This window comes from Streptomyces huiliensis, assembly GCF_020037025.1.
Classification (GTDB): domain Bacteria; phylum Actinomycetota; class Actinomycetes; order Streptomycetales; family Streptomycetaceae; genus Streptomyces; species Streptomyces huiliensis.
Window position 1 is genome coordinate 1 of sequence record NZ_JAIQLH010000063.1, and the last position, 57,671, is coordinate 57,671.

Genomic DNA, 57,671 nt, shown 5'->3' on the forward strand with positions numbered 1-57,671 from the left:
CTCGGCTGCGCCGAGGCGGGCCTCGCGGACGCCAGCGTGCGGCTGGCCGGCTGCTGCACCCCGGTGCCCCCGGACGAGGTCACCGGCTTCGCCGTGCGCGGCGGCGCCGTGACCGTGCACCGTGCCCAGTGCCCGGCGGTGGCGCGGATGACCGGGGCCGGCCGGCGGCGGATCGCCGTGCGCTGGCGGCGGCCGGACGGTACCGGGCCCGGGGACTTCCGCGTCACCCTGCGCGCCGAGTCGTTCAGCCGCCCGCACCTGCTCGCCGACCTCACCGAGGTCATCGCGGCGGAGGGCGTCGCCGTCATCTCGGCCGCCGTCGAACCACCGCACGAGCAGCGCGTCCGCCACACCTACACCCTCCATCTGCCCGACGCCGCCCACCTGCCCGAGCTGATGCGCGCCATGCGCCGGGTCCCCGGCGTGTACGACGTGGGGCGCGCGGGCTGGCCGGTCGCCACGCCGTTGTGACGCCCTTTGCGCCCCTGCCGCGGCCCCCGTTGTGACCGCAGGTGCCACCGCGCTCCCGGAGGCGTACGCGCCCCCGGCGCACCGCCCGTACGAGTGGGACCGCGCGCGCCGCGCCCCGGAGACGACGGCGCGCTGATAGCGGTGGACGCATGCCGCACTCTCCCCAGGCCCGCCTCCCGCACCACCGCCCCCCTCACCACCGCCGCCGGCTCCGCCGCACCGCCCTCGCCGCCGCCGTGCCGCTGCTGCTCCTGACCGCCGCCGCGCCGCCGCCCGCCCCGCTGGGCATCGGCGACCGGCTCTTCCCCCACCTCGGCAATCCGGGCTACCACGTCACCGACTACGCCCTCGCCTTCGACTACCGGGGGAACGACAAGCCGCTGGACGCCGTGACCACGATCGAGGCCCGGTCCACCGAACGCCTGACGCGGTTCAACCTCGACTTCGCCCGCGGCACCGTGCGGTCGATCGAGGTGAACGGGGCGCACGCCGAGTTCACCCCCGTCGAGGAGGACCTCGTCGTCACCCCGGCCCGCCCGGTGCCCCGCCACACCCCTTTCACGGTCACCGTCCACCACACCAGCGACCCCCGGGGCGGCAGGGAGGGCGGCTGGGTTACCACCAAGGACGGCCTGGTCATGGCCAACCAGGCGGACGCCGCGCATCGCGTCTTCCCCGGCAGCGACCACCCCTCCGAGAAGGCGGACTTCCGCTTCCGGATCCGCGCCCCCAAGGAGCTCACCGTCGTCGCCAACGGGGTCGCCACCGGGCGCACCACCCAGGGCGCCACCACCACCTGGACCTACCGCACCCGCCACCCCATGGCCACCGAGCTCGTCCAGGTCGCCATCGGCCGCTCCGCCGTCCTGGAGGCCACCGGCCCGCACGGCCTGCCGCTGCGCAGCGTGGTGCCGGCCGGCGCGCGGGACGGGCTGGCGCCCTGGGTGGCGAAGACCCCGGAGCAGCTGACCTGGCTGGAACGGCGGCTCGGCCGGTACCCCTTCGAGAACTACGGCGTGCTCATGGCCGAGGCGACGACCGGCTTCGAGCTGGAGACCCAGACCCTCTCCCTCTTCGAGCGCGACCTGTTCACCAAGCGGACCGTGCCGTCCTGGTACCTGGAGTCGGTCATGGTCCACGAGCTGGCGCACCAGTGGTTCGGCGACAGCGTCACCCCGCGCACCTGGGGCGACCTCTGGCTCAACGAGGCCCACGCGACCTGGTACGAGGCCGAGTACGCCGAGCACAAGGGCGGCCGCAAGCTCGCCGACCGGATGCGCCGGGCGTACGAGTACTCGGACCTCATGCGCGCCGACGGAGGCGCGCCCGCCGCCCTGAAGCAGCCCGCCCCCGGCAGGAAGGTCGCCATCTTCCGGCCGGTCGTCTACGACGGCGGCGCCGTGGTGCTCTACGCCCTCCGGCAGAAGATCGGCGCCCGCGCCTTCGAGGAGCTGGAGCGCGCCTGGGTCGACCGGTACGCGGACGGGACGGTGTCCACCGCCGACTTCGTCGCCCTCGCCTCGAAGGCCGCCCACCGGGACCTGTCCGGCTTCCTGCTCCCCTGGCTCTACGACACCACCACCCCGCCCATGCCCGGCCACCCGGACTGGAAGGCCACCCGGAAACCGGCGTGACGGCCCCGACGCGGCGTGGGACCATCTTCGGGTCGGCGGGCGCCGGCCCCGGGAATCCCCGGAGGCGGTCCGGCGTTGTCGACATGTGGGTCCCCGCCCGGGGACGCCACCGTGCGCCAGCACGACCCGACGAAGCAAAGGATCACATGACCTCCACTTCTTCCCTTCCCCAGGACCGGCAGAGCCTCCCGGAGAGCCTTCGGGCCGACGCCCTGATGGAAGAGGACGTCGCCTGGAGCCACGAGATCGACGGGGAGCGGGACGGGGACCAGTACGACCGCTCCGAGCGCGCGGCCCTGCGCCGCGTCGCGGGCCTGTCCACCGAGCTGGAGGACGTCACCGAGGTCGAGTACCGGCAGCTGCGCCTGGAGCGCGTGGTGCTGGTCGGCGTCTGGACGTCCGGCACGGTGCGGGACGCCGAGAACTCCCTGGCGGAGCTCGCCGCGCTCGCGGAGACCGCGGGCGCCCTGGTGCTCGACGGCGTGGTCCAGCGCCGCGACAAGCCGGACCCGGCCACGTACATCGGCTCCGGCAAGGCCCAGGAGCTGCGGGACATCGTCCTGGAGTCCGGAGCCGACACCGTCGTCTGCGACGGTGAGCTCAGCCCCGGCCAGCTCATCCATCTGGAAGACGTCGTCAAGGTGAAGGTGGTCGACCGTACCGCCCTGATCCTGGACATCTTCGCCCAGCACGCCAAGTCCCGTGAGGGCAAGGCGCAGGTCGCCCTCGCGCAGATGCAGTACATGCTGCCCCGGCTGCGCGGCTGGGGCCAGTCGCTGTCCCGGCAGATGGGTGGCGGTGGCTCCGGTTCCTCGGGCGGCGGCATGGCCACCCGCGGTCCCGGTGAGACCAAGATCGAGACAGACCGGCGGCGGATCCGCGAGAAGATGGCGAAGATGCGCCGGGAGATCGCGGAGATGAAGACCGGGCGCGACATCAAGCGCCAGGAGCGCCGCCGCAACAAGGTGCCCTCGGTCGCCATCGCCGGCTACACCAACGCCGGCAAGTCCTCGCTGCTCAACCGCCTCACCGGCGCCGGTGTCCTGGTGGAGAACGCCCTGTTCGCCACCCTGGACCCGACCGTCCGGCGGGCCGAGACGCCCGGCGGACGGCTCTACACCCTCGCCGACACCGTCGGCTTCGTCCGCCACCTGCCGCACCACCTCGTCGAGGCGTTCCGCTCCACCATGGAGGAGGTCGGCGACTCCGACCTCATCCTGCACGTGGTGGACGGCTCGCACCCGGCGCCGGAGGAGCAGCTGGCGGCGGTCCGCGAGGTGATCCGCGACGTGGGCGCGCTCGACGTGCCCGAGATCGTCGTGATCAACAAGGCCGACGCGGCCGACCCGCTCACCCTGCAGCGCCTGCTGCGCGTCGAGCGAAACGCGATCGCGGTCTCCGCGCGCACCGGCGAGGGCATCGACGAGCTGCTCGCCCTCATCGACGAGCGGCTGCCCCGCCCGGCGGTCGAGGTCGAGGCGCTGGTGCCGTACACGCAGGGGTCGCTGACCGCGCGGATCCACTCCGAGGGCGAGATCATCTCCGAGGAGCACACCGCGGAGGGCACCCTCGTCCGGGCCCGGGTGCACGAGGAACTGGCCGCGGACCTGCGGCCGTTCGTCCCGGCCGCCTGAGTCGCACGAGTCGCACGAGTGAAGGGCCCGCCCCCTTTCGGGAGCGGGCCCTTCGCCGTACGCGGACCGTCAGCGCGTCGCCGCGAACTTCTTGCTGACGGCCTGGTAGATGCCCTTGGCCTCCGGGCCCAGGTGCGGCCCGGCGAGCCAGCGGCTGTCGGACGGGCCGACGGAGGTGTTGGACACCAGCACCGCCTTGCCGCCCGGGCCGACGCGGAACCAGCCGCCGCCCGAGGAGCCGCCGGTCATCGTGCAGCCGATGCGGTACATCGTCGGCTGCGCGCTGTCCAGGGTGAGCCGCCCCGGCCGGTCGATGCAGTCGTACATCCGCTGGCCGTCGAACGGCGGCGCGGCCGGGTAGCCCCAGGCGCCCATCGACGGGATGGACTTCACCTGCGGCGCGTCGAAGTCCACGGCCAGCGCGCGGCCGACGGTCTCCTCCAGCGACTTGCCCGAGCCCTGCTCCGGCTTCACGTGCAGCACGGCGAAGTCGTACGGGGCGCCCGCGCCGCCGCTGGACGCGCCCTGGGCGATCCACTGGCTCGACGTCTGCGCCCAGTCCGCCCACCACACGCCGTACGGCGCGACCTGCCGCACCGGCGCGGAGTTCACCCGCGAGCCGGGCAGGCCCTGGTTGTTGTACGACGGCACGAAGGCGATGTTGCGGTACCAGCCGCCCTTCTGGCCCGCGTGCACGCAGTGGCCCGCCGTCCACACCATGTTGGACTTGCCCGGGTGTGCCGGGTCCTTGACGACCGTCGCCGAGCAGACCATGTGGCCCTGCGGGCTGTCGAAGAAGACCTTGCCGACCGGGGCGGCGTTGTCGCTGTACGGCCGCTTCACCTCACGGGCCTTCACCGGCCGCGGCTCCGGATCGGTGACGCCCTGGTCGCCCTGGGACGAGCCGCCCGGGGGAGTGCCCGGAGCGTCCTTGACGGTCTTGTCACTGGAACGGGCGTCCTTCATCGAGTCCGGCTTCCAGTGGCCCTCGATGATCGGGTTCATGAAGTCCCGGGCCTCGCGCAGCCACCGGTCCTTGTCCCACTTCTTCCAGGCGCCGCCCTTCCACTTCTCCAGGTCCTGGAGGGTGAGCCCCTTGGGCAGCTTGAACCCGTCCAGGCCCTGGGCGCTCGCCGACGCGGTGGGCTTGTCGCCGCCGTCGGCCTTGGCGTCGTCGTCGGACGGGCCGCAGGCGGCGGTCAGCGCCAGCACGGACGCGACGGCGACCGCAGCCAGGGTGCGCGGCCCCCGCCGGAGTCCCCGCCTGCGGACGACGGGCGGGCGTTGGGATGACATGGAGTGTTTCTCCCCCGTTCGGTGACACATGTGCGGGTGCGTGTCGGCGTCCGCGGACCTGTCCGGGCGGACTTGTCATGCACCGCCCCGGTGGCGGGGCAGGGACACCCTAGCCCGACGCCGCGGGGGACGGGCCGGGGCGGCACGCCGGTGCCGATGTGGCACGCGCCGCACCTTCTCCGCCGCTTCTCTGTCGGCACCCGTGATCCGGACGGCCCGGCGTCGTTGGTACGTACGGGGGACGTCCGGCGTTCAACAGGAGGAGGACACAGGTCGTGGCCTTGACCCAGCCACCGGCGGCGCTCTCGGCGGTGTTCTCCGCGGGACGGGGCGGACCGCGCCGGGAGTCCGCGGCCCGCGCGTACGCCTGCCCGCTGCCCGTCGTCCCGGCGCGCACCCGAGGCCTGACGGTCGAGGCGGCCGACGGCCGCCGCTACCTCGACTGCTTCCCCGGCGGCGGCGCGCTCGTCCTCGGCCACCACCACCCGGTGGTGCGCGAGGCCGTCCGCTCCGCGCTCGCCCGCGGGGTCCCGCCGGCCGAGGTGTTCGCCGACGAGCTGCGGGCCGTCCTGCCCGGACGGCTGGCGGACCGCGCCCGCCTCCGCTTCTGCGCACCCACCCGGGAGGCGGCGCTCGCGGTGGCGCGGGCGCTGGCGGGCGGCGCCGGGGCGCTCGTCGAGACCGTCGGTGCCTCCGGTGAGGGGGACGCCGACGGGTCCCGGGGCGGTGACCTCGCCGCTGTCCGTACGGCCGCGGGGGCTTTCGGCGGCGCGGGCGGCGACGGCTTCTCCAGGGCGCGCGACCTCGCCGCCGCCCGGACGCTCACCGGCCGCTCGGGGGCCGGACCCGACGGGGACGGGGGAGGCGAGGCCCCGGCCGGCGGCGGGGCGACCGCCCGGGCGCTCCTCGGGCCTCCCGGGGCCGGATCCGGTGAGGAAGGAGCGGGGGACCGCCCGACTCGCGACGCCGAGGCGGCCTGGACGCTCGTCGGGGCACAGCCCGGCGGGGGCGGGAGAGACGGCGCGCCGCTTCGTGACCCTGCCACCGCCCGCGCCGAGGGCCTGGCCGGAACCGTCCCCGGCGCCCGCGACCGTACCCTCCTCATCGCCGACGAGACGTGCACCGGCCTCGGCCGCACGGGCGTCTTCTGGGGCGTGGAGCACACGGGCCGCGTCCCCGACGTGATGGTCCTGGCGGGCGCGATCGGCGGCGGACTGCCGCTCGCCCTCCTCGTCCACGACGTGCCCGCCGCCCACCAGGAGCGGGACGCGCACGGCAACCGGCTCGCCATGGCGGCCGGCGCGGCCACGCTGCGGTACGTCCGGGAGAACGGCCTGGTCCCACGGGCCGCGGCTCTGGGAGCGCGGATGCTCTCGCGGCTCCGCCGGGCCGTCGCCGACCGCGACGCGGTCGACGCCGTGCACGGCCGCGGTCTGCTGCTGGACGTCACCTGCGCCGACGCCGCCACGGCCGAGGCGGTCCGCCGGGCCTGCCTCCGCCGCGGCCTCCTCGTCGGAACGGACGGCACCGACCCCCGCCTGCTGCGCCTCCTGCCACCCCTCACCCTCACCGACGACCAGGCGGAGGCCGTACTCGACCGCTTCACCGACGCGGTCGGCGCTGTGTGCGGGGGCCCTCGGGCGGGCGGACCGGTGGAGGCCGGCGGGCCGGCCCCGGCCCGACCCGGCGGACGCGCACGGCCCCGCGCGTCGGGGGCGGGAGGTCTGGTGGCGGTCGGGGACGGGGAACGCGCGGTGCCGGAGCAGGCGCCCGCGTCCGGGGCGGGCTCCGTCGCGGGAGACGGCTCGCCGGTGTCCGGAGGGGGCGCCGAGGGGACGGAGGGGCACAGCCCTTCCGCTGCCACCCGGACGCCCCCCGCGCCGCTGCCGGGTGAGGTACCGCCGCCGGAGGCCCGGGCGGCCCACTGGACACGGCCCGGGCCGCGCGCCTTGCCGGAGGACACCACGTCCGTCGGCACCGCCTCCCCGGCCGCCGTGCTCCCCGAGGCGCCCCCGCCCGGGGCCGCGACCCCGGCCGCCGGGCCCCGCGTGTTCCGTCAGGGCATGGCGTCCGTGGACATCGAGTCCGTCGGCACCGCCTCCCCGGCCGCCGTGCTCCCCGAGGCGCCCCCGCCCGGGGCCGCGACCCCGGCCGCCGGGCCCCGCGTGTTCCGTCAGGGCATGGCGTCCGTGGACATCGAGTCCGTCGGCACCGCCTCCCCGGCCGCCGTGCTCCCCGAGGCGCCCCCGCCCGGGGCCGCGACCCCGGCCGCCGGGCCCCGCGTGTTCCGTCAGGGCATGGCGTCCGTGGACATCGAGTCCGTCGGCACCGCCTCCCCGGCCGCCGTGCTCCCCGAGGCGCCCCCGCCCGGGGCCGCGACCCCGGCCGCCGGGCCCCGCGTGTTCCGTCAGGGCATGGCGTCCGTGGACATCGAGTCCGTCGGCACCGCCTCCCCGGCCGCCGTGCTCCCCGAGGCGCCCCCGCCCGGGGCCGCGACCCCGGCCGCCGGGCCCCGCGTGTTCCGTCAGGGCATGGCGTCCGTGGACATCGAGTCCGTCGGCACCGCCTCCCCGGCCGCCGTGCTCCCCGAGGCGCCCCCGCCCGGGGCCGCGACCCCGGCCGCCGGGCCCCGCGTGTTCCGTCAGGGCATGGCGTCCGTGGACATCGAGTCCGTCGGCACCGCCTCCCCGGCCGCCGTGCTCCCCGAGGCGCCCCCGCCCGGGGCCGCGACCCCGGCCGCCGGGCCCCGCGTGTTCCGTCAGGACATCGTGTCCGTGGACATCGAGTCCGTCGGCACCGCCTCCCCGGGTGCCGTGCTCCCCGAGGCGCCCCCGCCCAGGGCTGCCGGCCCGGCCGCCGGGCCCCGCGCGCTCCGGCAGGACCTCGCGTCCGGCACGGCCGTCGCCCCGCGGCCGCCCGTCGCCCCACGGCAGTCCGTCAGCCCGCGGAAGGAGGCAGGCGAGGCCCCGGCCTGACGGCCCGGCCCGCCGCACCGTATGAACGCACGCCCCGCCACGTCGGTGATCCCGGCCCCGGCACGCCCGAGCACACCCCGTCCCGTACCGCGGAACGGCGGGCAGCCCTGGTCGGCGCCCGGCGCGCCCGCCGACCCCCTTGACCATCCCGATCCCGCGACCGCCGCGGACAGCGCCGCCGTCGACGGTCTCCTGCGCTGCTGGGTGCGCGAGCACGACGTCGACCGGCCGCCCGGCGGCTGTCTGCAGCTGCCACTCGCCGCCGGCGGGATCGTCCTGCACGTCCCCGTGCGCTACTGGTCGCCCACCGGGCGGCACCGCTTCGGCGCTCCGACGCTGCTGAACGCCCCGGACGGCGCACCGGCGCTCGACGCCGTCACCCTGGCCGCGCTCCTCGGCCGCGAGGCCGCGTACGCCAGGGGCCGGGGGTACGTCGCCGGGCTGGTCGGACGGGTCGCCGACTCGGTGCGCCGGACGGCGGTGTTCGTAGAGGAGCGCCGGGCCCGCCCGGCCGATCCCGCCACCGACGCCCTGTTCCTGCACGGCGAGCAGGCGTCGTTCCTGGGGCATCCCTGGCACCCCGCGCCCCAGAGCCGCGAAGGATTCACCGCCGCCGAGTCCCCGCGCTACGCGCCCGAGTGCCGGGGCGGTTTCCCGCTGCACTGGCTGGCCGTCCACCGGTCCGTCCTGGCCGCCGACTCGGCCTGGACGGAACGCGGCCGGCCCGTCGAGGCGGCGACGCTCGCGGCCCGCCTCCTGCCCCAGGACCCCGGGCCGCACCTCCCGCCGGACACCGTGCCGCTGCCGCTCCACCCCTGGCAGGCCCGCGACGTCCGCTGCCGCCCCGCCGTGGCCGAGCTCCTCGACGCCGGACTCGTCCACGATCTCGGGCCGCACGGCGCGCCCTGGTACCCGACCTCGTCCGTCCGCACCGTGCACCGGCCGGACGCCCCGGTGATGCTCAAGCTCGCGCTGGGCGTGCGCCTCGCCGGCCGCACCCGCGAGCCGAGCCGGGCGGAGCTGCGCCGCGGCGTCGCCCTGCACCGGCTGCTGCGCGGCGGCCTCGCCGAGCGCTGGCGCGCGGCCTGCCCGGGCGGCCTGGGCTTTGACGTGGTCCGCGACCCCGCCTGGCTCGCCGTCGACACCCCCGGCGGCGGCCCCGCGCCCGGCCTCGCCGCCGTCCTCCGGCACAACCCCTTCGGCCCCGGTGACGACGCCGTCTGCCTCGCCGGGCTGACCTCGCTCCGCCCCTGGCCGGGCCGCACGGCACCGGCCGGGCACCCGGCCGTCTCCTCCCGGCTCGCCGAGACCGTCCACCGGCTCGCCCTGCGCACCGGCCGCCCGGTCGCGGTGATCGCCGTCGAATGGTTCCTGCGCTACCTCGGGGCGGTCGTCCGCCCGCTCCTCTGGCTCGACGGCGAGGCGGGCGTCGTGCTGGCCGCGCACCAGCAGAACACCCTCGTCCTGCTGGACCGGGACGGCTGGCCGGTCGGCGGCCGGTACCGCGGCGGGCAGCTCGCCGCGTTCCGCGAGTCCGTCCGGGACGCGCTCGCCGCCCGGCTCCCGGCCCCCGCCGCGGACGAAGCGGAGGCGTTCCTGCCGGACGGCGCGGCCGACGAGCGGTTCGCCCACGACCTGGGCTGCGACAACGTCCTCGGTCTCGTCGGCGCGTTCGGCTCCCAGCGGCTCGCCGACGAGCGGATCCTGCTGGCGGCCCTCCGCCGGTTCCTGGCCCGCGCCGCCACCGGGCCGGACGCCACCCGCTCGTCCCTGCCGCGCCGCCTGCTGGACGCGCCCACCCTGCGCTGCCCGGCCCACCTGCTGGGCGAGCTGGCCGGGGACGCTGCCGGGCCGCCGTACGTCACGATCGCCAACCCCCTTGCCGCGCCCGGGCGATGAGCGCGGCGGAGGAGACGCCGGCGGGCGGCGGCGTGGGGCGGTTGTCGCGGACGGGGCCCGCGATGTCGGTGCCGCCCCGTAGGCTGGAGAGGCTATGACTGCCACCCCCACGCCCTCCGCGTCCCCCGCCCCGTCCGGGTCCCGGCCCGACCTCACCGCCCTGCTGCACGCGGCCGTCGCCGCGGTCGGCGGCACCGAGCGCCCCGGCCAGGTTGCCATGGCCGAGGCGGTCGCCGAGGCCGTCGACGGCACCTCGCACCTGCTCGTCCAGGCGGGGACGGGCACCGGCAAGTCCCTCGGCTACCTCGTGCCCGCCCTGGCGCACGGGGAGCGGGTGGTGGTCGCCACCGCGACGCTCGCGCTCCAGCGCCAGCTCGTCGAGCGCGACCTGCCGCGGACCGTCGAGGCCCTGCACCCGCTGCTGCGCAGGCGCCCCGAGTTCGCCATGCTCAAGGGCCGCTCCAACTACCTCTGCCTGCACCGGCTGCACGAGGGCGTGCCGCAGGAGGAGGAAGACGGCCTCTTCGACCCCTTCGAGTCGGCCGCCCCCACCAGCAAGCTCGGCAAGGACCTGCTCCGGCTGCGCGACTGGTCCGACGAGACGGAGACCGGCGACCGGGACGACCTCACGCCGGGCGTCTCCGACCGCGCCTGGTCCCAGGTCTCGGTCACCTCGCGGGAGTGCCTGTCCGCCTCGAAGTGCGCCTACGGCGCGGAGTGCTTCGCGGAGGCGGCCCGGGAGCGGGCCAAGCTCGCCGACGTCGTCGTCACCAACCACGCCCTGCTGGCCATCGACGCCATCGAGGGCGCGCCGGTGCTGCCCCAGCACGAGGTGCTGATCGTCGACGAGGCGCACGAGCTGGTCTCCCGCGTCACCGGCGTCGCCACCGGCGAGCTCACGCCGGGCCGCGTCAACCAGGCCGTCCGGCGCGCGGCCAAGCTGGTCGACGAGAAGGTGGCCGACGCCCTCCAGACGGCCGCCGAGAGCTTCGAGCGGCTGATGGAGCTGGCCCTGCCCGGGCGTCTTGAGGAGATTCCCGAGGACCTCGGCTACGCCCTGGTGTCGCTGCGGGACGCGGCGCGGACGGTCGTCTCGGCGCTCGGCACGACGCGCGACAAGTCCGTCCAGGATGAGGACGCCGTCCGCAAGCAGGCGCTCGCCGCGGTGGAGAACGTGCACGCGGTCGCGGAGCGCATCGTGGCCGGCTCCGAGTACGACGTGGTCTGGTACGAGCGGCACGACCGTTACGGCGCGTCCCTTCGGGTGGCCCCGCTCTCGGTCTCCGGGCTGCTGCGGGAGAAGCTCTTCAGCGAGCGGTCCGTGGTCCTCACCTCGGCCACGCTCAAGCTCGGCGGCGACTTCAACGGCGTCGGCGCCTCGCTCGGTCTCGCCCCCGAGGGCGTCACCGGCGAGGACCTGCCCGAGTGGAAGGGCGTGGACGTCGGCTCGCCGTTCGACTACCCCAAGCAGGGCATCCTCTACGTCGCCCGGCACCTGTCCCAGCCCGGCCGGGAGGGCGGCCGGGCCGACATGCTCGACGAGCTGACCGAGCTCATCCAGGCGGCGGGCGGACGGACGCTCGGCCTCTTCTCGTCGATGCGCGCCGCCCAGGCCGCGGCCGAGGCGCTGCGCGGGCGGCTCGACACGCCGATCCTGCTCCAGGGCGAGGACACCCTCGGCGAGCTGATCAAGAACTTCGCCGCCGACCCGGAGACGTGTCTTTTCGGCACCCTCTCGCTCTGGCAGGGCGTCGACGTGCCGGGGCCCAGCTGCCAGCTGGTCGTGATGGACCGGGTGCCCTTCCCGCGCCCCGACGACCCGCTGATGAGCGCCCGGCAGCGGGCGGTGGAGCAGGCGGGCGGCAACGGCTTCATGTCCGTCGCCGCGACGCACGCGGCCCTGCTGATGGCCCAGGGCGCGGGGCGACTGGTCCGGGCCACGGGCGACCGGGGCGTGGTGGCGGTGCTCGACCCGCGGCTGGCGACGGCGCGGTACGGGTCGTTCCTGCGCTCTTCGCTGCCGGATTTCTGGTACACGACCGACCGCAATCAGGTCCGCCGCTCGCTGGCGGCCATCGACGCGGCGGCCAAGGCGGAGAATCGCTGAGCCCGTCGCGTCGATCGTCACCTCGCCCGGCCGGTGGGCCGGGTGTGTGGGATGCGTCGGACGGGAGCCCCGCCGAACCGCGCGAGTCGGTGCGGAGTACCGGACGGTGAACCGCCGTTGCGGTATTTCCGTTCGCAATGCGGGGGCCGGAATTCAGGACGCGATCCGTTCCCCGCTTCCCACACGGAGTTCCCCGCTTCCCGTGCGGAAAGGGCGCGGGGAACTCCGGGCCGGCTCTGTGGACGGATCCGCTCCGCGGACAGGGGAGAGCCCCGGAACCGGCGCAGTGATTCCGGGGCCCGGTCTCGGTCCGCTCAGACCCGCCGCAGTACGGCCACGACCTTGCCCAGGATCGTCGCCTCGTCGCCGGGGATGGGCTGGTACGCGGCGTTGTGCGGCAGCAGCCACACGTGGCCGTCCTCGCGCCGGAAGCGCTTGACCGTCGCTTCCCCGTCGAGCATCGCGGCCACGATGTCACCGTTCTCCGCGACCGGCTGGCGGCGGACCGTCACCCAGTCCCCGTCGCAGATGGCGGCCTCGATCATGGAGTCGCCGACCACCTTGAGGACGAACAGCTCGCCGTCGCCCACCAGCTGCCGGGGGAGGGGGAACACGTCCTCGACCGACTCCTCCGCGAGGATCGGGCCGCCGGCGGCGATCCGGCCGACGAGCGGGACGTAGGACGCGGCGGGTTTGCCGGTGGTGTCCGTCGGCTGGGAGCTGGGCTGGTCGGAGCCGCGCACCTCGTAGGCGCGGGGGCGGTGCGGATCCCTGCGCAGGAAGCCCTTGCGCTCCAGCGCCATCAGCTGGTGCGCGACCGAGGAGGTGCTGGAGAGCCCCACCGCCTGGCCGATCTCGCGCATGGACGGTGGGTAGCCGCGCCGCTGCACCGAGTCCCGGATGACCTCGATGACGCGCCGCTGCCGGTCGGTGAGACCGGAGCTGTCCGCGCGGATTCCGGGTGGCCGCCCGGGAAGCGAACGGGCCGGCTTCTGGCCCTCGCTGTTCATACTGGTGTCGTTCATCGGGTGTGTCTGGTCGAGTCGGTTCTGGGAGCGGTCCTGGGCGGTGATGGTGGCGCTGTTTGCGGTGGTGGTCACGTCGGCCCCTCTCGAAATGTTCTCCCTAGCTGGACAACGGTAGTTGCTTTCGAAAGGTTGCGCCAAACACACGTTCGAGTGAAATATCGCTGATTCGCTGACTTGATCAGGCGTGAGGGTGTACGAGCGAAGATCAATTCAGCTCGCGACTGGCCTTCCGCCGCCTTCGGGCCGCCTTGTCCGCGCGCGATTCCGGGAATTCGGGGGATCGCCCCTTCCCGGGCTCCGCCCGCTCTGCCGTTCCCGGTGGTCGGTAATTCCCGCAATTCACGGTCCGGCCGCACCAGTGTGGCATCCGCCCGGACGCCCCCCGCCCCCGAGGGGTCCCGCCGGCCCCGCTCGCGTACCCTCGACGTCGGCCCTGCGGTCCGCTCCGAGGTCGGCCCTGTGGTCCGCTCCGAGACCGGTCCGAGGTTGTCCGGCTCGTCGCGCACCCCAGCCTGTCGCGGCCGTCCCGCACCCGAGTCCGCCGGCCCCGCGGACGGCCGTCCACCGGCCTCTCGGCGGGCCGTGCACCCACCCCGGCGCCCGCCCCGTCCCGCGGCCTCCTGGCGGCCGTCCGACGCCGCTCCGGGGCCGCATTTCGGGCCCTCCGTGCGGGCCGTCCCCCGCCGCGGCCCCGCGACACGCGCTGGGCCCGCTTGGCGACCGGACACCAGATCTAGTGGTTTGATTGCGGCAGCCGCCCACAAGTTGTGGTCGGTGGCCGATCCCGGTCATCCCCACCCATGGCCATCGCCTATGCTTGGGGCTGCTTCACGGGGCCCTGTCGCCAGGGCCGGCCGGAGCCGTGGATCGTGCACGTCCCCCGGGTCTCCCGGGGATCTCGTCGAGGGTGAAGGAAGGTGGAGAGCCATGCACTGCCCCTTCTGCAGGCACCCCGACAGCAGAGTCGTCGACAGCCGGACCACGGACGACGGCTGCTCGATTCGCAGGCGCCGCCAGTGCCCCGACTGCTCCCGCAGGTTCACGACGGTCGAGACCGCGTCCCTGATGGTGATCAAGCGGAGCGGGGTGACCGAGCCGTTCAGCCGCACCAAGGTGATCTCCGGCGTGCGGAAGGCGTGCCAGGGCCGCCCCGTCACCGAGGACGCCCTGGCCAAGCTCGGCCAGCGGGTCGAGGAGGCCGTGCGCGCCACCGGCAGCGCCGAGCTCACCACGCACGACGTCGGACTCGCCATACTCGGCCCGCTCAAGGACCTCGACCTCGTGGCCTATCTGCGGTTCGCGTCCGTGTACCAGGCGTTCGACTCGCTCGAGGACTTCGAGGCGGCCGTCGCCGAACTGCGTGACAGCATTCCCGGCGCCCCCGACGGCGCCGGCCAGGAGGGCCGGGACGGCCCCGTGAAGGACGCCGGCGGTCGCGGCGGGGACCTGGACGTCCCCGCGCCCGCCACGGCCGCCGACTGAGCGGCTCCATACGAGACCTGCCCGGTGCGCCCCCGCGCACCCGGGCGAACGACACACATCGCGCCATGGAAGAAATGTGCGCACAAGGGCGTTTTCGCCCGGTAGAGGGAGGCGTGGCATGACAGAGACGACGAGCGGCCCGGCACGAGGTTCCCGCTCCAAGGGGAACAAGGGCGGCAAGGGTCTGCGCATCGAACGCATCCACACCACCCCCGGCGTGCACCCCTACGACGAGGTGGTCTGGGAGCGTCGTGACGTCGTCATGACCAACTGGCGCGACGGCTCCATCAACTTCGAGCAGCGCGGCGTCGAGTTCCCCGACTTCTGGTCGGTGAACGCGGTCAACATCGTCACGAGCAAGTACTTCCGGGGCGCGGTCGGCTCCCCCGAGCGCGAGGCCAGCCTCCGCCAGCTGATCGACCGCGTGGTGCTCACCTACCGCAAGGCCGGTGAGGAGCACGGGTACTTCGCCTCCCCGGCGGACGCCGAGATCTTCGAGCACGAGCTGACCTACGCCCTGCTCCACCAGGTGTTCAGCTTCAACTCGCCGGTCTGGTTCAACGTCGGCACCGCCCAGCCGCAGCAGGTCTCCGCCTGCTTCATCCTCTCCGTCGACGACTCCATGGAGTCGATCCTCGACTGGTACAAGGAAGAGGGGATGATCTTCAAGGGCGGCTCCGGCGCCGGCCTGAACCTCTCCCGCATCCGCTCCTCCAAGGAGCTCCTCTCCTCCGGCGGCAACGCCTCGGGACCGGTGTCGTTCATGCGCGGCGCCGACGCCTCCGCCGGCACCATCAAGTCCGGTGGCGCCACCCGCCGCGCGGCCAAGATGGTCGTCCTCGACGTCGACCACCCGGACGTCGAGGCCTTCATCGACACCAAGGTGAAGGAGGAGGAGAAGGTCCGCGCCCTGCGCGACGCCGGGTTCGACATGGACCTGGGCGGCGACGACATCACCTCCGTCCAGTACCAGAACGCCAACAACTCCGTCCGCGTCAACGACGAGTTCATGAAGGCCGTCGAGACCGCGTCGAAGTTCGGCCTGCGCTCCCGCATGACCGGCGAGGTCATCGAGGAGGTCGACGCCAAGGCGCTCTTCCGCAAGATGGCCGAGGCCGCCTGGGCCTGCGCCGACCCGGGCATCCAGTACGACGACACCATCAACCACTGGCACACCTCGCCGGAGTCGGGCCGCATCACCGCGTCCAATCCGTGCAGCGAGTACATGCACCTGGACAACTCCTCGTGTAACCTCGCCTCCCTCAACCTGATGAAGTTCCTCCGCGACGACGACCAGGGCAACCAGTCGTTCGACGCCGAGCGCTTCGCCAAGGTCGTCGAGCTGGTCATCACGGCGATGGACATCTCCATCTGCTTCGCCGACTTCCCGACCGAGAAGATCGGCGAGACCACCCGCGCCTTCCGCCAGCTGGGCATCGGCTACGCCAACCTCGGCGCCCTGCTGATGGCCACCGGCCACGCCTACGACAGCGACGGCGGCCGCGCCCTGGCCGGCGCCATCACCTCGCTGATGACCGGCACCTCCTACCGCCGCTCCGCCGAGCTGGCCGCGATCGTCGGCCCGTACGACGGTTACGCCCGCAACGCCGACGCCCACCAGCGCGTCATGAAGCAGCACGCGGACGCCAACACCGTCGCCACCCGCATGGACGACCTGGACACCCCGGTCTGGGCCGCGGCGACCGAGGCCTGGCAGGACGTGATCCGCCTCGGCGAGAAGAACGGCTTCCGCAACGCCCAGGCGTCCGTGCTGGCCCCCACCGGCACCATCGGCCTGATGATGGACTGCGACACCACGGGCGTCGAGCCGGACCTGGCCCTGGTCAAGTTCAAGAAGCTCGTCGGCGGCGGCTCGATGCAGATCGTGAACAACACGGTCCCCAAGGCCCTCAAGCGCCTGGGCTACCTGCCCGAGCAGGTCGAGGCGATCGTCGCCCACATCGCCGAGCACGGCAACGTGATCGACGCCCCGGGCCTGAAGGCCGAGCACTACGAGGTCTTCGACTGCGCCATGGGCGAGCGCGCGATCTCCGCCATGGGCCACGTGCGCATGATGGCCGCCGCGCAGCCGTTCCTCTCCGGCGCGATCTCCAAGACCGTCAACCTGCCCGAGTCGGCCACCGTCGAGGAGGTCGAGGAGGTCTACTTCGAGGGCTGGAAGATGGGCCTGAAGGCCCTCGCGATCTACCGCGACAACTGCAAGGTCGGCCAGCCGCTCTCCGCCAAGAAGAAGGAGGAGAAGAAGGCCGAGGTCGTTCCCGCGGTGGCCGAGAAGGTCGTCGAGTACCGCCCGGTCCGCAAGCGCCTCCCGAAGGGCCGCCCGGGGATCACCACCTCCTTCACGGTCGGCGGCGCCGAGGGCTACATGACGGCCAACTCCTACCCGGACGACGGCCTGGGCGAGGTCTTCCTGAAGATGTCCAAGCAGGGCTCGACCCTCGCGGGCATGATGGACGCCTTCTCCATCGCCGTCTCGGTGGGCCTCCAGTACGGCGTGCCGCTGGAGACCTACGTCTCGAAGTTCACCAACATGCGCTTCGAGCCGGCCGGCATGACGGACGACCCGGACGTGCGGATGGCGCAGTCGATCGTCGACTACATCTTCCGCCGCCTCGCGCTGGACTTCCTGCCGTTCGAGACCCGCTCGGCGCTCGGCATCCACTCGGCCGAGGAGCGCCAGCGCCACCTCGACACCGGCTCCTACGAGCCGTCCGACGAGGACATGGACGTCGAGAGCCTCGCCCAGTCGGCCCCGCGCCAGGTGGAGGTCCCGAAGCCGGAGGCCGCCCCCGCCGCGGCCGCCGTCCCGGCGCCGAAGCAGCCGCACAACTCCACCGAACTGATGGAGATGCAGCTCGGCCTGAACGCGGACGCCCCGCTCTGCTTCTCCTGCGGCACCAAGATGCGCCGCGCGGGCAGCTGCTACCTGTGCGAGGGCTGCGGCTCGACCAGCGGCTGCAGCTGACGCCGGGCGGAGCCGCGTCGGATGCCACGTCCGACGTAGTCCGCGCACGTAGCTGACCAGCAGCTCACGAAGGGGACCGGCCGTCGGCCGGTCCCCTTCGCCGTGTCGCTGACCAGGGCGGCGCGACCGGCGCCCGGGCCCGGAGACCTTGACCGCGCCGGGTCTGTCGCTCGCGGGCGCCGTGCGGTGGATTCCGGGCGGACGGAGAACGCGTTCGCCGACCGGGACGCCGGTTGGTCCGGCACGGGACCGATCGATGCGCGGTCACCGTCGGCCTCGCCCTGCTCGCCGCCGTGGGAACGGCCGACGACATCCCGATGATCCAAACGATCGGGCTGCTCTCCGACCACTTCACGACCGCCCTGCTCGCCCAGCACCTGACCACGGAGTCTCCTGAGGCCGCCGGGTGCACCGCGGAGCGGCAGTGGGTGCTTCGGGCGGCCTACCTCTCGGACCTCGACCGAGAGGCGTGGGTCCAGACCGCACGCGCCGGGCTCGCGGCGGATGACCACCGGATGCGGTGGCTCGCCACCACCGGGCGCCACGGCTGAGGCTGCGTGCGTTCCCCGACCGGGAGCCGGACGCCGAGGAATAGCCGACGTGCCGGCCGTGGCCCGCTCCGGCGCCGCCGTCGCCGAGCTCGCCGCCAGGCCTTACCTGTCCGAGGGGACCGTGCGGAACCACCTGTCAGCGCGTGGGCGCCTTGACGCAGGTGAACTCCCCTCGCGTCTACGGGACGTGATGTAGCGAGCGGATGCGGAGGTGCGAAGAACGGAGGCCGGGCCGGGGGTGCGCTCCGGTGGCGCCGCCGGTGAACGGTGAGCGGGGTGACGGAAGTTGACTCCGGGATCGGAGCCGCGCGGTGGGGCGCGACCGGACGCCGACGCACCGCGCGGGCCGCCCGGCGGCGCTCGTTCGCGGCGTGATGCGGGCCACTTCCGGCGCCGTACGATGACGTGGTGCTGATCAAGTGGATTCGCTGCGTCGTGGTGGACCGCCGGGGCTTCGACCGGGCGCAGCGGAAGTGGGCGGGGCTGCTGGGTGAGCCGGGTTTCCTGAGCCAGGGGGGTGGATGGAGCCGGAGCCGGCCCGACGTGGTGCACCTCTTCGGGTTCTGGGAGAGCAGGGCGTTCTACGACTCCTTCATGGCGCGATCGCACGACCGGCTGGCGGCGGCCCAGGCGGGTACGTACAGGGACCTCCGGGTGCGGCTGTTCGAGCACTGTCTGGACGTGAAGGTGGGATTCCGCCCGGAGTTCACGGACGCGGACGTGGTGCGGATCGCGCACTGCCGGGTCCGGGAGGAGCGGGAGGAGCACTTCCGCGCCATGCAGGAGAAGGTGTGGAACCCGGCGATGGCGGGCTCGCCCGGGATGCTGCGCGGCATGCTCGGCGCCGCGCCGGGCCCGGAGTTCCTGGTCCTCTCGATGTGGAACTCCGAGGCCGAGCACGGGAAATACCGCGCGGAGCGCGTGGAGCGGCTGGCGGCGCGCGCTCAGATGGAGGCGGACGTGGCGGCCGTCGACGGCGACGTCGTCGGGGTGGAACCGGACTGGACCGTGTGACGGGAGCCGCTCGCCCGGGCGTTCACGCCGTGCGCGGATCCGCGTACACGCCCGCCCGGGCGGCGGCGAGGGCCGCCGCCGCGGCCTGGTCCGCGACGGCCGCGTCGACGGGTTCGCGGGTGACGAAGAGGCGGAGGAAGAGGGGGGCGCCGACCGCCCGGGCGAGCGCGCCCGGGTCGGTGCCGGCCGGGACCTCGCCGCGGTCCGCGGCTCGCGCGACGAGCGGGGCGCAGCGCCGGAAGCGCTCGTCGTAGAAGGCGCGGAGGGCCTGTGCGGCGCGGTCCGAGTGGAAGGCCGCGGCGATGAAGGCGGCCGGGGCCGCCGCGGTCGCCGGGTCGGTGAAGGTCTCCAGGATCTCCCGGGCGAGGGCCCGCAGGTCGCCGTCGAGGGAGCCGGTGTCGGGCGGTGTCCAGGCGTCCTCGCCGGCCAGGTCGAGGGCGTCCGCGAGCATGCCCTCCACGCCGCCCCAGCGCCGGTAGAGCGTGGTCTTGTGGACGCCCGAGCGCTCGGCGACGTACTCGACGGTGAGGCCCGGGTAGCCGTGCTCGACCAGGCCACTGAGGACGGCGTCCCGGACGGCGGTACGGGTGCGAGCGGTGCGGCCGCCGGGGCGGACGGTGCCCGGGGTCGGGGGACTGGGGGTGTCCTGATCCGCTGACAAGTGCAACTCCAGTTGTATTAGACGGCGGGCTGTGTCATGCTGTCATCGTAACGCCATCGGAGTTGCGTTTGGCGGCCTCGGTCGCCGAAGGGGGGAATTCGCATGCCTGCTCAGCTGTCCTTGCGTGAGGTGTCCGCGTCCCGGGGCGACCGGCCCCTGCTGGAGCGCGTGTCCATGACCGTGCGGCCGGGCGAACGCGTCGGGCTCGTCGGCGAGAACGGAGCGGGGAAGTCCACGCTCCTCAAGATCCTCGCGGGCGTGGAACCACCCGACGACGGCGCGGTCGTGACCGACGCGGACGGCGGCGTCGGCTACCTCCCGCAGACCCCCGTACTCCCGCCCGGCGGAACGGTGGCGGACGCCGTCGACGAGGCGCTGTCCGAACTCCGCGCGACCGAACGCGCGCTGCGCGAGCTGGAGCCCGTCCTCGGTGCCGGGGACGCCGGGGCGCTGGACGCGTACGGGCGGCTGCTCATCGCCTTCGAGGCCCGCGGCGGCTACGAGGCGGACGCCCGGGTGGACAAGGCCCTGCACGCCCTCGGCCTGGCCGGCGTCGGCCGTGACCGGCCGCTGGACACCCTGTCCGGCGGAGAGCGGGCCCGTCTCGGCCTGGCCTGCCTGCTCGCCGCCGCACCCGAGGTCATGCTCCTCGACGAACCGACCAACCACCTCGACGACGCGGCCCTCGCCTGGCTGGAGGACACCCTCCGGGCGCACCGCGGCACCGTCGTGGTCGTCTCGCACGACCGCGCCTTCCTCGAACGGGTCGTCACCGCCGTCGTGGAGGTCGACGCGGACCGGCGCGCCCTCGTCCGCTACGGCGGCGGGTACGCCGGCTACGTCACCGAACGGCTGGCGGCCCGACACCGCTGGGAGCAGGAGTACGAGCGGTGGTGCGCCGAGACGGAGGCCCTCGCCGAGGCGGCGTCCGGCACCGCCCGGCGCGTCGCTCCCAACCGCGCCATGAAGGACGGCAACAAGATGGCGTACGACCGGGCCGGGGGCCGGGTCCAGGCCTCCGTCGCCGGGCGGGTCCGCAACGCCGAGGAGCGGCTGCGCAGACTCCGGGCCGACCCCGTCCCGCGGCCCCCGGACCCGCTCCGCTTCACCGCCCGGCCGGTACGGGCGGGAGCGGACGGACTCCTGGCGACGCTCGACGGCGTACGGGTCGGCGACCGGCTGCGGGTCGACGCGCTCCGGATCGAGGCCGGCGGCCGGCTGCTGGTGACCGGCGCCAACGGGGCCGGCAAGTCCACGCTGCTGCGGGTGCTCGCCGGCGAGACCGACCCGGACGCCGGGACGGTGACCCGCCGCGGCCGCGTCGCCCACCTTCCGCAGGAGATCCCGGTGCCCCGGCCGGGCGACCGGCTGCTCGCCGCCTACGCGCGCGGCCTGCCCGGGGCCCCCGACGAGCAGCACGAGGCCCTGCTGTCCACCGGCCTCTTCCGGGAACGCGACCTGCACGTGCCGGCGGGCTCCCTGTCGGACGGCCAGCGCCGCAGGCTCGCCCTCGCCCGCCTGCTGGCCCGCCCCGCGGACCTGCTGCTGCTCGACGAGCCCACCAATCACCTGGCCCTCGGCCTGGTCGAGGAACTGGAGCGGGCGCTCGCCGCCTGGACCGGGGCCCTGGTCGTCGTCTCCCACGACCGGACCCTGCGGGACCGCTTCGCCGGGCGGCGGTACGAGATACGGGGCGGCCGGCTCCTGGACGCCGTGGCGGGGTGAGGCGGGCGCCCCGGGCCGCCGCGACGAAATAGGGTGGCGTCATGGCACGGCCCCGGCGCATCGTCCTCCTCCGGCACGGCGAGTCGGAGGGCAACGTCGACGACACCGTCTACGAACGCGAACCCGACCACGCCCTGGCCCTGACGGCCCTCGGCCGCCGGCAGGCCGAGGAGGCCGGGGAGCGGCTCCGGGAGCTCTTCGGGGACGAGCGGGTCTCGGCCTACGTCTCCCCCTACCGCCGGGCCCACCAGACCTTCCGCTCGCTGGGGCTCGACCCCTCCCGGGTCAGGGTCCGGGAGGAGCCCCGGCTGCGCGAGCAGGACTGGGGGAACTGGCAGGACCGGGAGGACGTGCGCCGGCAGAAGGCGTACCGCGACGCGTACGGCCACTTCTTCTACCGCTTCGCCCAGGGGGAGTCCGGAGCCGACGTCTACGATCGGGTGGGGAGCTTCCTGGAGAGTCTCTGGCGCAGTTTCGACGACCCCCGGCACCCGCCCAACGTCCTGCTGGTCACCCACGGGCTGACCATGCGGCTGTTCTGCATGCGATGGCTGCACTGGACCGTCGCGGAGTTCGAGAGCCTGTCGAACCCGGGCAACGGGGAGAGCCGGATGCTCGTGCTGGGGGCGGACGGGCGGTACCACCTGGACCGGCCGTTCGAGCGCTGGTGTACCCCTGAATCGTACGGCTTCACCGATTAGAGTTCGCTGCGATGACCGCTGACCGATTCCACCGGGCCCTCGCCAGCCTCCGCGGGCTGGCCGTGGGCGACGCCCTCGGCTCCCAGTTCTTCGTCCCCGCCAACTACCCCGCCCTCAAGCGCCGCGAACTGCCGCCCGCCCCCTGGCAGTGGACCGACGACACCGAGATGGCCTGCTCGATCGTGGCGGTCCTCGCCGCCCACGGCCGCGTCGACCAGGACGCCCTGGCCCGGTCCTTCGCCGACCACCACGACTTCGACCGGGGCTACGGCCCGGCCGTCGGCCGGATGCTCCGGCTGATCAGGGAGGGCGGCGACTGGCGCGAGCTCGCGGCGGCGCTGTTCAAGGGGCAGGGGTCCTGGGGCAACGGCGCGGCCATGCGCGTCGCCCCGCTCGGCGCCTGGTACGCGGGCGACCCCGAGCAGGCCACGCACCAGGCGGAGATCTCGGCCTACCCGACGCACCAGCACCGCGAGGCGGTGGCGGGAGCCATGGCCGTGGCAGCGGCCGCCGCCGTCGCGGCGGGGGCCGACGGTGCGGCGGTCACCGGCGAGCGGCTGCTCGACGAGGTGATCGCCCTCGTCCCGCGCAGCGCGGTGCAGGCCGGGCTGCGCAGGGCCCGCGACATGCTCGACTACGGCGACGCGACCACCGTCGCGGCCGTGCTCGGCTGCGGCCGCCGGACCAGCGCGCACGACACCGTGCCGTTCGCCCTCTGGTCCGCGGCCCGCCATCTCGGCGACTACGCGGCCGGGTTCTGGACGACGGCGTCGGTCGGCGGAGACGTCGACACCACCTGCGCGATCGTCGGCGGAGTGATCGCGGCGGCCGGCCGCGGCGCACCGCCCGCGGCCTGGCGGGAGGCCACCGAGGCCCTCCCCGGCTGGCTGCCCGCCGCACCGGACTGACCACGGAAGCGAGAACGAGGGAGGACTGAAGGGAGGACCGAAGGGAGGACTGAGGGGGCCGGGGCGGCACGGACCGCCTCCGGGGCGTACCCTTGCTGGCGCCATGCCCTACGAACCGCCTACCCACAGCGTCGAGCGCTCCCTGCGGGCGACGACCGGAGCCAGGATCGTCGCCGGCGTCGACGAGGTCGGCCGGGGCGCCTGGGCCGGCCCGGTCACCATCTGCGCGGCCGTCACCGGTCTGCGCCGCCCGCCGGAGGGGCTCACCGACTCCAAGCTGCTGACCCCCAAGCGCCGCCGGGCGCTCGCCGGACAGCTCGAGTCGTGGGTCACCGCCTACGCCCTCGGCCACGCCTCCCCCGAGGAGATCGACGAACTGGGGATGACGGCGGCGCTCAGGCTGGCGGCCGTACGGGCCCTCGACGGCCTCCCGGTGCGGCCCGACGCCGTCATCCTCGACGGCAAGCACGACTACCTCGGCGAGCCGTGGCGGGTCCGCACGGTCGTCAAGGGAGACCAGTCCTGTGTGGCCGTCGCGGCCGCGTCCGTGATCGCCAAGGTGCGGCGCGACGCGATGATGGCCGAACTGGAAGCGGACCACGCGGAGTTCGGGTTCCCCGACAACGCGGGGTACCCCTCGCCCGTCCACCGGGACGCCCTGGAACGGCTGGGACCCACGCCGCACCACCGGCTGTCCTGGGCCTACCTGGACGCGCTGCCCCGGTGGCAGCATCTGAAGCGACCGCGTCTCGCGGCCGGGGGCCCGGAGGGGCCCGCGGTCCGCGGAGCGGCGGCTCTGGAAGCCGGCGGTCAGCTCGGTTTCGATTTCTGACCGCGGAAGTGCCACCCGCCGATGCGACTCGCACCGGCGTTTGATAGACATCGACCTATGCCTCTCATCCCCGAGGAGCCTCAGATTCACGAGAGTGTCCCGGGTCCCCGCGCTGTTCCGGCCGCCGGCCGCACCGCGTCGACCCCCCGCCCCGTTCCCGGCCCCCGCCCGGCCCCCCGGCCCGGCCCCCGCGCCGCACGCCCGGTGCCCGCACCCCCGGCCCCGCGCACCCCACCCCCGGCGGCACCCGCCGCCCCCCAGGTCCAGCTGATCCCCGCTCCGGCGGAGGGTGCCCTGGACGCCGCCGACGAGGCCGTCGACCTGCTGCTCGACACCGGCCGCGCCCCCGGCGACGTCCTGGTGCTCACCACCGGGGAAGCGCACCCCTGGGCCGCCCACGAGCTGTCCTTCGGCGAGGCTTCCTACTGGGCCCAGCACGACGCCGCGGACGACGTCTTCTACGCGGACGCCGGCGCCGACCGCCTGGCGGGACGCCCCGTCGTGGTCGTCGCCGTCAACGGCGGTTCCGACGCCGCGGTGCAGCGGGCGCTGCCCGCCGCCCTGCGGCGCGCCGGAGCCCTGCTGGTCGTCTGCGGGGACAGCGCCCGCGTCAACTCCCTGCTGTCCACGGCCGTCTGACGCGGTGCCTCCACGAGGCACCGGTCCCGGCCGCACGGGCCCGGTGCCGGGTGACCCGCACGCGTGTCACCCGGCCGCGGCGTGCCGCAGCGCCACCGGGCCCGGCCCGACGGCGTCGGCCGCCCCGGCACGGTGCGCGGCGGGGCGGTGTACGGCGGAGTCATGCGCGGCGGACCGCGGGCTCCGCCCGGTCCTGCCCTCGCCGAGGACCCGCCAGCCGGCGTCCGTCAGCGTGATGTACGCCCCGCAGCGCAGCCCGTGGAGCACACAGGCGTCGCGCAGGGCCCACATCCACGCGCCGTCCTCCTGGGTCCAACGCCCGTCGCCCTCACGGCAGTAGAGCAGCACCGCCGTGCGCACCGGCGAGCGTCTGCGCAGGTCGTGCGGGATCACCCGGCGCAACCTCGCCAGCAGCGCGTTCCGCAGTTCCCAGCCGTCCGGGACCGCCGCCCGGCGGGCGAAGGAGGCGCTGGCCACCAGCCGTTCGTCCGGACCGAGGACGGCGATCACGGCCGTGTACGGCGTCGGCAGGTGCCGGGCGTGCAGCCCGGTGACCACCTCACGAGGGTTGCGCAGCAAGGGAATTCCGGCGGCCGCCCACTCGGCCGGCTCCACCACACGGGCCGGCCGCCCGGAGGCGGGCCGCGACGGGAACGGGACCGAGCCGAGGGCCATGACTCTCCCTTCGCCCAAACACCCGCGGCACCGCGGGCGTCGGCAACGAGGAACGGCAGACGGCAGCCCAGCGGGCCGTGGGGGACGGAAGCGGGGAGCCGCTCCCATTCTCTTGGCCCCGCCCGCCGCACGGCAACGATCAAATGACGCCACGGCTCCGTAGCGGGACATCACCCTGAGTGAACTGGTCGACAGCTCTCCTCATCGGGTTGCATGGGGGTATGGACAACCAGCAGCTCCGCGCCGAAGCCGATGCCATCCTCGCCGAGCTCGTCGGCGCCCCAGCGGGTTCCGCGCGGCTGCGGGAGGACCAGTGGCAGGCCGTGGCGGCCCTGGTCGAGGAGCGCCGGCGGGCCCTGGTGGTGCAGCGCACCGGGTGGGGCAAGTCGGCGGTCTACTTCGTCGCCACCGCGCTGCTCCGCCGCCGCGGCGCCGGCCCTACGGTGATCGTCTCGCCGCTGCTGGCGCTCATGCGCAACCAGGTGGAGGCGGCGGAGCGGGCCGGCATCCGGGCCCGCACCATCAACTCGGCCAACCCCGAGGAGTGGGGCGCGATCCACGAGGAGATCGAACGCGGCGAGACCGACGTCCTCCTCGTCAGCCCGGAGCGCCTCAACTCGGTGGACTTCCGCGAGCAGGCGCTGCCCAAGCTCGCGGCCACGACCGGCCTGCTGGTCGTCGACGAGGCGCACTGCATCTCCGACTGGGGCCACGACTTCCGCCCGGACTACCGCCGGCTGCGTTCCATGCTGGCCGAACTGCCGCCCGGCGTACCGGTCCTGGCCACCACCGCGACCGCCAACGCGCGCGTCACCGCCGACGTGGCCGAGCAGCTGGGCACCGGCGCCGGTGAGGCCCTCGTCCTGCGCGGCCCGCTCGAACGGGAGAGCCTGCGGCTCGGCGTGGTCCGGCTGCCGGACGCCGCCCACCGCCTGGCCTGGCTCGCCGCGCACCTGGACGAGCTGCCCGGCTCCGGGATCGTCTACGCGCTGACGGTGGCCGCGGCCGAGGAGGCCACGGCGTTCCTGCGGCAGCGCGGCTTCCGGGTGGCCTCCTACACCGGCCGCACCGAGAACGCCGACCGGCTGCAGGCCGAGTCGGACCTGCTGGAGAACCGCGTCAAGGCGCTGGTGGCGACCTCGGCGCTCGGGATGGGCTTCGACAAGCCGGACCTCGGCTTCGTGGTGCACCTCGGCTCCCCGTCCTCCCCGATCGCCTACTACCAGCAGGTGGGACGCGCGGGGCGCGGAGTCGAGCACGCCGACGTGCTGCTGCTGCCGGGCCGGGAGGACGAGGCCATCTGGCGCTACTTCGCCGACACGGCGTTCCCGCCCGAGACGCAGGTCCGCCAGACCCTGTCGGCGCTCGCCGACGCGGGACGCCCGCTGTCGGTACCCGCCCTGGAGGCGGCGGTCGACCTCCGGCGCACCCGGCTGGAGACGATGCTGAAGGTCCTCGACGTGGACGGGGCGGTCAAGCGGGTCAAGGGCGGCTGGATCTCCACCGGCGAGCCGTGGGCCTACGACGCCGAGCGGTACGCCTGGGTCGCCCGGCAGCGCGCGGCCGAGCAGCAGGCCATGCGCGACTACGTCAGCACGACCGGATGCCGGATGGAGTTCCTGCGCCGGCAGCTGGACGACGAGGGGGCGGCCCCCTGCGGGCGCTGCGACACCTGCGCGGGTGCCTGGGCCGATCCGTCCGTCCCCGAGGAGGCCCTGGCGGGGGCGGCGAAGGACCTCGACCGCCCGGGAGTCGACGTCGAGCCGCGCCGGATGTGGCCGACGGGCATGGCCGCGCTGGGCATCGACCTCAAGGGGCGCATCGCGGCCGGCGAGCAGTGCTCGCCCGGACGGGCCCTGGGACGGCTGTCGGACATCGGCTGGGGCAACCGGCTGCGCCCGCTGTTGGCCGAGAACGCCCCCGACGCGCCGGTCGGCGACGACGTGCTGCGGGCCGTGGTGACGGTCCTGGCCGACTGGGCGCGCTCGCCGGGCGGCTGGGCGCCGGGCGCCCCGGACGCCGGCGCCCGGCCGGTGGGGGTCGTCGCCGTACCGTCGCTGTCCCGCCCGCGGCTCGTCGGATCCCTCGCGGAGGGCATCGCGGCCGTCGGCCGGCTCCCCTACCTGGGCAGCCTGACGTACACCGGGCCGGACGGCGCGCACACGGCCCGCCGGAGCAACTCCGCGCAGCGCCTCAGGGCGCTGTCCGGCGCTTTCGCGGTCTCCGGCGAGCTGACGGCCGCTTTGAAGGCATCCCCGGGGCCGGTCCTGCTCGTGGACGACTACACCGACTCCGGCTGGACGCTGGCGGTCGCCGCCCGCGTGCTCCGCCAGGCGGGCTGCCGGCAGGTGCTTCCGCTGGTCCTCGCGGTGGCGGGCTGAGTTCTCCGGCGCCGGGCCGAGCCCCGCGCGGAGGCGTCCCCGCCCGCGGTCAGCCGCCGGGAGCCGTCCTCGGCGTCCCCGGCGGCCCGGTCCGGTCCTCGCCGGCCGGCCCGACGATGCGGCGGAGTTCGGCGACGTGCCCGGCGAACGCCCGCCGGCCCTCGGGCGTGAGCGCCACCCAGGTGCGCGGGTACGAGCCGCCGCGCACCTTCGTGACGGTGGCGTACCCCGCCGCCTGGAGCACCTTGACGTGCTTGCTCAGCACCGAGTCGCTCACCTCCAGGGACTCCCGGAGCACGGCGAACTCCATGGCGTCCACGACCGCCAGCATCCCGCAGATCTGCAGGCGGTTGGGCGCGTGGATCACTTCGTCGAAGGCGGGCTCCGTCATCGTCCGGCCCGGATGTCCCGCCGCGCGGCCGCGTCGACCCGGAATCCCGTGAGGACGGTGAGCACTCCGATGACCAGGCCGGCGACGGCGATGGCGTAGTCCACCCCGGCGGCCCACTCGAGGGACATCCCGGTCACCGCGAGGACGGCGAAGGCCAGCGCGTAGACGCCGAAGAGCAGCGTGGCGCCGGGGGTGGCCGTGCAGCGGGCGAGGGACACCCCCGTGGCCTTGCGGGCCGCCAGACTGAGGCCCACGAGCGCCAGGAGGGCCGCGGGGACGACCGTGGACGCCATGCGCAGGCTCATCGACAGGAACAGGAGCGCGAGCAGCGCTCCGAGCCCGACGTGGTACCACCACGGTCCCGCGACGCGGTCCGCGGCCCGGCTCCGGGAGTCGGCCACGACGTCCAGGGCCGCGCGGGCGGAGCGGGGGTCCAGGCTCTCGGGGTTGCGCGAAGTACTTTCCATGACGGAAAGTGCTACAGGACGGCGAGCGGCTTGGCAAGGGGGCCCGGCGAAGGATGACGACTTTCTGACGCGCCCTGGCGCATTCGCCGCGGGCATAGGGATGGCAAACAAAGGTTAAAGCGCCAACGATTGGCAGGAGCGGGATGGCTTGAAAGGTTGCCTCCGCATGTGAGATGATCACTTCGTTGCGGTTACCACAGTTAACGCTCCAGGTGCTGCGGGGGGAACGTGAAGCGCGAGTGTGACGTTGGGGCAGGCGATAGGCTGCCGCCCACTCTGCGGGGAACGCGATTCGGGGGAGTCCGCGCCATTGTCGGGCGCGGAGCGGTGTGACGAATCGTAAGCGGCGTCGTGACGGCGGCCGAAAGGCCGCGCTGCGGCGCTCCTTCGTATTCCCCGGCCCCGAGCTGACGCGCGCGAACCCCGTGCTGCCGGGTGCCGTCCTTCCTTCCCTTTGATGCGGCCCCTTTTTGTTGGCGTCGACGCGGCGGAGAGCCGTTCCTGCCGTGGCCGTATTTCTTTTGTTGTGTGCTGAACAATTGATGCGTGCGTGGTCCGGCGGCCGGAAAGCGTAAGACCGTCTTTCGTCCGGCCGGCCGCGACGTGTGTAAAGCCAATCGACGAGTGGCGCCCGGCCGGCAGCCGGCGCGTTCGCGGTTCTTTTTGTGCACTGGAGGTCCCGTTGACCACCGAGATCCGGCGTGATCACACCCGTGGGTCCCGCTTTCTCGACAAGCCGTGGCTGCCCTGGGGCGGCGCGCCCTCGTCGAGGGACCTCTTCTGCTGGTACGGCCTGTGGTTCGTCTTCGCCTACTCGCTGGCGATGTGGCCGCTCAAGCCCTGGCTCATCGGCACGAACCCGGTGCTGCTGGAAGTGCTCACGGGCAAGCAGAGCGCGATCACCATCGCGGGCGCGTTCGCCCGCGTCGGAGAAGCGCCCCTCGCGCTGGCGGTGGCCGCCGGAATTCTCGGAATGATGAAGTTCGCCTGGCTGTTCTGGCTCGCGGGCCGGCTGTGGGGCGGGAACATCGTGCGGCTCCTCGCCGGTGGTTCGCGCACGGACTCCGCGGAAACCGGGACCCCTTCGCCGGGCGGAATCCGCGGACTGCTGACCCGCGACGCGCCGGCGAGCCGATGGGTCGTCGGCGCCGCGGTCGTCCTCGCCCCGCTCCCGCTGGTCCCGGACGCGCTCGCGTTCGCCTCCGCCGGCTGGCTGGGCCTGAGCCTCCCGGCCTTCCTCCTCCTCGACCTGGCCGGCGCCGCCGCGTGGACCGGGCTGTTCACCGGCCTCGGCTACGCCATCGGGGAACCGGCGGTCGACGTGGCCGAGACCATCTCGGACCACGCCGTCTGGATCTCCCTCCTCGTCGTCGCCGGCGGTCTGCTCCTCCAGCCGGTCCTGCGTCGCCTGCGCACCACCGGGGGCCGGTCGTGACCCTCACCCTCATCGTCAACGACGAGCCGCTGTTCCGGGCCGGCCTGCGCCTGATCATCGAGTCGGCCGGGGACCTCGAAGCCCGGGTGGCGGGCGGTCGCGAGGCCCTCGCCGAAGCGCGGCGATGTCGCCCCGACGTCGTCCTCCTCGACATCCGGGCGGGTGCCACCAACGGGTTCGCCCTGCTCAGGGAGTTGCTGGAGCTGCCAAGCCCGCCGCAGGTGGCCGTGTTGTCGACGCCCGCGGTCGGCGAGTCCGTCGTCACCGCCCTGCGCATGGGAGCGGCGGGCTGCCTGCTCAAGGACACCGGGCCCGAGGAGCTGCTGGCGTCGGTGCGCGCCCTCGCCGTCGGCAACACCGTCCTGTCGACCCTGGCCGCCTCCCTGCTCATGGCGGAGCTGGAGGACGACGTCCAGGACGCCGACGGCGCCTCCGAGGCCCGCCGGCTCACGGCCTCGCTGAGCGCACGGGAGCACGAGGTGCTGGCGATGATGGCCGAGGGGCTGTCCAACGCCGACATCGGGCGGAAGCTGCTGCTCGGCACCGGAACGGTCAAGGACTGCGTCAGCGACATCTTCAACAAGCTCAGGGTCGTCAACCGGGTCCAGGCGGCGGTGATCGCCTACCGGGCGGGTCTCTCCACCGGCACCCGGCAGACGTGCGGCGCCGCCTGACACCGCGCTCCCACCCCCCCCAGCGTCACTCCGCACACCGGCGAGCTCCGGACGGTCGTCCCGTCCGGAGCTCGCCGCGTTTTCCGTACGCGCCCGTCCGGCCGTTCGTCCCCCCAGGACCGGCCGATCGACGTCCATACCCCGCTTTTCTCCAGCCACTTGGCGGTCGGCGCCCGACCTTCGGCAGGTGTTCCGGAACACGGCGATGAACCAGTCTGGTGCCCAGCAAAAGGAACGGGAAACCGGAACGGGGGAAGAAATGACCAGAGCACCCAGGGCCTCGCTCGCGTTCCGGCCGATCGACCTGGACGCATATCCGGACGTGGACGCGCTGCTGGCCCGGCTGGAACTCGGCCCGTTCGTACGCGACTCGGTGTCCGCGCCGGTGGGGCGCAACCACGCCTGGTCCGGCCGTACGGAAAGCGGCCGCGAGGTATTCGTCAAACGCCTCGTGGGATCGGTTCCCGACGTACGGGACCGGATGGACCGCATGCTGACGTTCGAGCGGTTCGCCGGCGGCGTACCCGAACTGACCGCTCACATCCCGGAATTGCTCGGACACGACCGGGCGGCGGGTCTGGTGGCCTTCGCGCACGTGGAGGCGGCGAGCGGGGCCGAGCTGATGGTCGACGAGACCTTCGGTACGGAACTGGCCCACGTCGTGGGGCGGAAGATCGGGGCCCTGCATTCCGCCGCACCCGTCGACGGGATGGATTCCACCCTGCCGGACCTGCCGAAACCCGAACTGCTGCACGCGCTGCCCCTGGGCATGTACAACGAACTGAGCTTCGCCGAACTCGAGGCGTGGCGGCTCATGCAGCGGGACGAGGCGCTGATCAAGGCCGTGGAGAACCTGCGGCACTGGGAATCAGCGGCCCCGCGTACGCCGTCCCACTGCGACTTCCGGGTGGACCAGCTGCTGGTGTGCGACGGCGGGATCCCCGTCATCGCGGACTGGGAGGAATTCCGCCTCGCGGACCCGGCCCGGGACGTGGGCGCCTTCGCGGGGGAATGGCTTTACCGTTCCGTCCTCGACATCGTCACCAACCGGGGGGACGGCGGGGCCGAATTCCCCGACGTCGAGCTGACGCACGCGCAGGTGCTGTCCCGCGGCGCCGAGAAGATCGAGCGCCTGCTGCCCCTCGTCCACGCCTTCTGGCGCGGCTACCGGGCCTGCCGCGAGCCGGATCCTGGCTTCCCCCTCCGGGCCACCGCCTTCGCCGGCTGGCACCTGCTGGACCGGCTCGTCGCCGGCGCGTCACGGGGGCAGCGGCTCACCGGCATCGAGCGGGCGGCCGCGGGAATCGGCCGCGGCGCCCTCATCACTCCCCACAAGTTCGCCGCTCTTCTCGGATTCGAGGAAACGACATGAGCGACCGCCCCGTTTCCCCCGTCCACCCCGTTTCTCCTGATCGTCCGGCTTCCCCCGACCGTCCCGTTTCCCCCGCCCTACTCGAAGCCGCCGCCCGCGTGCACGTGAGCCCGGACCGTTCCCGCGCGACCGTGGGCGAGCAGACCGTCGAGGCGGAGACCCCCAGAGAACTCCGCCGCCTCCTCTCGGACGCGCTCTACCACGAGCTGCACGCCGGGCTGTCGATGGAGGGCAGATCGCTGCCCTTCCGGCTGCGGGACGCCGACTTCGAGGCGGAGCTCGCGGAGGGCGTGCCCCACCGCGAGACGACGCTGCGCGGCCTGGTGCTGGAGGCGGGCGGCGACACCCATGTCGTCGAACTCGGCGGGCTGCGCGTCCGCGTGCTGGCCGAACGCGTCCGCGCCGACGGCACCGTCACCCCCGGCACCGTCGTCGACGTGGTCAACTCGTCCCTCCGCCCCGGCCTTTCGCCCGGTTTCTTCCTGGTCGACGGCACACGCCCGTACCGTTCCCGGGACCTGCTGCGCGTCTACGTCCACATCCGGGACTGGACCGCGGCCCGCGGCGTCTGGCAGACCGCCCTGGAACACCTGGAGGAGCACGGAGCCGCCTACCGGGCGAAGGTGATCTCCAGCAAGCTCCTGTACGCACGGCGGGACGCGCTGGTCGTCTACCTGGACCGGAGCGGCCGGCACCTGGTCGAGGGGCTCGCCGAGGCGGTCGGTGTCCTGCCCGGTATCGGCGCGGACACCTCGGCCTTCACCCGCCGGATCCGGCCCGGTGTGGCCACCGCCTGGGAGCCGCGCGACCCCTCGCCCGGCATGGACAGCCTGAGCTTCGGCCAGCACCGCGCCAGCGTCCTGGCCAGGGCGCTGGTCGAGACGGCCGACGCGCCGGAAGCCTTCCCCCGCGTCCTCCACGACCGGCTGACCGAGGCCAACGTCGACCCCGCAGACCCCTCCCGAAACCTGGACTCACCCGAGTCCTGACCGCCCTTCCGGGCGTGCGGCCCCGGCCCGGGCCGCACGCCCGGAAGGAGAACCACGGAGAGCTGAGGTGTTTCCAGGGGGCGTGCCGCGCCCCCCGGATTCGGCTCAGAGTCCGCCGATTTCTTTGCTTGTTCACGAGAAGGAGCAGTCATGGAGAACAAGACCGCCACCATCACCGACCTGGTCGCCGGCTACAGCGCCTACACCGAGGCCGGCGAGCTGAACGTCAGCGCCGCCGCCGGTGCCCCCGCCACCACCTGGATCTGCGCCTCGGTGGCCGTCTCCCGCACCAGCTCGGTCCGGTGCAGCGCCGCCGTCAGCGCGGCCAGCGGCGCCACCTACGAGTGGACCTGCTGACGAGCCCCACCGGGCTCACCGCACCTTTCCTCATTCACAGTTGAAAAGGATGTGCCTTATGAAGACCACCGCCATCATGGAGCTCGTCGCCGGCTACGAGACGTACGCCGAGTCCGCCGAGCTGGAGCTCGACGCGGCCGTTCCGGCCCCGGCGAGCACCCCCGTCTGCGGTGCCGCGGCCGTCTCCTGGATCGCCAGCCAGTTCGGCGCCAAGACCTACTCGGGCGGCTGCTGATCACCAGCCGCCCCGGGTGACCGGTCACCGGACACCCAGGTCAGAGCCGGTGCGGGCCGCCTACCCGGCGGCCCGCACCGGGTCTTCATACGACACTTCCGACCAACGTGACCAACGCGACCAACGCAGCACATCTCTCTGGGGGCATGGGCATGGACGACCTCGCACGGGTCGAACACCTCACGGATCTGGCCGACCTTCTGCGACCGTCCGCGGTACGCGCGGCGGCGACGCTCGGCGTGGCCGACCACATCGCCGCGGGCACCCACGACACGCCGTCGCTCGCGCGGCTCTGCGGCGCCCGTCCGGACGTCCTCGACGCCCTGCTGCGCTACCTGGTCTCGCTCGGCCTGCTGGACCGCGACGGCGACGGCCGGTACGCGCTGCGCGAAGCCGCCCGCCCGCTCCTCGACGACCACCCCTTCACCCTGCGCGAGGCCCTCCGCCTGGACGGCGTCGCCGGCCGGTCGGACATGGCCCTGGTGGACCTCGTCCACACCGTGCGCACCGGAGAACCCGCCCACGTCGGCCTGTTCGGCCGCGGCTACTGGGACAGCCTCAACGAGGACCCGCGCCACGTCGAGGCCATCGAACGCGCCGCCTCGGGGCAGCTCGCCTTCGACGCGGAGATCATCTTCGACGGCTACGACTGGGCGTCCGTCCGCAGCGTGGCCGACATCGGCGGCAACAGCGGCACCATCCTCACCGGCCTCCTCAACCGCCACCCCCACCTCCACGGCACCCTGGTCGACCTGCGGAGCGTCGCCGGGGTCGCCGCCCGGAACATCGCCGACTCCGGCCTGGCCGACCGCTGCGAGGTAGCGCCGGGCAGCTTCTTCGACCCGCTGCCCGCCGGCCGGGACGTCTACCTCCTCTCCGCGATCCTCGGCGACTGGGACGACGACCAGGCCGTCGCGATCCTGCGCCGCTGCGCCGAGGCGGCCGGGAGCACCGGGAGGATCCTGCTGGCCGACGTCAACCTCGACGTGGTCATGCGGGGCGAGGAAGCCGCCCGTACGGAACTGTGGCTGCGGGCCATGATGCCCACGCCCGTACGGACCGTGGCCGACCTCAAGCGGCTCGGGGACGCCGCGGGGCTGCGCGTGTCGTGGGAGGGGCCCGCCACCCCGGTCCGGTCGCTGATCGAGTTCTCGGCCCGGGAGGCCGCGGCATGAGCACCGAGGCAACGACAGCGGGTCGTAAAGAAACGACGGCCGCGGCAACAGGCCGTACGGACACGACGACCGCGGCAACGGGCCGCAGGGGCACGACGACCGCGGCAACAGACCGTACGGACACGACGTCCGCCGCAACCGACCACCCGGACCCGACGACCGCGAAGACGGACGAGCCCCCACCCAGGCTCCTCATCCTCCGCGAGATCTTCGACGGCAGGCGCCTGAAGCTCACCGGCATCCTCACCCTGGCCCTCCTCTCCACGGCGGCGACCCTCGTCCTGCCCTGGACGGTCGGCAAGCTGCTGCAGGCCATCCAGGACGACAGCGGCCTGGCCAAGTGGACCTGGCTGATGGTCGCCGTCGGCGTCGGCTCCGGCGCGGCCAACGCCCTGGCCACCTACTCGTTGTCCCGGATGGGCCACCAACTGGTCTGCCGGCTGCGGATCCGCAGCATGCGGCACGCCATCGGCCTGAAGCTCCACACCGCCCGCCGGGAGGGCACAGGAAACCTGGCGTCCCGGCTCACCGCGGACGCCTCCGCGATCAAGGGTGTCGTCGACATCGGCCCGACGCAGTTGCCGATGGCCGTGGTCACCCTGCTCGGCACCATGGTGATCATGGGGTGGCTGGACTGGATCCTGCTTCTCATCACCCTCGGGGCGTTCCTCGCCGCGCTGGGTGTCGTCGCCGTGGTGTTCACCGCGCTGCGCCGCAAGTACCTGTCGATCCAGAACGAAGTGGGCGCGCTCACCGAGCACTTCGTCGCCACGATGGAGGCCCTGACCGTCATCAAGGCGCACCGCGCGGAGCGGGCGGTCTCGGGGCGGCTCGGCGCCGCCGCGGAGCGGGTCGCCCGGTACGAGATCGGCGCGTCCGGGCTGGAAGCCCTGCTCGTGCCCGTCATCAACCTGGGCCAGCAGGTCGCCCTGGTGGCCGTCATCCTGGGCGGTGGCGCCCGCATGACCAACGGCGACCTGGACCTCAGCACGTTCGTGTCGTTCCTGCTCTACCTCTTCCAGCTCACCGCCCCGCTGATCATGGCGATTTCGAGCATGAGCACCATCCAGATGGGACTGGCCTCCCGCAAGCGCTTCGACGACCTCTTCGCCCTGCCGTCCGAGTTCCTGCCGTCCGAGTCCCTGCCGTCCGAAAAGCCGTCGTCCGGAACCGCAACGCCCGAAGGCACCGCGAACGCGCCGGCGTCCCGCAAGCCGCTGCCCACCGTCGAGGGCGCCCCCGCCGTCCGCTTCGAGAAGGTGGACTTCGCCTACGGCACGGAACCCGTCCTGCGCGAGGTCGACCTCACCGTCCCCGCCACCGGACTGACCGCCATGGTCGGACTCTCCGGCTCCGGCAAGTCCACCGTCCTCGGCCTGGTCGAACGGTTCATGGACCCGGGGGAGGGCCGGATCGAGGTGTTCGGCCACAGCGTCGACCGGTGGCCGCTGTCCGAACTGCGCGGCCGGCTCGCCTACGTCGACCAGGGCTCCACCCTCCTGCGCGACACCGTCCGCCACAACCTCACCCTCGGCCAGGAGAAGCCGGCGGACGACGCGACCCTGCTGCGCGCCCTGCGGAACGTCGGGCTCGCCGGGGAGATCGACCGGCTGCCGGACGGCCTGGACACCGTGCTGGGCGGCGCCCACGACCTGTCCGGCGGCCAGCGGCAGCGCCTGGCCCTGGCCCGGGCGAGCCTGTCCGACGCCCCCCTCGTCCTGCTCGACGAGCCGTCCTCGCAACTGGACAGCCTCAACGAGAAGCGGCTCCGCGCACTCGTCGACGAGATCAGCCGCGACCGCGCCGTCCTCGTCGTCGCCCACCGCATCTCCACCGTGCAGCACGCCGACCACGTGATCGTGATGGACGGCGGCCGGGTGACGGCCCAGGGCCGGCACGACGACCTGATGCGCACGAGCCCCATGTACGCGGAACTGGTCCGCGGACAGGAACTGGGCAACTCCGAGACGACGCCCCCGGCCCTGGCGGGAGACCACCGATGACCGCGTACTCGATCCTGACCCCCTTCGTCCCCTTCCGCCCGGAACCCCTGCTGCCGTACGCGGCGCTCACCCAGTGGAGCGACGCGCACCGCCTCTGGCAGGGCCAGTCCCTGCTGAACGACCCGTTCCACGACTTCCTGCACGCGGCCGCCGCCGGTTTCCGCGTCCCCACCGGCACCGGCGTTACCCTGATGCCCCTGCGCCACCCCCAACAGGCGGCCGTCCAGGCCCAGTCGCTCGCCGTCGCCTCCGGCCATCCGGTGGTGGCGGGCTTCGGGCCCGGCGCGATGTCGTTCCAGAAGAGCATGCTGGGCGCGCCGTACGGCAGCCAGCTCGGTGCCGTACGCGAGTACGTCGCCATCATGCGGGCCCTCCTGGAGAAGGGCGAAGCGGACCACGCCGGCACGTACTTCACCTGCCACTCCGAGCTCCCCGCCGTGCCCCGGCCGCCGGTCGAGATCGGCCTCGGTGTGCTGCGCCCCCGGATGGCCCGGCTCGCCGGCGAGATCGCCGACGTCGCGATCACCTGGCTGACCCCGGCGCCGTACGTGCGCGACGTCGTGCTGCCGGCGCTCAGGGCCGGCGCCGAGGCCGCGGGCCGCCCGGTGCCCCGGGTGGTCGCGATCGTCCCGCTGGCGCTGGCGAAGCCGGACCGCGACGCGGTCGAGCTGGCGGGCGTCAGCAACACCGGCCACACCATGCTGCCGCACTACGCCGACATGCTCGGCCGGGCCGGCATCGAGACCTCCCGGACCGATCCGCGCGGCAACGCCGAGGCGTTGGTGGCCGGCGGCGCCTTCCTCTACGGCGGTGAGCGGGAACTGGTCGCGAGGTTGCGGGAGTACGAGGAGGCGGGCGCCGACGAGATCGTCCTGAACGTCACCGGCGTCCACATGCGCTACGGCCAGCAGGCCTCCCTCGGCGAGTTGGAGACTCTCCTCGGGGCGGTGGCGCGATGATCGCCGAGCCGTACGACGAGGCGTACGCGGAACTGCCCACTCCGGACATCCGCCGGCTCCTGGTCGTCGTCACCGGTTCCGCCTACGCCTGGTCCACCCCGTACTGGCTGGAGTGGCTGCGCATGCACTGCCCCGAGCTGGAGGTCAGGGTCGTCATGACCCGCAGCGCCGAGCGGTTCGTGACGCGGCAGGCGGTCGCCGCCCGTGTCGGCGGGGCGGTCGCGGCCGACGTCTGGCCCGAGGACGAGTCCACCGCCCGGCACGTCGAGTGGGCGGAGTGGGCCGAGGCCGTGCTCGTCTACCCGGCGACCCTGCACTTCATGGCCCGGCTCGCGCTGGGACTGGCGGACAGCCCCGCCCTGCTGGCCGCCCAGAGCACCCGGGCGCCCGTCGCGCTGGCGCCCGCCCTGCCGCCGGGCGCGCTGGAAGGCGAGGCCGTCCGGCGGCACTGGGCGGCGCTGGCGGCCCGGCCGAACGTCGTGCTCGTACCGCCCGTCCCCGGACGCAGCCTGACCACGGGCCGGGAGGACGCGTGGGTGCCGCCGCCGCTGCCGGAGGCGCTCCGCCTGCTCGTGGAGCACCTCGACCGGACGGCGCCGGCGCTCCCCGCGGACGCCGCCGAGCCCGGGACCGAGTTCGGCACCGGGCTCCTGCGGACCTCCGTCCACCCGCTGCCGTCCGGCGGCGCCCGCTGGCGCCGGACGCCCGGCCCGCTCGCGCCCGCCCCCTTCGCGCCGACGGACGCCGAACCGTACGGACTCCTGCGCGGCGTCGGCGACCTCGGCGGCGTCCGGCCGGCCCTCGGCGTCCCCCACGGCCCCGCCAGGCTGTACGACGTCGGGGCCGAGGTCTCCGCCGCCCACGTGCTGCTGCACGAGGGTCCCGTCGCGGACCTGGAGAAGCCCCTGCACGGCCTGGGCCGGCTGCTGAACGCCGTCCACGGCCTGCGGCCTCCCGCCGGAGCGCCCGCCGGCCCCCCGCGCGGCTGGCGCCGGCTCGGCGACTGGCTGGCCGGGCGCGCCGTGAGCCCCCGCGCGGCCTGCGCCCAGGCGCAGCTGCGCCGCGGCCTGGGCGAGGAGCGCTGGGCGAAGGCGCTCGCCTGGTACGAGCGGACGGTGACCGACCCCGACGTCACGCTCGCGCACGGTTCCCCGGGCCTCGGGTCGCTCGTCGTCGACCGCGCCACGGGCGGCACCGACCTGCTCACCGGAGAGGACCTCGGCACCGCGCCCTGGTACGTCGACCTGGGCTGGGTGGTCGGCGAACTCGTCGAGCTGCAATGGCAGGTGGGCGGCGACAAGGGGGCGTGGCAGTCGCTCACCGACGCGCTGTTCGAGGGCTACGGCCGGGACCTGGGGCCGGAGTGGAACGCGGTACCCGTGCTGCGGATCCTGCTCCACGTCCACGACATCGCCGCCTACCTCGACGACTTCGAACACGGCTTCACCCACTACCGCGACTTCCTCCGATTCCTCATCGACCTTCAGTAAGGAGGAGCCCTGGATGGCAGACGAGACACGCGAGGCACCTCGCATGCGCAAGGCGACCCTCCGGAACGGCCTGCGGGTGGTCGTCGAGCGCCACCCGGGATCCCCGCGTACCGCGGTCTGCGTGCACTACGGCGTCGGCTACCGGTCCGAGCGGCCCGAGCGGGAAGGTTTCGCCCACCTCTTCGAGCACCTGATGTTCCGAGGCAGCGCGAACCTCCCGACGGACGGTTTCTTCGCGCACGTCCACCCCGTGGGCGGCCTGGCCAACGGCACCACTCACCAGGACTACACCGACTACCACCAGCTCGTCCCCGGGGCGGCCCTGGAGCGGGCGCTGTTCGCCGAGGCCGACCGGATGCGGGCACCGGTGTTCACCGAGCAGACCCTGGCCGAGCAGCTCGACGGCATAGCGACCGAGATCCACCAGGCCGTGACCGCCCGCCCGTACGGCGGACTGCCGTGGCCGCTGCTGCCCGGCGTGGTCTTCGACCGCTTCGCCAACGCGCACGACGGCTACGGGACCGTGGACCGGCTCCGTACGGCCACCGTCGCCGAGTGCGAGGAGTTCTTCCGGGAGCACTACGCGCCCGGCAACGCGGTGCTCACCGTGGTCGGCGACCACGACCCCGACGACGTACTGGCCCTCGCCGAGCGGCACTTCGGCGACATCCCGGCCCGCCCGTTCGCCCCCGCCCCGGACCTGCGCGAGCCCGTCCCCGCCCGGGACCGCTGGGTGACGTGCACCGAACCGGAGGTCACCGCGGCGGCGTTCGCCGTCGGCCACCGGCTGCCCGACCCGCGGACGGCCACGGCGGACTACCTGGCGTACGTCGTCCTGGCCGAAATGATCAACCACCACGGGCTGGAGGGCCTCCAGGCGGCGTCGGCCGCCTGCGGCGTCTTCGGACCGCTCGACGCCAGGGACCCCGACCTCCTGGTCGTCACCGCCCTCGTGCCCCCGATGGTCCCGCCCCGGCGGGCGGTGGAGGCCCTGACCGACGGGTGGGCCTCCTACGCCGACGACCCGGACTTCGCGGCCCGCCAGGAGCAGGCGGTACGGCGCCTGGTCACCCGGCACCACCGCGAACACGCCGACGCCTACACGCGCGGCCGTGCCCTCGGGCGCCTGGAACTGCTCTTCGGCCGGGCCGAACTGCTGGACGCCCACCCGGGACTGCTGGCCGGCACCGGCCCCGATCGGGTCGCCGACGCGGCCCGGCGCCTGGGCACGGCGGCGAAGGGCGTCCTCGTCATGGTTCCCGGGGAGACGCGGAGCCGCCCGGCCCCGATACAGGCGCCCGCGACCGCCGCCACCGCCCCCGCCGTCCCGCCGACCGCTACCGGCTCCTCCCGGCCGGTCCTGGTGCCGGTGCCCGTGCCGGGTGAGCAGCCCGCGCCGCGGCACGGCCCCAGGTGCGAGACCACCCTCCCCGGGGGGATACGCCTCGTGGCCGTCCGGGACGGCCGGTCCCCGCTGGTGGAGCTGCGGCTGCGGCTGCCGCTCGGCGAGGCGGGATGGCGGCACCCCCAGGAGGCCGCCGCCCTCGTCCGGCTGCTCGCCGGGCGCCACGGGAGCGCGGCCCGCGCCGAGGCCGAGGGCGGGAGCTTCCAGGCGACCACCGACGGCGAGTGGCTCGACGTCACCGGCTACACCCTCCCCGAGAAGGCGTCCGGCTGGCTGGAGTCGCTCGCCGCGCTGGCCGAGCCCCTGGACGCCGTGCCGGTCCCCGCCGGCCGCCCCGGTCGGCACCACGACCCCGGCCGGGTGCTGGACGCGGCCCTGCGCCGCCACTGGTCGGCCGGCCGGGAGCCGCTCGCCCGCCCCCTGGACCTCGGCGCGGTGCACCGGTCCCTGGTGACGGGCGGCGGCGCCCTGGTCGCCGTGGGCGACCTGGACCCCGAGCGCTTCGCCGCCGACGCCCGACGGGCGCTGTCCGCCTGGCCGGCTCCCCGGCCGGCGCCGGACTCCGTGCCTGCCACCCCCGGAGGCGTACTGGAACTGCACCACCCCGCATCGGACGCCGTGCACCTCACCCTGAGCGCGCCGGAACCGGCGGGCGACCCCGCCGCGGCCGACCGCTACCTGGCCACGGCGATGGTCGGCGCCCACTACCTGTCGCGGCTGTCGGCCCACGCCTCCGGCACGGATCTCGACCACACGCTCGTCGCCGGACGCGACGTCTGCCTCGGCACCCACCGCGTCTTCATCAGGCTCACCCTGCCCCGGCGGGACGCGGCCCGCGGCGTCCGGAGCGTCCGGGAGGGCCTGCGGACCCTCCTGGCCGTGCCGGTCACCGAGGCCGAACTGGAACCGGTCCGCACCTTCTGCGCCGGCCAGCTGCTCGGGGCCTTCGACTCCCCGGCGGCCAAAGCCGACCTGCTGCGCGACGGCGTGTCGGCGGGCCGCCCGGCGAACTGGGCCGAGCGCCTGCCCGCCCTCCTCCGGCAGGTCACGGCGGCCGAGGTCGGCACCGCGTGCGCGACGCTGTTCGCGGCGGACGCCATGACCCTGGTCGCCCTCGGCGCCCCGGGACCGGTCGCCGAGGCGGTGAGCGCGTGGTGAGAGCGCCGGGAGCGAGCCGGGGCGGGCCGGCCGGGTTCCCCGGGTGACCTCGCCCCGCGCCGCCGGCCCGGGAGGCTCTGCCCGGGCGGTCGGCCCCGGAGATCCTGCCCGCACGGCCGGCTCGGGGGACAGACCTGCGGATCGTCGTCGGCGTCCTCTCCCCGGACGCTCCGGAAGCCTCGCGACGGTGGCGAGCGGACGTCGTGGTGATCGGCGCCACGGCGTGAGGCGGAACCGGTGTCCTGCCCGTGGCGTGACCTCGATGGTGCGGACCCGGTCGCTCGTCGCCTCCGGCGTGGTCGTGGATCCCGACACTCTGCCGGGGCGAGTTCCTCTCGCTCGATGTGCGTGCGCGCACTGATGCTGGGAGCGCGTTCTCAGCCGTACGGTCGCGGACGCCATGCGGACCGCGCACTGCGAGGGCCGGTACGTCGGCGAGGAGACCACCGCCGATGCCCTCGCCGACGCCCTCGCCGACGCCCTCGCCGACGCCCTCGCCGACGCCCTCGGCGCGCGCCAAGAGGCGGGCCGTGAGCCGATCAGGCGGCGAGCCCGACGACCTTCCGGGCTCGCCGCGGCCGACTCCACCGGTGCCGGAGCCCGGGCCGCCGCGCAAAGCCGGTCCTGCCGGGCTGACGCACCCGGAGACCTCGCGGCGAGGGCCCCACTGGGACCCGCGGCCGTGTCACCTCTGCCCAACACCCAACACCCAACATCCATCGGCCGACAGCCACCATCACCATCCACAGGCGTTCGTACGATGATCTGCCGCCGTTTTCCACAGGCCTGGCGGCCCCCGACCGCCCTGCGGGACGCTCGGCGCATGGCCGATCACGACGAATCAGCGAGCTCTCCGCACTCGCCCGCCACCGACCGGGATCCGTGGGCACCCGAGCACGTCACCCTCCGCAGCCCGGCGGAACTGGCCGACGCGCTGCCCTACCTACTGGGCTACCACCCGAATGACAGCGTCGTCCTCATGGCCCTGTACGGCGAGGACAGACGCTTCGGCGGCCGGCTGCGCCTGGGCATCCCGGCGCCCGACGACTGGCCGGACGTGTCCGACCAGCTCGCGGAGACGCTCGTCACCGCCTGTCTCAAGCGCGGCGCCCGGCCCGACGGGATCGTCGTCTACCTCTGCCAGGACCCAGCGGACGGCGAGACGTCCGCGGCCGTGATGGAACGGCTGCGCCCGTTCGCGCAGCGCCTGCGGATCGCCTGCGGCGCCCTGGACGTGCCCGTGATCGACGCGCTGTGCCTCTCGGACGGCCGCTTCTGGTCCTACTGCTGCTCCGACCTCCGCTGCTGCCCGCCCGAGGGCGCGCCCATGGCACTGCCCGGCACCACGGTCATGGCAGCGGCCGCCACCTACGCCGGCGTCCGCGTGCGCGGAACCCTGCGCGAGATGGAGGCCCGGCTGAGCCCGCGCGCCGGCCACTGGGCCGACGGGCAGCGGCGCGCCCTGGACGCCGCCACCGCCCGCCTGGTGCCGCGCTTCCTCGGCGGCGACCACGAGGCGGCGCGCCAGGAGACCGTGGACCTGGCGGAGCGGCTGTTCGAACGTTTCCACGCGACACCGGCCGGAGCGGACGGGATCGAGTCCGACACCCGGGACGACGCGCTCCTGACGGAGGACGAGGCCGCCACGCTCGTCATCGGCCTCCAGGACCGCGTCGCCCGGGACCGCGCCGCCGAGTGGATGGAGGGCCCGCGCACCCAGGCGGTGCTACGCCTCTGGCGCGCCCTCGCCCGGCGGTGCGTCCCGCCGTACACGGAGCACGCCGCCGCCCCGCTGACCCTCGCCGGCTGGGTGGCCTGGTCCAGTGGCGAACAGGCCGAGGCGAGGGTCGCCCTCGGCCGCGCTCTGACCGCCGACCCCGACTACCTCTTCGCCCGACTCCTCCACCACGCCTGCAACGAGGGACTTGACCCGGAGACCCTGCGGGACTGCCTCCGCCAGGAGCGCGCCGAACGCGCCGAACGCGCCGAACGCGCTGACCGCGCCGTCTGCGAGGCCGCCCGCGCGGCGGCCGAAGAGGGAACGCCGCACGAGCCACAGCCGTCCGCTCCCTCCACAGCAAAGACAGCCGCCCCACGGACACGCCGACGGAAGCCCTCCAACAACACCCCGCGCCCGAAACGCCCGGCCGACGCCCCTCCCACCAGCGGCCCCGCAGGCAAACCCCGCCCCCGACGACAGCCGACCCGCCGCGCCGCCCGCGACCGCCAGTGAAGGCGGCACCGCGCGTCCGAAACGGCCGGTCGGTGCCTCCCGTCGACAGCCCCGCGGGACAAGCCCCGGCCCCGACGGCAGCCGGCTCGCCGCGTATCCGCGACTGCCTGGGCCGCGGGGCCCTGGGCCAGGAACGGCCGCCCGATGCCCCTCCCGTCGGTGGCTCCGCGGGCACCCCGCCCCCGGCGACAGCCGGCCCGCCGCCCCACTCGCGACCGCCGGTGAAGGCGGCACCGCGCGTCCGAAACGGCATGGCGACGCCCCTCCCGCCGGTGGTCTTGCGGTCAGACCCCGATTCGGCGGCATCCGGCTCGCTGCGCTGCCCGCGACTGCGGGTGACGGCGGGCCCGGGGGGGGCGAAGGGGTCGGCCGATACCCCTCCCGCTGGCGGCCCCTTGGGTAGACCCCGACCCCGCCCCCGACGGCAGCCGGTACACCCGCGCTACCCGCGACCGCCGGTGACGCCGGGCCGCGGGTCGGGAGCGGCCGACTGACGCCGCTCCCGCCGCCGGTCCCGTGGTCGGGCCCCGGGCCCTGGCGGCAGCCGACCCGCCGCCGCACCCGCGACCGCCGGCGACGCCGGGCCGGGCGTCCGATGCGTCCGACCGCCGCCGCTCCCGAGGCCAGCCCCCGGGTTCCGGCGGCAGCCGGCCCGCCGCCGTGCCCCGCGACCGCCGGTGACTGCGGTCACATGCGCAGCGCCGTGACCTCGGCGGCTCCGCCGCCGTTCACCTGTGTGGCCCTCCTTTTCGTCCGACGTCCCGGCCCGTGACCTCCCCAGGGAGCGCAGACCCGTGCAAGGCACCGCCGCCCATGCCCAGCCCGCTCCCCGCCCGGCCGTGCCCCGGCGCCCCGGCGACGTACGCCCTCAGGGGCCGCGCCCGGTGCACACGGCGCTGATCTGCGTCGCCCTGCCCGCCCTCGCGATCTCCGAAGAGCACGGGCAGCTCACCGGCCACGGCCTCGACGGGTTCTACCGCGACGGGCGCCGCCTGCTGGCCCGCTGCGTGCTCAGGGTGGACGGGGCCGAGCCGGTGCCCCTCCAGGGCCGGCTGGTCGACGCCGGCCGGGCACGGTTCGTGGCCACCCTCCGCACCGCGGCGGACGAGGGGCCGGATCCCGCCGTCACGGTGGAGCGCGTCCGGGACGCCGAGGGCGTCGAGCGGGTGACCCTGCGCAGCGCGGCCACCCGCGAGGCCCGGCTCCGGGTCGAGGTGTCCCTCGGGACCGACCTCGCGGACCTCGGCCTGATCGCCCACGGCACCGCGGCACCCGAACTGCCCGCGGCCGTCCACGGCTCCGGCCTCCGGTGGACGGCACCCGGCCTGCACACGGTGGTGACCGCCGACCCGCCGCCGGACGACGCCCTGGCCTCGGCCGGACTGCTCTGCTGGGAGATACGGCTGCCGCCGGGCGGCACGCGCAGCGTCGAGCTGCGCGTCAGCCCCGAGGTCCCCGGCAGGCCCCGCCCGCCCGAAGCCCCCCGCGCCCGCACGCGCGCCGCGGCACCCTGGGGCGACGCCCAGGCGGAGGGCGACGATCCCCGGGCCGCCGCCCTCCTGGCCGGCAGCCTCGACGACCTCAGGGCCCTGCTCGTCCGCGACCCCAAGATCCCCGGGGACGTGCACGTGGCCGCCGGCGCCCCCTGGCGCTGCGGCGCACCCGCCCCCGCCGAGGCCCTGTGGGCCGCCCGGATGACCCTGCCGCTCGGCGTCCGGCTGGCCGCCGGAACCCTGCGTACCCTCGCGCGGGCCCAGCTCCCCGGCCCGGGCCCGGAGCGCGGCCGCATCCCCGGCGCCCTCCGGCACACCGGGGCGCACCTGCCGCCCGGCTGCACGGGGATCGAGGCCACACTGCTGTTCCCGACCGTCCTCGCGGAGGCCAGGCGCTGGGGCCTGCCGTCCCAGGAGGTCGAGCCACTGCTCCCGGCGGCCGAGCGCTGCCTGGCCTGGCTGCGCTCGGCCGCCGGCGACCGCGGCTACCTGGCGGATCCGGCGCCCGGCGGCCCTTACCGCTGCGAGGTGCAGGCCCACGCCCACCGGGCCGCCCTGCTGGGCGCCGACCTCCTCGCCGCGTACGGCCGCCCGGGAGCGGAGGAATGGCGCGCCTGGGCGGCCGACCTGCGCCGCCGCTTCCGCGAGGACTTCTGGGCCGACGACCGCGGCGGCGGCCGGCCCGTGGCCGCTCTGGCACCGGACGGCGAACCCGTCCCGCACCTGGGCGGCGCCGCCGCCCACCTCCTCGACACCGGCCTGCTCGGGGAGGGCGAGTACGCCCCCGGCCTGCTGGACCGGGCCCGCACCGAACAGCTGGCCAGACTGCTGGGCAGCCCTGCCCTCGACTCCGGCTGGGGACTGCGCAGCCTGGGGACGAAGGAAGGCGGCCACAACCCCTTCGGCCACCGCGGCGGGGCCGTGCGCGTCCACGAGACGGCCGTCGCCGTCGCGGGCCTCGCCGCGGCCGGCTTCGAGAAGGAGGCGGGCTCCCTCGCCCGCGGCGTACTGGACGCCGCCGAGGCGTTCGCCCACCGGCTGCCCGAGATGTACGCGGGCGAGCAGCGCACCACCGGCAGTGCCCCACTGCCCCACCCGGCGGCCTGCCGCCCGGCGGCCGTCGCGGCGGCGGGCGCCGTCCACCTGCTGACGGCGTTCGCGGGGGTGCGGCCCGACGTCCCGGCGGGCGGTGTGACGGTCCGTCCGCCCGCTTCGGCGCCGCTGGGGGCACTGCGCTTCACCGGGCTGCGGGTGGCCGAGCAGCCGTTCGCCGTACGCGTCGGCCGGCTCGGCCTGGGCATGGTCGAGGAAGCCGCCGACGGACTCCAGCTGGGAGTGTGAGCACCGTGCGCACCGTTCCTCCCCAGAGCCTCCGCGGCTCCGCACGCGGCACCGCGGCCGACGAGGGACAAGAACCTGTTTATCGTCAAGCAGACGACTATGATCGCGTCATGCCCTACGACCCGTCGGCCTTCCCGCCCTTCGCCGTCACCGTCGACCTGGTCGTGCTCACCGTGCGGCGGCACTCCCTGTGCGCGCTGGCGGTGCGCCGCGGCGAGCCCCCCTTCCAGGGCCGGTGGGCGCTGCCCGGCGGATTCGTCCGGTCCGACGAGGACCTGGCGACGGCCGCGGCCCGCGAGCTGGCCGAGGAGACCGGGCTGCACGTCCTGCACGACCCCGCCTGCCCCGCCACGGCCAACGCGGCCCACCTCGAACAGCTCGCCACCTACGGCGACCCCAAGCGCGACCCGCGCATGCGCGTCGTCAGCGTGGCGCATCTGGCGCTCGCCCCCGACCTGCCCGCGCCCCGCGCCGGAGGCGACGCGCACAGCGTGCGCTGGGCCCCCGTCGAGGACCTGCTGGACCGGGACGGCCACGCCCGGGACGGCGAGCAGGCCGCCCCGCTGGCTTTCGACCACGCCCGCATCCTCGCCGACGGAGTGGAACGTGCCCGCTCCAAGATCGAGTACTCGTCCCTCGCCACCGCCTTCTGCCCCCAGGAGTTCACCGTCGGGGAGCTGCGCCGGGTCTACGAGGCCGTCTGGGGCGTCGCCCTCGACCCGCGGAACTTCCACCGCAAGGTGACCGGCACCCCCGGTTTCCTGGTCCCCACCGGCGGGACGACGACCCGGCAGGGCGGCCGCCCCGCACAGCTCTTCCGCGCGGGCGGCGCCACCCTCCTCAACCCGCCCATGCTCCGCCCCGAGGCGTAGCCGCGCCCCGCTCCACGGGGGGCACGGACGGGACACGCCGCCGACCCCGCTACGTAGCAAATAGGACATATCGGGTTACGGTGCTGCGGTACGCCCGTGCTCCCGCGCCTTCCTTCCCTTCCGCGCGGGACCGTCTCACGCCCCGCGAGGGAAGTCATGATCCAGGCCATCGGACTGACCAGCGTCCCCCGCCGCAACCGGCCACCCGTCGTCGACGACCTGACCTTCGAGGCCCGCCCCGGGCGCGTGACCGTCCTGCTCGGGGAGGCCGGCGCCGGCAAGACCAGCACCCTGCGCCTCATGCTGCGGCTCGACCCCGGCCGCGGCGTCGCCCTGTTCCGCGGGCGCAGCCTCGACCGCGTCGCCCACCCGGTGCGCGAGGTCGGCGTGCTCCTCGGGGACGTTCCGGGCCACCCCGGCCGCACGGCCCGCGGCCACCTGCGCATGCTCGGCGCGGCGGCCGGGGTGCCCGCCGCCCGCGCCGACGAGGTGCTCGACGTCGTGGGCCTCAGCGGCCTGGCCGACCAGCGCATCGGGGACTTCTCCCGCGGCATGGACCGCCGGCTGGGCGTCGCCGCCGCGCTCCTGGGCGACCCGCACACACTCGTCCTGGACGAGCCGACCGCCGGCCTCTCCCCCCGGGAGACCTCCTGGCTGCACGGGCTCCTCCGTGGCTACGCGGCCCAGGGCGGGGCCGTGCTCGTCACCTCGTCCTCGCCCGCGGAGGCGGCCCGCGTCGGCGACCAGGTCGTCACCATCCACCGCGGACGCCTCGTCGCCGACCAGGAGTCCGAGGTCTTCGCCCGGGCCCGCCTCAGACCGCGGGTCGCCGTCCGGTCGCCCTCGGCGGCGCGGCTCGCGCACATCATCTCCGCGGAGGCGGAAGCGGCCTCCCCGCCGTCCGAGGCCCCGCCCGTGGAGGTCGTCCACGAGGGCGGCGGCGCGCTCGCCGTCTACGGCAGCACCTGCGCCGCCGTGGGGGAGACCGCCTTCCGGCACGGGATCCTCGTGCACCGGCTCGCCGAGGAGGTGGAGGCCGGGCCCGTCCCCCCGCTGCAGCGCGCCGACGGCCGCCGCCCGGCCGACGCCGCGCCCATCCCTGGGCGCGACGCGCCCGAGGGGTCACTCTCCCGCGTCCAGCCGCCCCTGCCCACGCCCGGCCCGGCCTGGCCGCTCCGCTACGAGTTCCACCGCTTCGCCGGCGTGCGCACCGGCTGGGTCACGGCGGCCGCCGCCCTCCTGCTCTCCCTGCTCGCCGCGGTCCTGCTGGCCCGGGCCGGAGCGGCCGAGCCCGGTCTGCTCGCCGGGTGGCCCGCGCCGCTCCCGCTGCCGCCGGCCGCGCTCGGCGCGGGGGTGCTGGGCGCGCTCGCCTTCGGGCAGGAGTACCGCTACCCGGCCCTGGCGCCGGACGCGGGCGCCGTCCCCCGGCGACTGGCGCTGCTGGGCGGCAAGCTGGCGGCCACCGCCCTCGCCGCGCTGCTGCTCGCCCTCTCCACGGTGGCCCTGGACGCCGCGGTGGTGCGGCTCCTCTTCGGGGAGGCCGTGCCGCTCCTCCCCGAGGCCTGGCCCGTCGCGCTCGCCGGGTGGCTCGCCCTCGTCCTCGGCTGCGCGTGGGCCGGGCTGCTCGCCGCGGGCCTGTTCCGGTCCACGCTCCTGGGGCTCGTCGCGGTGCTGGTGGTCCCGACGCTGGTGGTCCCGGTGGTGAGCGCCGTGCTCGCCCGTCCCGCGGCCCGGTCGCTGGCCGGGCTGCCCGAGCGGCTCCGCGCCACGGCTCCGCTCCAGTGGCCGGCCGGCCTGGACGAGGGTGTCTCGACGGCCCTGCGGCTGGTCTCCCAGCCCGTCGGGTGGGCGCTCGTGCTGTCCCTGACCGGACTGCTCGGCGCCTACGTCCTCACGGTGCTGCGCGGGAGGCCGCGGTGAGGTCTGTGCTAGGGCCGCGCCGGGCCCGGGGGAGTCGGCTCCCGGCGCCGAGGGGTACGGAGCGTGACCACCGGCCGGCCGTGCCCGCGGGAAACGCGGACGTCATCGGCGGGCGCCGGCCCTCGGGCGTCCATGGGGAGAGACCCTACGACACGCTCCGGAATCGGCCCTCTATAGCTGTCCGTACGCGCCCGACCTCGAAGAGTGCCCAATTCTGTCCGTTTGGACGTCAATTGTGAGGTAATGGGCGATCACCCTTTCGTGTGCTTTTCACCAAAGACCTCAAGGCCCGTCGGCCCGTCGCCGACAAAGGAAGCGTGAGTACCCTTGCGCACACCATGATGACCGCGGCTCGCCCCGCCGACTCCGGCCTGACGGGCCCGGGCGAGCTCGACCGCTACTCCTACGCGGAGGCCCCCGGGGCCGACCGCGGTTCCGCGCACGCCTGGGACGGCGACGCGGAGCTCGGCCGCGCCGGCCGCCGGGCGGCCGGCAGCCGGGGCCGCGGGCTGCACGGCCAGCTCGTTCAGCAGCTGGGACAGATGATCGTCTCCGGCGACCTGGGAGCCGACCGTCCGCTCGTCCCGGAGGAGATCGGCCAGCGCTTCGAAGTCTCCCGCACCGTCGTCCGGGAGTCGCTGCGCGTCCTCGAGGCCAAAGGTCTGGTCAGCGCCCGCCCCAACGTCGGCACCAGGGTCCGTCCGGTCAGTGACTGGAACCTCCTCGACCCGGACATCATCGAGTGGCGGGCCTTCGGGCCCCAGCGCGACGACCAGCGCCGGGAGCTCTGCGAGCTCCGCTGGATCATCGAACCGCTGGCCGCACGGCTCGCCGCAGGACACGGCCGCGAGGACGTACAGCAGCGCCTCGCCGACATGGCCGAGATCATGGGGCACGCCCTGGCCCAGGGTGACTCGCTCACCTTCTCCCGCGCCGACGCCGAGTTCCACACCCTGCTGCTCCAGGTCGCGGGCAACCGCATGCTGGAGCACCTGTCGGGCATCGTGTCGGCGGCCCTGCACGTCTCCGGTGCCTCGGCCGGCGGCTGCGACCGCCCCACGGACGCGGGCGTCGGCCACCACCTCCGGATCGTCGACGCCGTCGGCGCGGGCGACGCGGGCGCGGCGGAGTCCGCCATGCGCCAGCTGCTCGTCTCGCACCCGGAAGTCGAGCGGGCCGTGCCCGCGCCGCGCGAGCACTGATTCGCGGGAACGGGCCGTACGGACAGGGAGAGATGCGCGCGGGACAGTTCGTCCGCCCCGCGCGTTCGGCCGCGCGCGGAATCGCAGAGCCGCGCGGGGCGTCCCGTACGGGCGCGTGCGAGAGGAAAAGCGCCGCCGGTCTTGGGTCAAGCTGCACGGGAGCGCAGTGTTCCGCCCTGGTCTGTGGCATTTCGCACCCTTATGGGGTGTGACTCGGGCCACGGGGATTGGGCGTAACGCTCTCTGAGGCAGCGCGATGACTAAAGAGGTGGTGGCCGCGGAGGGAATACAGGTCTCGAACGAGGCGCTGTGTTGCACCGCACTATCGCCCGCGCCGTCGGTTCATCCTTGCCGGCGGTCGTCGGCTCCGATCCCCAGTGGATGGAGCCGGAAGCCGTTTCCATCGTTCCGAGAGGTTGTTCGTGTCGGCCAGCACATCCCGTACGCTCCCGCCGGAGATCGCCGAATCCGAGTCTCTGATGGCGCTCATCGAGCAGGGAAAGGCCGAGGGGCAGATCGCCGGCGACGACGTGCGTCGGGCCTTCGAGGCTGACCAGATTCCGCCAACCCAGTGGAAGAACGTTCTGCGCAGCCTCAACCAGGTCCTCGATGAGGAAGGTGTGACGCTGATGGTCAGTGCGGCAGAGGCGCCCAAGCGCACCCGCAAGAGCGTCGCAGCGAAGAGCCCGGCGAAGCGCACCGCCACCAAGGCCGTCTCGTCCAAGACGGTCACGTCCCGTCCGTCGTCCACGACCGCCGCCACGTCCGCCGCGGGTTACGGCGACGAAGCGGGTGACGAGGCCGTGGCGCCCGCCAAGAAGGCCGCCGCCAAGAAGACGGCCGCGAAGAAGACGGCGGCCAAGAAGGCCACCGCCAAGAAGACGACGGCCAAGAAGGCCACCGCCAAGAAGGACGCCGACGAGCTCCTCGAGGACGAGCTCGTCGACGAGACCCCCACTCCCGGCAAGGCCGACGAGGAGGAGGAGACCGGCGAGAACAAGGGCTTCGTCCTGTCCGACGAGGACGAGGACGACGCCCCGGCGCAGCAGGTCGCCGTGGCCGGCGCCACCGCCGACCCGGTCAAGGACTACCTCAAGCAGATCGGCAAGGTCCCCCTCCTCAATGCCGAGCAGGAGGTGGAGCTCGCCAAGCGGATCGAGGCCGGTCTGTTCGCCGAGGACAAGCTGGCCAACGCGGACAAGCTCGCCCCGAAGCTCAAGCGCGAGCTGGAGATCATCGCCGAGGACGGCCGGCGCGCCAAGAACCATCTGCTGGAGGCCAACCTCCGTCTGGTGGTCTCGCTGGCCAAGCGCTACACCGGCCGCGGCATGCTCTTCCTGGACCTGATCCAGGAGGGCAACCTCGGTCTGATCCGTGCGGTCGAGAAGTTCGACTACACGAAGGGCTACAAGTTCTCGACCTACGCGACCTGGTGGATCCGCCAGGCGATCACGCGAGCCATGGCCGACCAGGCCCGCACCATCCGTATCCCGGTGCACATGGTCGAGGTCATCAACAAGCTCGCGCGCGTACAGCGCCAGATGCTCCAGGACCTGGGCCGCGAGCCCACCCCGGAGGAGCTGGCCAAGGAGCTCGACATGACCCCCGAGAAGGTCATCGAGGTCCAGAAGTACGGCCGTGAGCCGATCTCCCTCCACACTCCGCTGGGTGAGGACGGAGACAGCGAGTTCGGTGACCTCATCGAGGACTCCGAGGCGGTCGTCCCGGCCGACGCGGTCAGCTTCACGCTTCTGCAGGAGCAGCTGCACTCGGTTCTGGACACGCTCAGCGAGCGCGAGGCCGGCGTGGTGTCCATGCGCTTCGGCCTCACCGACGGTCAGCCGAAGACGCTCGACGAGATCGGCAAGGTCTACGGGGTGACGCGTGAGCGCATCCGGCAGATCGAGTCGAAGACCATGTCCAAGCTGCGCCACCCCTCGCGTTCCCAGGTGCTGCGCGACTACCTGGACTGATCCGCGGGCGACGCCCCGGCGGCGTCCCGGTCAAGGGCCCGGCCCCTCTTCGGAGGTGCCGGGCCCTCGTGCGTACGACGACCCGCGGACCGGGCGTGCGGCGGACGGCGGGCTCCGGATGCGGTGGACGATGCCTGGAGTGACTCTGGGAAGGCAAGTGACTCCGCTGTGTCAGGAGACCGTATGCGTGCCCTGAGGTATTCGCTGACCGCCGCCTTCGCGCTGCTGCTCGCGGTGCCGGCGCCCGCGACGGCCGACGAGCGGCTGGTCGTGGGCGGGCAGGAGGTGAAGACCGCGGACGCGCCGTGGGCGGTGGCCCTGGCGAGCCGCGCACGGTTCGGCACGACGCGCTCCGGTCAGTTCTGCGGCGGCGTCGTCGTGGCGCGCAGCACCATCGTCACCGCCGCCCACTGCCTCACCCGCGACGTGCTCGGCACGGAGCCGAGCGCGGCCACGGACCTGAGGGTCATCGTGGGCCGCGACGACCTGCGGGGGACGGCCGGAAAGGAGCTGGCCGTGAAGGAGGCGTGGGTCAACCCGGACTTCAGCGCGGGGACCAACGCCGGGGACGTCGGGGTCATCACCTTGGCGGAGCCGCTTCCCGACGGCCGGACCATCGCGATGGCGCAGCAGGGCGAGCCGGTCTACGCGGCCAATACGCCGGCCATGGTGTACGGCTGGGGTGACACCCAGGGCAACGGGTCGTACTCGGACACGTTGCGCGCCGCTCCCGTTCTGGTCCTCGGTGACGAGCTCTGCGAGCAGGCTTACCCGGGCGGCCTGGAGGGGGCCTACGACCGGAAGACCATGCTCTGCGCAGGCTGGGCCGAGGGCGGGAAGGACGCGTGCCAGGGTGACAGCGGCGGCCCGCTGGTGGCGGGCGGACGACTGGTGGGGCTGGTGTCGTGGGGGAGCGGTTGCGCACAGCCCGGCCGTCCCGGGGTCTATACGCGCATCTCCGCCGTTTCCGCGATGGTCACGGCGCACAGTGTCGACAAGAAGCCGCACGGCCCCCAGGGGCCCGCACAGCTGGCGCGTCCGGCGGTCCCGAAGTGAGGGCCGTCGGGTCCCGACGAGGACGGGCGGCCACCCCCCTGATGGGGGCGCCGCCCGTCGCTGCCCAGCCCACAGGGTCGGACCTCGCTCGTCGTGGATGCGATGTGCCAGCGTTCCAGCGGTGGACTCAGCGGTCCTCGGGAGGACCTCAGCGGTCCTCGTCGGCCGCGGAGGCCGGGACGGCCGTCAGTCGCTCGGTCTCGTCCTGTATCTCCGCGGCGATCTTCTTGAGCTCCGGCTCGAACTTGCGCCCGTGGTGGGCACAGAACAGCAGCTCACCGCCGCTCAGGAGGACGACGCGCAGGTATGCCTGAGCGCCGCACCGGTCGCAGCGGTCAGCGGCCGTCAGCGGGCTCGCGGGGGTCAGAACAGTAGTCACGTCGCCTCTTCTCTAGCTCGACGAGCTGTCGTACCAGGGTCAACATCCAACCAGGCCGAAAACGTTCCCGCTCGTGGCTTTTCCTCGAAACTTCCTTCCGAGTGAGCCGGATCTTGACGTTTGGCGGCGAATGAGCCGTATTGCGTGGGTCTACGGTTTCACATCGCTGGGGTTCACATCATCGGGGGGTCCGTCCACCCGGCTGGCTTGCCGGGTTGTTCTTCAGGACGTGCCCGGAGCCTAAATGGTTCATGCCTCCAAGGGAACGTGATGTGCACGTCACCCCATCGAGTCATCGAACAGGCATTCGAAACTCGACTAGCATGGTCGGCGCCGCGGGTGGCGGCACAAAGGCTCTACCGGGCCTCGGTACCCTCTGAACGGCGAATGAGCCAGCCATGCGCCCGCAGTCGGGTGACAGAGAAATTCAGCGAGGAGCGAACCGCGTGACCGCCGATACGTCCGTGCCGTCCACCGCATTGCTGACCGGGGCAGACCGGGACGGATCCAACTACACCGCGCGGCACCTGCTCGTCCTCGAGGGACTGGAAGCCGTCCGGAAGCGCCCCGGCATGTACATCGGGTCGACGGACAGCCGCGGCCTGATGCACTGCCTCTGGGAGATCATCGACAACTCCGTCGACGAGGCCCTGGGCGGCTACTGCGACCGCATCGAGGTGATCCTGCACGGCGACGGCTCCGTGGAGGTCCGGGACAACGGCCGCGGCATCCCGGTGGACATCGAACCCAAGACCGGGCTGTCCGGCGTCGAGGTCGTCATGACCAAGCTGCACGCGGGCGGCAAGTTCGGCGGCGGCGCGTACGCGGCTTCCGGCGGTCTCCACGGTGTCGGCGCCTCCGTCGTCAACGCGCTCTCCTCGCGCCTGGACGTCGAGGTGGACCTCCACAGCAGGACCCACACGATCAGCTTCCGGCGCGGTGTGCCGGGCATCTTCACCGAGTCCGGTCCCGACGCGCCCTTCGACCCGGCCGGCGGGCTGCTCAAGGGCAAGAAGGTGCCCAAGACCCGGACCGGCACCCGGGTCCGCTACTGGGCGGACCGCCAGATCTTCCTCAAGGACGCCAAGCTGTCCCTGGAGACGCTCTACGGGCGCGCCCGGCAGACGGCCTTCCTGGTGCCCGGGCTGACCATCGTGGTCCGCGACGAGCGTGGCCTGGACGGCGCGGACGTCACCGAGGAGACGTTCCGCTACGACGGCGGGATCAGCGAGTTCTGCGAGTTCCTCGCGCAGGACAAGGGCGTCTGCGACGTGTTGCGGCTGAGCGGGCAGGGCACGTTCAAGGAGACCGTGCCCGTTCTCGACGAGCGCGGGCACATGATGCCCACCGAGGTCACCCGGGAGCTCGGGGTGGACATCGCGCTGCGCTGGGGGACCGGTTACGACACCACGGTCAAGTCGTTCGTCAACATCATCGCCACCCCGAAGGGCGGCACGCACGTCGCGGGCTTCGAGCGGTCCGTCACCAAGACCGTCAACGACGCGCTGCGCGCGAGCAAGCTGCTGCGCGTCGCCGAGGACGACGTGGTCAAGGATGACGCCCTGGAGGGCCTCACGGCGGTGGTGACCGTGCGGCTGGCGGAGCCGCAGTTCGAGGGGCAGACGAAGGAGGTGCTGGGCACCTCGGCCGCCTCGCGGATCGTCGCGAACGTCGTGGCGAAGGAGCTCAAGGCATTCCTGACCTCGACCAAGCGGGACGCGAAGCAGCAGGCGCGGGCCGTGCTGGAGAAGATCGTCGCGGCGGCCAGGACGCGGATCGCGGCCCGGCAGCACAAGGAGGCCCAGCGGCGCAAGACGGCGCTGGAGTCCTCGTCGCTGCCGGCCAAGCTGGCCGACTGCCGCAGCGACGACGTGGAGCGCAGCGAGCTGTTCATCGTCGAGGGCGACTCGGCCCTGGGCACGGCCAAGCTGGCGCGGAACTCGGAGTTCCAGGCGCTGCTGCCGATTCGGGGCAAGATCCTGAACGTGCAGAAGGCCTCGGTGTCGGACATGCTCAAGAATGCCGAGTGTGGGGCGATCATCCAGGTGATAGGAGCGGGGTCCGGCCGGACCTTCGACATCGACGCCGCGCGCTACGGCAAGGTCATCTTCCTCGCCGACGCCGATGTCGACGGTGCGCACATCCGTATCCTGCTGCTCACCCTCTTCCAGCGCTACATGCGGCCGATGGTGGAGGAGGGTCGGGTGTTCTCCGCGGTGCCGCCGCTGCACCGGGTGGAGCTGACCCACCCCAAGAAGGGGCAGGACAAGTACATCTACACGTACTCCGACAACGAGCTGCGGCAGACGCTGCTGGAGCTGGAGCGCAAGGGCGTCCGGTACAAGGACTCCGTGCAGCGCTACAAGGGTCTGGGCGAGATGGACGCCGACCAGCTCGCGGAGACCACGATGGACCCGCGCCACCGCACCCTGCGCCGGATCAACATCAGCGACCTGGAGGCCGCCGAGCGGACCTTCGACCTGCTGATGGGCAACGAGGTCGCGCCGCGCAAGGAGTTCATCACCAACTCGGCGGCGACGCTGGACCGCTCGCGCATCGACGCCTGAGTCTCCACCCCCGGGTGGAGATCCTCTCTCCGCTCTCTCCACCCGGGATCCACCCTCGCTCCACCCCTGCTCCGATCCATGCCGGGCGCCGGCTCCGTAGCGTCGGATGTGTCGGCCGGCAGCGTGTTCACCTGCGGTCGGCCGCCGTGTTCACGTTCAACGGAGGGGCCTTCCATGTCCGGTGTGATCGACGCAGGGGTGATCGTCGCCGTCGTCGCGCTCGTCGTCGTCCAGCAGTTCAGGCCGCAGAAGGTGCTCTCCGCCGGGCGGAAGTGGTGGGCCGTGCCCGCGGTGCTGGTCGTCGTCGCGGCCAGGGAGCCCGGGATGGTGGACGCCGGCCACCGGGCGATGTCCGTGGGGCTGCTGGTGGCGGGGGTGGCGGCCGGGCTCGCCACCGGAGCCGCCTGGGCCTGGACCACACGAATATGGACCGACGCGTCGGGGGCCGTCTGGGCCCAGGGCACCAAGGCCGCGGTGGCGATCTGGGCCGGTGGGCTGGTGCTGCGGCTGGGGCTGTCCGGAATCGGCGCGCTGACCGGCGTCCACCAGGGGACCTCGGCCACGCTGCTCACGCTCGCGGCCATGCTGCTGGCCCGCACCGGCATCGTGGTGCTGCGAGCCCGGCGGGTGCTTCCGTCGTACGGTGTCGTTGCCGGTGGCTGAGGCCGGAGCAGCGGTGGAGGAGCCGGACGTGCCCAGGGAGAGCTGGACCGCGTGGCCCGCCCGGGAGGCGCTCTCCCGGGCCGGTGTACCGCGCCGTCGCCAGGCGCTGACATGGATCGTGCGGGCCGTGCTGGTCGGGGTGTTCTTCGCCAGTGTGGTGCGGGAGGACGAGCTCGCCGGGTGGGAGTACGCCCTGGTGGCCGCGGGCTTCGTCGGGTGCGGCGCCGCGATCTGGCGGTGCTACACCACGACGCTGGAGCGAC

Annotated in this window: 44 protein-coding genes (1 of these 44 running past the window's edge); 37 read left to right on the forward strand and 7 right to left on the reverse strand. The window is 74.1% G+C overall.

Annotated features, from left to right (window positions below):
• The 3 genes from JNW98_RS13620 to hflX all read left to right on the forward strand — a co-directional run.
• A partial coding sequence (locus JNW98_RS13620; protein ID WP_223768447.1) for an ACT domain-containing protein occupies positions 1 to 471 on the forward strand: 471 nt, incomplete at its 5' end.
• A 149-nt stretch (positions 472 to 620) separates the two neighbouring features.
• Positions 621 to 2,105 carry a M1 family metallopeptidase gene (locus JNW98_RS13625; RefSeq protein WP_223768448.1) on the forward strand — a complete coding sequence of 495 codons (1,485 nt, stop codon included), beginning with the start codon at positions 621 to 623 and terminating at the stop codon, positions 2,103 to 2,105.
• A gap of 146 nt (positions 2,106 to 2,251) precedes the next feature.
• Positions 2,252 to 3,739 carry a GTPase HflX gene (hflX, locus tag JNW98_RS13630; protein ID WP_223768449.1) on the forward strand — a complete coding sequence of 496 codons (1,488 nt, stop codon included), beginning with the start codon at positions 2,252 to 2,254 and terminating at the stop codon, positions 3,737 to 3,739.
• Positions 3,740 to 3,808: 69 nt separating this feature from the next.
• On the opposite strand, the gene JNW98_RS13635 is transcribed toward hflX, so the two are convergent.
• Complete coding sequence (locus JNW98_RS13635) at positions 3,809 to 5,035, reverse strand: trypsin-like serine peptidase (RefSeq protein WP_223768450.1); 1,227 nt, start codon at positions 5,033 to 5,035, stop codon at positions 3,809 to 3,811.
• 275 nt (positions 5,036 to 5,310) lie between these two features.
• Here JNW98_RS13635 and JNW98_RS36160 point away from each other — a divergent pair, with 275 nt between their 5' ends.
• From JNW98_RS36160 to JNW98_RS13650, 3 genes are all read left to right on the forward strand, one after another.
• A complete protein-coding gene (locus tag JNW98_RS36160; RefSeq protein ID WP_308015595.1) occupies positions 5,311 to 8,010 on the forward strand; it encodes an aminotransferase class III-fold pyridoxal phosphate-dependent enzyme in 2,700 nt (899 codons plus the stop codon).
• A 21-nt stretch (positions 8,011 to 8,031) separates the two neighbouring features.
• Positions 8,032 to 9,909, forward strand: coding sequence for an IucA/IucC family protein (locus tag JNW98_RS13645; protein ID WP_223768451.1), 1,878 nt, complete (start codon positions 8,032 to 8,034; stop codon positions 9,907 to 9,909).
• Between the two features lie 94 nt (positions 9,910 to 10,003).
• Complete coding sequence (locus tag JNW98_RS13650; RefSeq protein ID WP_223768452.1) at positions 10,004 to 12,016, forward strand: ATP-dependent DNA helicase; 2,013 nt, start codon at positions 10,004 to 10,006, stop codon at positions 12,014 to 12,016.
• 314 nt (positions 12,017 to 12,330) lie between these two features.
• On the opposite strand, the gene lexA is transcribed toward JNW98_RS13650, so the two are convergent.
• On the reverse strand, positions 12,331 to 13,116 hold the full coding sequence (gene lexA, locus JNW98_RS13655; RefSeq protein ID WP_223768453.1) for a transcriptional repressor LexA: 786 nt from the start codon (positions 13,114 to 13,116) through the stop codon (positions 12,331 to 12,333).
• Between the two features lie 855 nt (positions 13,117 to 13,971).
• On the opposite strand from lexA, the gene nrdR reads away from it, so the two are divergent.
• The 4 genes from nrdR to JNW98_RS13675 all read left to right on the forward strand — a co-directional run bounded on the left by nrdR (position 13,972) and on the right by JNW98_RS13675 (position 19,077).
• The gene (gene nrdR, locus JNW98_RS13660) at positions 13,972 to 14,526 is read left to right on the forward strand and encodes a transcriptional regulator NrdR (RefSeq protein ID WP_223768454.1); all 555 of its coding nucleotides are present in this window, start codon (positions 13,972 to 13,974) and stop codon (positions 14,524 to 14,526) included.
• 118 nt (positions 14,527 to 14,644) lie between these two features.
• Positions 14,645 to 17,512, forward strand: coding sequence for a vitamin B12-dependent ribonucleotide reductase (locus JNW98_RS13665; RefSeq protein ID WP_223768455.1), 2,868 nt, complete (start codon positions 14,645 to 14,647; stop codon positions 17,510 to 17,512).
• 233 nt (positions 17,513 to 17,745) lie between these two features.
• Positions 17,746 to 18,063 carry a hypothetical protein gene (locus tag JNW98_RS13670; RefSeq protein ID WP_223768456.1) on the forward strand — a complete coding sequence of 106 codons (318 nt, stop codon included), beginning with the start codon at positions 17,746 to 17,748 and terminating at the stop codon, positions 18,061 to 18,063.
• Positions 18,064 to 18,471: 408 nt separating this feature from the next.
• A complete protein-coding gene (locus tag JNW98_RS13675; protein ID WP_223768457.1) occupies positions 18,472 to 19,077 on the forward strand; it encodes a YdbC family protein in 606 nt (201 codons plus the stop codon).
• 22 nt (positions 19,078 to 19,099) lie between these two features.
• On the opposite strand, the gene JNW98_RS13680 is transcribed toward JNW98_RS13675, so the two are convergent.
• On the reverse strand, positions 19,100 to 19,738 hold the full coding sequence (locus JNW98_RS13680) for a TetR/AcrR family transcriptional regulator (protein WP_223768458.1): 639 nt from the start codon (positions 19,736 to 19,738) through the stop codon (positions 19,100 to 19,102).
• Between the two features lie 102 nt (positions 19,739 to 19,840).
• Between JNW98_RS13680 and abc-f the strand changes: the two genes are divergently transcribed.
• From abc-f to JNW98_RS13705, 5 genes are all read left to right on the forward strand, one after another.
• Positions 19,841 to 21,463 carry a ribosomal protection-like ABC-F family protein gene (gene abc-f / locus JNW98_RS13685; protein WP_223768459.1) on the forward strand — a complete coding sequence of 541 codons (1,623 nt, stop codon included), beginning with the start codon at positions 19,841 to 19,843 and terminating at the stop codon, positions 21,461 to 21,463.
• A 41-nt stretch (positions 21,464 to 21,504) separates the two neighbouring features.
• Positions 21,505 to 22,164: a histidine phosphatase family protein gene (locus JNW98_RS13690; RefSeq protein ID WP_223768460.1), complete on the forward strand. Its 660-nt coding sequence runs from the start codon at positions 21,505 to 21,507 to the stop codon at positions 22,162 to 22,164.
• An 11-nt stretch (positions 22,165 to 22,175) separates the two neighbouring features.
• Positions 22,176 to 23,072, forward strand: a complete 897-nt coding sequence (locus JNW98_RS13695; RefSeq protein WP_223768461.1) for an ADP-ribosylglycohydrolase family protein — start codon at positions 22,176 to 22,178, stop codon at positions 23,070 to 23,072.
• A gap of 103 nt (positions 23,073 to 23,175) precedes the next feature.
• A complete protein-coding gene (gene rnhB, locus JNW98_RS13700) occupies positions 23,176 to 23,904 on the forward strand; it encodes a ribonuclease HII (RefSeq protein ID WP_223768462.1) in 729 nt (242 codons plus the stop codon).
• 57 nt (positions 23,905 to 23,961) lie between these two features.
• Positions 23,962 to 24,543 (forward strand): hypothetical protein, encoded by a 582-nt coding sequence (locus JNW98_RS13705; RefSeq protein ID WP_223768463.1) that lies wholly within the window; start codon positions 23,962 to 23,964, stop codon positions 24,541 to 24,543.
• Positions 24,544 to 24,609: 66 nt separating this feature from the next.
• Here the strand turns inward: JNW98_RS13705 and JNW98_RS13710 are convergent, their stop codons facing one another.
• On the reverse strand, positions 24,610 to 25,218 hold the full coding sequence (locus JNW98_RS13710) for a hypothetical protein (protein ID WP_223768464.1): 609 nt from the start codon (positions 25,216 to 25,218) through the stop codon (positions 24,610 to 24,612).
• 221 nt (positions 25,219 to 25,439) lie between these two features.
• Here JNW98_RS13710 and JNW98_RS13715 point away from each other — a divergent pair, with 221 nt between their 5' ends.
• Positions 25,440 to 27,599 carry a RecQ family ATP-dependent DNA helicase gene (locus JNW98_RS13715; protein ID WP_223768465.1) on the forward strand — a complete coding sequence of 720 codons (2,160 nt, stop codon included), beginning with the start codon at positions 25,440 to 25,442 and terminating at the stop codon, positions 27,597 to 27,599.
• Between the two features lie 49 nt (positions 27,600 to 27,648).
• On the opposite strand, the gene JNW98_RS13725 is transcribed toward JNW98_RS13715, so the two are convergent.
• Positions 27,649 to 27,990: a winged helix-turn-helix domain-containing protein gene (locus JNW98_RS13725; RefSeq protein ID WP_223768466.1), complete on the reverse strand. Its 342-nt coding sequence runs from the start codon at positions 27,988 to 27,990 to the stop codon at positions 27,649 to 27,651.
• A complete protein-coding gene (locus tag JNW98_RS13730; protein WP_223768467.1) occupies positions 27,987 to 28,457 on the reverse strand; it encodes a hypothetical protein in 471 nt (156 codons plus the stop codon). Before JNW98_RS13730 ends, JNW98_RS13725 begins: the two co-directional genes overlap by 4 nt.
• A 682-nt stretch (positions 28,458 to 29,139) precedes the next feature.
• Here JNW98_RS13730 and JNW98_RS13735 point away from each other — a divergent pair.
• From JNW98_RS13735 to JNW98_RS13820, 18 genes are all read left to right on the forward strand, one after another.
• Positions 29,140 to 29,892 (forward strand): hypothetical protein, encoded by a 753-nt coding sequence (locus JNW98_RS13735; RefSeq protein WP_223768468.1) that lies wholly within the window; start codon positions 29,140 to 29,142, stop codon positions 29,890 to 29,892.
• Positions 29,889 to 30,566, forward strand: coding sequence for a response regulator (locus JNW98_RS13740; RefSeq protein ID WP_223768469.1), 678 nt, complete (start codon positions 29,889 to 29,891; stop codon positions 30,564 to 30,566). The genes JNW98_RS13735 and JNW98_RS13740 overlap by 4 nt, the downstream gene beginning before the upstream one ends.
• A gap of 259 nt (positions 30,567 to 30,825) precedes the next feature.
• The gene (lxmK, locus tag JNW98_RS13745; RefSeq protein ID WP_223768470.1) at positions 30,826 to 31,938 is read left to right on the forward strand and encodes a class V lanthionine synthetase subunit LxmK; all 1,113 of its coding nucleotides are present in this window, start codon (positions 30,826 to 30,828) and stop codon (positions 31,936 to 31,938) included.
• Between the two features lie 131 nt (positions 31,939 to 32,069).
• Complete coding sequence (locus tag JNW98_RS13750) at positions 32,070 to 32,927, forward strand: T3SS effector HopA1 family protein (RefSeq protein WP_223768471.1); 858 nt, start codon at positions 32,070 to 32,072, stop codon at positions 32,925 to 32,927.
• A gap of 150 nt (positions 32,928 to 33,077) precedes the next feature.
• On the forward strand, positions 33,078 to 33,284 hold the full coding sequence (locus JNW98_RS13755; RefSeq protein ID WP_223768472.1) for an LxmA leader domain family RiPP: 207 nt from the start codon (positions 33,078 to 33,080) through the stop codon (positions 33,282 to 33,284).
• Between the two features lie 58 nt (positions 33,285 to 33,342).
• Positions 33,343 to 33,519, forward strand: coding sequence for an LxmA leader domain family RiPP (locus JNW98_RS13760; protein WP_223768473.1), 177 nt, complete (start codon positions 33,343 to 33,345; stop codon positions 33,517 to 33,519).
• Positions 33,520 to 33,626: 107 nt separating this feature from the next.
• Entirely contained in the window at positions 33,627 to 34,694 is a 1,068-nt protein-coding gene (locus JNW98_RS13765; RefSeq protein ID WP_223768474.1) for a methyltransferase, read from the forward strand.
• The gene (locus tag JNW98_RS13770; RefSeq protein WP_223768475.1) at positions 34,691 to 36,697 is read left to right on the forward strand and encodes an ABC transporter ATP-binding protein; all 2,007 of its coding nucleotides are present in this window, start codon (positions 34,691 to 34,693) and stop codon (positions 36,695 to 36,697) included. The genes JNW98_RS13765 and JNW98_RS13770 overlap by 4 nt, the downstream gene beginning before the upstream one ends.
• Positions 36,694 to 37,656: an LLM class flavin-dependent oxidoreductase gene (locus JNW98_RS13775; protein WP_223768476.1), complete on the forward strand. Its 963-nt coding sequence runs from the start codon at positions 36,694 to 36,696 to the stop codon at positions 37,654 to 37,656. Before JNW98_RS13770 ends, JNW98_RS13775 begins: the two co-directional genes overlap by 4 nt.
• Complete coding sequence (locus tag JNW98_RS13780; protein WP_223768477.1) at positions 37,653 to 39,146, forward strand: flavoprotein; 1,494 nt, start codon at positions 37,653 to 37,655, stop codon at positions 39,144 to 39,146. Before JNW98_RS13775 ends, JNW98_RS13780 begins: the two co-directional genes overlap by 4 nt.
• Before the next feature lie 13 nt (positions 39,147 to 39,159).
• Entirely contained in the window at positions 39,160 to 41,709 is a 2,550-nt protein-coding gene (locus JNW98_RS13785; protein WP_223768478.1) for a M16 family metallopeptidase, read from the forward strand.
• A gap of 823 nt (positions 41,710 to 42,532) precedes the next feature.
• Positions 42,533 to 43,942 carry a DUF4192 domain-containing protein gene (locus JNW98_RS13790; RefSeq protein WP_223768479.1) on the forward strand — a complete coding sequence of 470 codons (1,410 nt, stop codon included), beginning with the start codon at positions 42,533 to 42,535 and terminating at the stop codon, positions 43,940 to 43,942.
• An 884-nt stretch (positions 43,943 to 44,826) separates the two neighbouring features.
• A complete protein-coding gene (locus tag JNW98_RS13795) occupies positions 44,827 to 46,776 on the forward strand; it encodes a glycogen debranching N-terminal domain-containing protein (RefSeq protein WP_223768480.1) in 1,950 nt (649 codons plus the stop codon).
• A 110-nt stretch (positions 46,777 to 46,886) separates the two neighbouring features.
• On the forward strand, positions 46,887 to 47,648 hold the full coding sequence (locus tag JNW98_RS13800) for an NUDIX hydrolase (protein ID WP_223768481.1): 762 nt from the start codon (positions 46,887 to 46,889) through the stop codon (positions 47,646 to 47,648).
• A gap of 156 nt (positions 47,649 to 47,804) precedes the next feature.
• Complete coding sequence (locus JNW98_RS13805; RefSeq protein ID WP_223768482.1) at positions 47,805 to 49,568, forward strand: ABC transporter ATP-binding protein; 1,764 nt, start codon at positions 47,805 to 47,807, stop codon at positions 49,566 to 49,568.
• A gap of 263 nt (positions 49,569 to 49,831) precedes the next feature.
• A complete protein-coding gene (locus tag JNW98_RS13810; RefSeq protein WP_308015597.1) occupies positions 49,832 to 50,770 on the forward strand; it encodes a FadR/GntR family transcriptional regulator in 939 nt (312 codons plus the stop codon).
• Positions 50,771 to 51,192: 422 nt separating this feature from the next.
• On the forward strand, positions 51,193 to 52,743 hold the full coding sequence (locus tag JNW98_RS13815) for an RNA polymerase sigma factor (protein ID WP_308015599.1): 1,551 nt from the start codon (positions 51,193 to 51,195) through the stop codon (positions 52,741 to 52,743).
• A 183-nt stretch (positions 52,744 to 52,926) separates the two neighbouring features.
• Positions 52,927 to 53,799 carry a S1 family peptidase gene (locus JNW98_RS13820; protein ID WP_223768484.1) on the forward strand — a complete coding sequence of 291 codons (873 nt, stop codon included), beginning with the start codon at positions 52,927 to 52,929 and terminating at the stop codon, positions 53,797 to 53,799.
• Between the two features lie 148 nt (positions 53,800 to 53,947).
• On the opposite strand, the gene JNW98_RS13825 is transcribed toward JNW98_RS13820, so the two are convergent.
• Complete coding sequence (locus JNW98_RS13825; RefSeq protein WP_223768485.1) at positions 53,948 to 54,178, reverse strand: DUF7455 domain-containing protein; 231 nt, start codon at positions 54,176 to 54,178, stop codon at positions 53,948 to 53,950.
• A 446-nt stretch (positions 54,179 to 54,624) separates the two neighbouring features.
• Between JNW98_RS13825 and JNW98_RS13830 the strand changes: the two genes are divergently transcribed.
• The 3 genes from JNW98_RS13830 to JNW98_RS13840 all read left to right on the forward strand — a co-directional run.
• Positions 54,625 to 56,745, forward strand: a complete 2,121-nt coding sequence (locus JNW98_RS13830) for a DNA gyrase/topoisomerase IV subunit B (RefSeq protein WP_223768486.1) — start codon at positions 54,625 to 54,627, stop codon at positions 56,743 to 56,745.
• Positions 56,746 to 56,919: 174 nt separating this feature from the next.
• Positions 56,920 to 57,408: a DUF1453 domain-containing protein gene (locus JNW98_RS13835; protein WP_223768487.1), complete on the forward strand. Its 489-nt coding sequence runs from the start codon at positions 56,920 to 56,922 to the stop codon at positions 57,406 to 57,408.
• Between the two features lie 28 nt (positions 57,409 to 57,436).
• A protein-coding gene (locus JNW98_RS13840) for a sensor histidine kinase (protein ID WP_223768488.1) crosses the window boundary here: on the forward strand, positions 57,437 to 57,671 show its start. 929 nt of this gene lie beyond the right edge of the window; 235 of the gene's 1,164 nt are visible here — the first part of the coding sequence; it begins with the start codon at positions 57,437 to 57,439; its stop codon lies off the right edge, out of view.

Bases quoted from the DNA above. Each gene is read 5' to 3' on its own strand.
- JNW98_RS13625 (WP_223768448.1), top strand. From the start codon at position 621: ATGCCGCACTCTCCCCAGGCCCGCCTCCCGCACCACCGCCCCCCTCAC.
- hflX (WP_223768449.1), top strand. From the start codon at position 2,252: ATGACCTCCACTTCTTCCCTTCCCCAGGACCGGCAGAGCCTCCCGGAG.
- JNW98_RS13635 (WP_223768450.1), bottom strand. From the start codon at position 5,035: ATGTCATCCCAACGCCCGCCCGTCGTCCGCAGGCGGGGACTCCGGCGG.
- JNW98_RS13645 (WP_223768451.1), top strand. From the start codon at position 8,032: ATGAACGCACGCCCCGCCACGTCGGTGATCCCGGCCCCGGCACGCCCG.
- JNW98_RS13650 (WP_223768452.1), top strand. From the start codon at position 10,004: ATGACTGCCACCCCCACGCCCTCCGCGTCCCCCGCCCCGTCCGGGTCC.
- nrdR (WP_223768454.1), top strand. From the start codon at position 13,972: ATGCACTGCCCCTTCTGCAGGCACCCCGACAGCAGAGTCGTCGACAGC.
- JNW98_RS13665 (WP_223768455.1), top strand. From the start codon at position 14,645: ATGACAGAGACGACGAGCGGCCCGGCACGAGGTTCCCGCTCCAAGGGG.
- abc-f (WP_223768459.1), top strand. From the start codon at position 19,841: ATGCCTGCTCAGCTGTCCTTGCGTGAGGTGTCCGCGTCCCGGGGCGAC.
- JNW98_RS13690 (WP_223768460.1), top strand. From the start codon at position 21,505: ATGGCACGGCCCCGGCGCATCGTCCTCCTCCGGCACGGCGAGTCGGAG.
- JNW98_RS13695 (WP_223768461.1), top strand. From the start codon at position 22,176: ATGACCGCTGACCGATTCCACCGGGCCCTCGCCAGCCTCCGCGGGCTG.
- rnhB (WP_223768462.1), top strand. From the start codon at position 23,176: ATGCCCTACGAACCGCCTACCCACAGCGTCGAGCGCTCCCTGCGGGCG.
- JNW98_RS13705 (WP_223768463.1), top strand. From the start codon at position 23,962: ATGCCTCTCATCCCCGAGGAGCCTCAGATTCACGAGAGTGTCCCGGGT.
- JNW98_RS13710 (WP_223768464.1), bottom strand. From the start codon at position 25,218: ATGGCCCTCGGCTCGGTCCCGTTCCCGTCGCGGCCCGCCTCCGGGCGG.
- JNW98_RS13715 (WP_223768465.1), top strand. From the start codon at position 25,440: ATGGACAACCAGCAGCTCCGCGCCGAAGCCGATGCCATCCTCGCCGAG.
- JNW98_RS13725 (WP_223768466.1), bottom strand. From the start codon at position 27,990: ATGACGGAGCCCGCCTTCGACGAAGTGATCCACGCGCCCAACCGCCTG.
- JNW98_RS13730 (WP_223768467.1), bottom strand. From the start codon at position 28,457: ATGGAAAGTACTTCGCGCAACCCCGAGAGCCTGGACCCCCGCTCCGCC.
- lxmK (WP_223768470.1), top strand. From the start codon at position 30,826: ATGACCAGAGCACCCAGGGCCTCGCTCGCGTTCCGGCCGATCGACCTG.
- JNW98_RS13755 (WP_223768472.1), top strand. From the start codon at position 33,078: ATGGAGAACAAGACCGCCACCATCACCGACCTGGTCGCCGGCTACAGC.
- JNW98_RS13760 (WP_223768473.1), top strand. From the start codon at position 33,343: ATGAAGACCACCGCCATCATGGAGCTCGTCGCCGGCTACGAGACGTAC.
- JNW98_RS13770 (WP_223768475.1), top strand. From the start codon at position 34,691: ATGAGCACCGAGGCAACGACAGCGGGTCGTAAAGAAACGACGGCCGCG.
- JNW98_RS13775 (WP_223768476.1), top strand. From the start codon at position 36,694: ATGACCGCGTACTCGATCCTGACCCCCTTCGTCCCCTTCCGCCCGGAA.
- JNW98_RS13780 (WP_223768477.1), top strand. From the start codon at position 37,653: ATGATCGCCGAGCCGTACGACGAGGCGTACGCGGAACTGCCCACTCCG.
- JNW98_RS13785 (WP_223768478.1), top strand. From the start codon at position 39,160: ATGGCAGACGAGACACGCGAGGCACCTCGCATGCGCAAGGCGACCCTC.
- JNW98_RS13790 (WP_223768479.1), top strand. From the start codon at position 42,533: ATGGCCGATCACGACGAATCAGCGAGCTCTCCGCACTCGCCCGCCACC.
- JNW98_RS13800 (WP_223768481.1), top strand. From the start codon at position 46,887: ATGCCCTACGACCCGTCGGCCTTCCCGCCCTTCGCCGTCACCGTCGAC.
- JNW98_RS13805 (WP_223768482.1), top strand. From the start codon at position 47,805: ATGATCCAGGCCATCGGACTGACCAGCGTCCCCCGCCGCAACCGGCCA.
- JNW98_RS13820 (WP_223768484.1), top strand. From the start codon at position 52,927: ATGCGTGCCCTGAGGTATTCGCTGACCGCCGCCTTCGCGCTGCTGCTC.
- JNW98_RS13835 (WP_223768487.1), top strand. From the start codon at position 56,920: ATGTCCGGTGTGATCGACGCAGGGGTGATCGTCGCCGTCGTCGCGCTC.